Source organism: Vogesella oryzae, assembly GCF_902829295.1.
GTDB lineage: Bacteria > Pseudomonadota > Gammaproteobacteria > Burkholderiales > Chromobacteriaceae > Vogesella > Vogesella oryzae.
In genome coordinates, this window is the sequence record NZ_CADEPL010000029.1 from 1 (window position 1) to 43975 (window position 43975).

Here is a 43975-nt window from a genome sequence, read left to right on the forward strand (position 1 = left end):
GGCATCGCGGTGACCGGCACCATGGTGATCACCACCATCCTCACCTTCATGGTGGCGCGGCAGCAGTGGCAGTGGTCGCCGCTCAAATGCGTGCTGATCCTCGGCAGCCTGCTGCTGGTGGACATCGCCTACTTCAGTGCCAATGCCTTCAAGCTGCTGGAGGGCGGCTGGTTCCCGCTGGCGATGGCGCTGCTGATCTTCACGGTGATGACCACCTGGAAGCGTGGCCGCGAGCTGGTGCATGACAAGTTGGCCGCAGACGGCATGCCGCTGGCACAGTTTGTCGAGCTGATGGCGCCGGCGGTACCGCGGGTGCAGGGCACCGCCATCTTCATGACCTCCGACCTGCACAGCACGCCGCATGCCCTGCTGCACAGCATGAAGCACTACAAGAGCCTGCATGAACGGGTGGTGATCCTGAAGGCGGAGGTGGCCGATACCCCGCATGTACCGGCAACCGAGCGGGTGCAGGTCGAGGTAATGGGCGAACAGTTCTACCGCGTGCAGGTGCTGTTCGGCTTCATGGACGAACCGGACGTGCCGCAGGCGCTGGTGCAGTGCGAGGCGCAGGGGCTGGTGCTGGAGATGATGGACACCTCGTTCTTCCTCGGCCGCGAAACGCTGATCCCCAAGGTAGGGGCGGGAGTGATGAGCCGCTGGCGCGAGAAGCTGTTCCTGGCGATGTTCCGCAATGCCGGCGCCGCCTCGGCCTACTTCCGCCTGCCGCCGAACCGGGTGGTGGAGCTGGGCTCGCAGCTGGCGCTGTAGCGGCGGGCGTTCAGCCGGAAATAGTTGCGGTGTTGGCGACGTAGTGACGCACGCGGCTGCGGCCGCCGGCCTTGGCGGCGTACATGGCGGCATCGGCATGCTGTACCAGCGCCTCGGCACTGCTGCCGTCCGCCGGATACAAGCTGGTGCCGATGCTGGCTCCCAGCGCGACCAGGTTGCCGTCGAGGCTGAAGCTGCGGTTCAGCGCCGCCAGGATGCGCTGGCTGACGTGTTCCACCGACGGGCAGCCGGCCTCGTCGCGCAGGAACAGGATGAATTCGTCGCCACCGAGGCGCGCCACCAGGTCGCCCTCGCGGACAATCTGCCGCAGCTCGCAGGCGACGGCACACAGCGCCTTGTCGCCAATCACATGGCCGAAGCGGTCGTTGAGTTCCTTGAACAGGTCCAGGTCGACAAACAGCACCGCCAGGCCGCGCGCCTGCCGGCCGGCATCGGCGATGGCATCGCCCAGCTGGTGGTAGAACTCGGCGCGGTTGGGCAGACCGGTCAGCGCATCGTGGCGGGCCATGCGCAGCAGCGCCAGCTCGTTTTCCTTGCGCGGGGTGATGTCGACGTGGGAACCCATGATGCGCAGCGGGGTGCCATCGGCCGCGCGCTCCAGCACCCGGCCACGATCCCACAGCCAGGTGATGCGGCCATCCGGGCCGATGGTGCGGTACTCGGCCTCGTAGCTATCGCTGTCGCCGCGCAGGTGGGCCTGGTAGTTGGCCACCACCCGTTCGCGGTCATCCGGGTGCACCTTGGCATACCAGATGTCGAAGTTCGCAGCCATGTCGCCAGCCTGGAAGCCTTGCAGGTTGAACACCTGCAGCTCGCCTGTGGCCAGCAAACCCTGCCACAGGCACAGGCCGGTGCCATCCAACGCAGCATTCAGTTTTTCCTGCAGCGTGACATTTTCCTGCTGCAACGTAGCCAACTGCTGTTGCAGGCGGCTCAGCTCGTGTTGCAGCTGCTGGCGGTCAGGTCGACGGGGCTGGTTATCCATGTGCGGCATACTGCGACAGGCAGCGCTGGTGGTTGGTGGGGTGGCGGATACTATAACAAGCCCTGCTCATGTCATGCGGGTAATGGCTGCCGCCCGTGGTCGCCATGCAGTGCTGCAACTGCCGGGGGTGGCGGCCAGCCGGTGCCTGCGGCCAACGTTGGCCGCAGCTTGCCGCACCCGCCGGCATTGCGCGGCGAGTTAGCGCAGCTTTTCCAGCAGCTGGTAGTACCACATGCCGGCGGCCAGCAGCGGGTTGCCCAGCTTGCTGCCCAGCGGCACCTTGACGTGCTTGCAGGCGGCAAAGGTATCGAAGCTCGCCAGCGTGCCGGTAATCGCCTCGGCCATGATTTCACCCATGATGTGGCTGCTGGCCACGCCGTGGCCGGAGTAGCCCTGGCAATACCACACGTTGTCCGACAGCTTGCCCAGTTGCGGAATGCGGTTTACCACGATGCCCATCGCGCAGCTCCACTCGAATTCGATTTCCACGTCCTTGAGCTGCGGAAAGGTGCGTTCGATACAGGGGCGCAGTTCGGCGGTGATATCGCGCGAATCGCGACCGGAGTAGTTGGCGCCGCCGCCGAACAGCAGGCGGCCATCGGCGGTCATGCGGTAGTAATCCAGCACGAAGCGGCAGTCATATACCGCCAGGTCCTGCGGGTTGAGCTGCTTTGCCAGCTCACCCAGCGGGCGGGTGGTAATGATGCCACCCATGGCCGGGAAGATCTTGCCGCCCAGCTTGTCCTGTTCCAGCTTGTGGTACACGTCGCCGGCCAGCAGCACCTGCCTCGCGTTGATGCGGCCCTGCGCGGTGACGATGGCCGGGGTCGCACCGTGCACGATATCCAGTACCTCGGTGTGTTCGAAGATCAGTGCCCCCAGGCTGGCCGCAGCGCGCGCCTCGCCCAGACACAGGTTGAGCGGATGCAGATGCAGGTTGCGGGTGTTCTTCAGCGCACCCTGGTAGAGGTCGGTGGCCAGGTGCTCACGCACGCCGGCGGCGTCCAGCAGCGTTACCTGATCGCCCATGCCGCGGCGCTGGGCCTCCTCAAAGCTGCTGCGCAACTCGGCCATGTGCGCCGGTTTCATCGCCGCATGCAGATGACCGTGCTTCAGATCGCAGGCGATGCCGTACTTGGCCACGCGCTGCAGGATGATGTCGTGGCCGCGCCAGCGCAGCCACCAGATGAAATCGTCCACCGCGTTACCCAGCGTGTTGCGCATCTGTTTGCGCATTGCCTCGTCGCCAGACAGGCTGCCGGTGACCTGGCCGCCGTTGCGGCCGCTGGCGCCCCAGCCGATCTTGTTCTGCTCGACGATGGCCACTTTCAGGCCGCGCTCGGCCAGCTCCACGGCACTGGCCACGCCGGTGAAGCCGCCACCGATGATGGCCACGTCGACTGCCACCGTGCCTTGCAACGGCGGGTAGTCGCTTTCCTGCTGGATGGTGGCGCTGTAGTAGGACGGGCTGCGTGGCTGACTGCCGCCTTGGTAGCGTGCATTCATGTCTGACTCCGTAATGCGGAAATAGTAGGTAGCCCGGTTAAGCCGCAGGCGCATCCGGGGATCAGGCTGCATCCGGGAATGCTCAGGTGGACAGGCGGGCAAAGTAGGGGAGTGCTGCGCAGGCAGCGGAGTCAGGCGGGGTCGGGGTGCGGGTTGCGCGCGTGGCGGCAATGGTACTGTGCCCAGAACGCCAGTACGGCATTGATCACGCCCAGACGGGCGTGACAACGCGGGGGCTGCATAGGGCAGCGCCCGCGTGTGATGCTGTGCTGGCCGTGGAGGCGTGGCATGGCGGGGTAGCCGGCAGCCACCGGGCGGTGGCTGCCGTGGCCCGTGTTACAGGCTGGGGAAGGCGAATTGCGACGCCTCGTGGTTGGCGCGCTGCGGCCAACGTTGGGTAATGGTCTTGCGCTTGGTGTAGAAGCGCACGCCATCCGGACCGTAGGCATGCAGGTCGCCAAACAGCGAACGCTTCCAGCCGCCAAAGCTGTGGTAGGCCACCGGTACCGGCAGCGGGACGTTGACGCCCACCATACCGACTTCGATCTCGTCGCAGAACAGGCGCGCGGCTTCGCCATCGCGGGTGAACAGGCAGGTGCCGTTACCGTATTCGTGGTCGTTGATCAGCTGCATGGCTGCTTCCAGACTGCCGACGCGTACGATGCACAGCACCGGCCCGAAGATCTCCTCGCGGTAGATGGTCATCTCCGGGGTCACCTTGTCGAACAGCGTGCCGCCGACGAAGAAGCCCTGCTCATGGCCAGCCACCGACAGCTGACGGCCATCCACCACCAGCTCGGCCCCCTGGGCCACGCCGCTGTCGATATAGCCCTTCACCTTGTCGCGTGCCGCGCCGGTGACCAGCGGGCCCATGTCCAGACCGCAGGAAGTACCAGCGCCGATCTTCAGCGCCGTAATCTTCGGCACCAGTTTTTCTACCAGCTTGTCGGCCACCTGGTCGCCTACCGCCACCACCACCGAAATCGCCATGCAGCGTTCGCCGCAGGAGCCGTAGGCCGCGCCCATCAGCGCATTGACGGTGTTATCCAGATCGGCATCCGGCAGTACCACGGCGTGGTTCTTGGCGCCGCCCAAGGCCTGCACGCGCTTGCCGCGCTTGGTGCCTTCGCTGTAGATGTACTCGGCAATCGGCGTGGAGCCGACGAAGCTCAGCGCCTTAACTTCCGGCGCCTCGATCAGCGCATCGACGGCAGCCTTGTCGCCGTGCACCACGTTGATCACGCCCTTGGGCAGGCCGGCCTCATGCAGCAGCTGGGCGATGAACAGCGTGGAGCTCGGGTCGCGCTCGGACGGCTTGAGGATGAAGCAGTTGCCGCACACGATGGCCAGCGGATACATCCACAGCGGCACCATGGCCGGGAAGTTGAACGGGGTGATGCCGGCCACCACGCCCAGCGGCTGGTGGTCGGACCAGCTGTCGATATTCGGGCCGACGTTGCGGTTGTATTCGCCCTTCAGCAGCTCCGGTGCGCCGCAGGCGTATTCCACGTTCTCGATGCCGCGCTGCAGTTCGCCGACCGCATCTTCGATGGTCTTGCCGTGCTCTTCGCTGATCATGGCGGCAATCTTGTCGCGGTTGGCTTCCAGCAGCTGCTTGAAGCGGAACATCACCTGCGCACGCTTGGCCGGCGGGGTGTTGCGCCAGGCCGGGAACGCCGCCTTGGCCGCGGCTATGGCGGCCTGGATGGTGGCCTCATCGGCCAGCGCCACCTGGCGCACGGCTTCGCCGATGGACGGGTTGAACACCGGGGCGGTGCGGCCAACGTTGGTGACGAGTTCACCATTGATCAGGTGTTGTACGGTAGTCATGTCTAGTGCTCTCTTTATCTGGGAATCTGCTTGGCCGCACGCGCCGTGGCGTGCGGCGAATGTCATTTACGCGAGTTGGTTCAGCACGCTGCCTACCGCATCGAACAGCGTGTCCAGCTGTTGCGCCGTGGTGTTGAAGGTCGGTCCGAACTGCAGCGTGTCGCCACCGAAGCGCACGTAGAAACCGGCCTGCCACAGCTTGATGCCGGCCTCGTACGGGCGGATGGCGGCGTCGCCATCGCGGGCAGCCAGCTGGATAGCACCGGCCAGGCCGCAGTTGCGGATGTCCAGCACGTGCTTGCTGCCGCGCAGGGCATGCAGTTTTTCCTCGAACACCGGTGCCAGCGCGGCGGATTGCTCGATCAGCTGGTCACGCTGCAGCAGGTCCAGGGTGGCGAGGCCAGCGGCGCAGGCTACCGGGTGGCCGGAGTAGGTGTAGCCGTGGGTGAATTCGATCATGTGCTCGGGCGTGCCCTGCTGCATGAAGGTGTTGTAGATCTCGCTGGAGGCAATCACGGCACCCAGCGGAATCGCGCCGTTGGTGACCTGCTTGGCGGTGTTGATGATGTCCGGGGTCACGCCGAAGTACTCGGCGCCGGTCCACTTGCCCATGCGGCCGAAGGCGGTGATCACCTCGTCAAAAATCAGCAGGATGCCGTGCTGGCTGCAGATCTCGCGCAGGCGCTGCAGATAGCCCTGCGGCGGCACGATCACGCCGGCGGAACCGGACATCGGCTCCACGATCACCGCAGCGATGTTGGAGGCGTCGTGCAGCTCGATCAGTTTCAGCAGTTCATTGGCCAGCTCCACGCCGCCGGTCTCGGCCATGCCCTTGGTGAACGCCATGCCCGGCTGCAGGGTGTGCGGCAGGTGGTCGGCATCCATCAGTTGGCCGTACAGCTTGCGGTTGCCGCCGATGCCACCCAGCGCGGTGCCGGCGATGTTCACGCCATGGTAGCCACGGGCGCGGCCGATGAAGCGGGTCTTGCTCGGCTGGCCCTTCAGGCGCCAGTAGGCCTTGGCCATCTTCACCGCGGTGTCGGCGCATTCGGAGCCGGAGCCGGTGAACAGCACGTGGTTCAGCCCGTCCGGCATGATGCTGGCAATCTTGTCTGCGAGGCGGAAGGCTAGCGGGTGACCGTACTGGAAGCCCGGCGCGTAGTCCAGGGTGCCCAGCTGGCGGGACACCGCTTCCTGGATTTCCGCACGGTTGTGGCCGGCGCCGCAGGTCCACAGGCCGGACAGGCTGTCGAAGATGCGGCGGCCCTTGTCGTCGATGAAGTAGTTGCCCTCGGCGCCGACGATGATGCGCGGATCACGCTTGAAGGCGCGGTTGGCCGTAAACGGCATCCACTGGGCATCGAGATTCAGGTCGCTGACGGCAAATTGGTCGTTGCTGTTGTACATGACGTGGCTCCTGTGAGCGCTGTGTTGATGCCGCCAGCTTGCATTAAGAAGGTAGGTGAGTTAAATCACATCTTTCTCACGTTAAGTTGAGTAATTACCAAACAATGAGCAAGAAGCCATCCCTGGGGCAGGTCAGTGATTTCGATATCCGCCTGCTGCGCCTGTTCAAGACCGTGGCCGAGTGTGGCGGCTTCTCGGCAGCGGAAAGCGTGCTGGGCATCAGCCGCTCGGCGATCAGCCTGCACATGGGCGATCTGGAAAAACGCCTCGGCATCCGCTTGTGCCAGCGCGGCCGTGCCGGCTTTGCGTTGACCGATGAAGGCCGCGAGGTGCTGCACGCCAGCCACACCGTGCTGGCGGCCATCGAGGCGTTCCGCAGCCAGGTCAACCAGCTGCACCAGCAGCTGCGCGGCGAGCTGAACATCGGCATCGTCAACAGCCTGGTGACGCAGTCGCGCATGCGCATCACCCAGTCGCTGCGCGCGCTGAGCGAGCAGGGGCCGGGGGTGCACATCAATATCGGCATGATGACGCCCAGCGACATCGAGCTGAAGGTGCTGGACGGCCAGCTGCACGTCGGCGTGGTGCCGCTGGTCAGCCCGCTGGCCGGGCTGGATTACATCCCGCTGTACGACGAGCACTCGCTGCTGTACTGCAGCCAGGGGCACCCGCTGTTCTGGCGCGACGATGCCGACATCAGCGCCGCCGATATCGCCGCCTCGCCGGCGGTGATTCCGGGCTTTCGCCTGCCGCCGGAGGCGCAGCAGTGCCAGCAATTGCTGGACGGCAGCGCCACCGCCAGCGACCGCGAAGGCATTGCCTTCCTGATCCTGACCGGCCGCTACATCGGCTACCTGCCGGACCACTTTGCCGCCAGCTGGGTGGCGCAGGGCAAGCTGCGCGCCATCTGTCCGGCCGAGCGCCACTATCAGGTGCCGCTGACGGTGGTGACGCGCAAGGGGCGGCGGCCGAATCTGGTGCTGGAAAAATTCCTGGCCGAGCTGGCGGTCAGCAACGGCTGAAGCGGCTGGCCGGCTACCGTTGCCGCCGCTTTTATCGCATGCTGCATGCGGCCAACGTTGGCCGCGTAACCGGGACTGAATCCGATGGATAGCCAAGGCTTCAACGACGATACCTACCAGGCCGTACTGCGCTACCACCTGGCGTGGCGGCAGCGCGATCTCGACGCCATTCTCGCCTGTTACCACCCGGACATTGCCTATCACGATCATCTGCAGAACCGGGTGTTCACCCTGGCCGAGTTGCGGGACTACGTGCAGGCCGCGCTGCCCGCTGGCAGCAACGAACACCTGGCACACAGTGACCGCATCCGCGTGGATGGTGACACCGCCTTCATCCAGTACCGGCTGGCGCTGCAGGGCGGCCGCGCGCTGTTTTGCAGCAGCGAGGCCATCACGGTGCGGCAGGGGCAGCTGAGCTGCATCCACGAATACGCCACCCTGCAACGGCAAGATAGCCAGCAGGGCGGCGCTGACAATCGCAGCGCGCTGGCGCGGCTGGGGCTGTCGGCGCGGCAGCTGGGCCGGTTGGCCGCCGATCTCGACAGCTATTTCCGCCAGCAGCGGCCGTTTCTCGACCCGGACTGCAATCTGCAGGCGGTAGCGGCGGCTACCGGCTACAGCCGCAACCAGCTGTCCTATCTGCTCAACCAGGTGCTGTGCCGCCGTTTCTACCAGTACGTCAACGAGGCGCGGGTGCGCTACCTGCTGGCGGAACTGGCCGGCCAGCCCAGCCGGCAGCGCATCGACGAGCTGGCGTTTGCCGCCGGCTTCAATTCGCTGTCGGCGTTCTACCGCGCCTTCCGTGACCATACCGGCATGACGCCGTCGGCCTATCTGCGCCAGCTTGCCTGCGTGCCCGCAGCAACGACAGCCCCCGCCAGCGCCGGCTAGGGTAGGCCCGTGACTAACGGGGAGGGTGGCAGAGTGCAGGCAAGCGAAATCAGTTTGTGGATGGACCAGCTGGGCAGCGTGCCGGCGGCGCCGCCCTTGGCCGGCGATACCGCTGCCGACGTGGTGATTGTCGGAGCCGGTTACACCGGGCTGTGGACCGCCTATTACCTGAAGCAGCTGGCACCGGCGCTGGATGTGGTGGTGCTGGAGGCGCACACCGCCGGTTACGGCGCCTCCGGCCGCAATGGCGGCTGGGTGATCGGCGAGCTGGCCGGCGAGGACCGGCTGCTGGCCGGCCTGGATGCCGGGCAACGTGCTGCTTGCCTGGCGCTGCTGCGCGACATCCCGGCCGAGGTTGGCCGCGTGGTGGCGCGGGAAGGGCTGGACTGCGACTTCCGCCACGGCGGCGTGCTGTATTGCGCCGCACGCTATCCGGAACAGGCAACCCGGCTGCGCGCGCAGCTGGCGCACTGGCATGCGCATGGCCACGGTCCGCAAGACTTTGCCTGGCTGGAGGTCGCCGCGCTGCAGCAACAGCTGCGGCTGGCGCAGCCGTATGGCGCGGTGTTTTCGCCGCATGTCGCCACCATCCAGCCGGCGAAGCTGGTGCGCGAGCTGCGCCGCTGCGTGCAGGCGCTGGGGGTGCGGCTGTACGAACACAGCCCGGTCAGCGCCATCCGCCCGCATGAGGCGGTGACCGCACAGGGGCGGGTGCGTGCCCGCTGGGTGGTGCCGGCGCTGGAGGCCTACACCGCCGGCGTGACCGGCGTGCGCGCCCAGCAGATTGCGGTGCAGAGCATGATCATCGCCACCGAGCCGCTGCCGCCGGCGCTATGGGCGCAGATCGGGCTGGCGCACGGTCAGGCATTCAGCGAATGGAGCCGGCTGGTGAGTTACGGCCAACGTACCCGCGACAACCGGCTGGTGTTCGGTGCCCGTGGCGGCTATCGCTTCGGCGGCAAGTTGCGGGCGTCGTTTGCCCTGACCGCAGACGAGGTGGCGCTGCGGCGCAAGCTGATGCTGGAGTTGTTTCCGATGCTGGCGCAGGCGCGCATCACCCACGGCTGGGGCGGCAACCTTGGCGTGGCGCGCGGCTTTGCGCCGCAGGTGGTGGTCGATGCGGCCAACGGTGTGCTGAGCGCCGGCGGCTATGGCGGCGAGGGCGTCGGCGCCAGCAATCTGGCTGGCCGCACCCTGGCGGCACTGATCTGCGGCACGCAAGATGCCATCTTGCAGATACCGTGGCAGACCACGCCGGACAGGCTGCGGCGCTGGGAGCCGGAGCCGCTGCGCTGGCTGGGCTACAACGGCATCATCCGCAGTTTCGACTGGGAAGACCGGGTGCTGAACGACCCTGGCAGTGCTGGCTGGCAGCGCCGGCTGGCACAAGGGTTGGCCGCCGGCATGGAAGGCTTGATGCAGTAGCGGCGGCGGCTTACTGCGCGGCAGGCTGCCAGCTGTCGTCGGCCTGCAGCGCCTCGCGCACGATGGGGCTGAGGTTGGCCGCATCCTGCTGCAGGATTTGCTGCAGCGCGCGGCGCATGCGTGGCTCCCAGAAGCGCTTGATGTGCAGGGTGATGCCGGCCAGTGCTTCCTGCCGGTCCGGCATGGCTTCGAAGAAGCTGCCGATCTGGTTGGCCATGTGGGTCAGGTGTTGGGTATCCATGAGCGTTCTCGGGGTCAGTCGCAGTGGGTGTCGGGGGCGGCGGCGCGGATGCGCTCGGCGTGGCTGTAGGCCACCCAGCGTTCCGGTCTGGCAAAGCCGATCAGGCACAGCCCGGCCGCCTGCGCGAGGTCGGTGGCCAGCCGGGTGGGGGCGGAGATCGCCACCAGACAGCCAAAGCCGGCGGTAACGGTTTTCTGCACCATTTCCATGCTGGCGCGGCTGGTCACCACCACGAAGCCGTCCAGCACGGCGGGGCGCGATTTCAGCACCGCGCCGATCAGCTTGTCCAGTGCATTGTGGCGGCCAACGTCTTCGCGCACCACGCGGATGCTGCCATCGTCGCCGCACCAGGCGGCGGCGTGGGTGGCACCGGTCAGTTGTTGCAGCGTCTGGTGCTGGCGCAAGTCCGCCAGCGCGCGGCGGATGGCCTCTTCGTGCACCACGCCGGGGTGGGCCAGTGGTTGCAGCGGTCGCACCGCGTGCGCCAAGCTCTCGGTGCCGCACAGGCCGCAGCCGGTGCGGCCGGTCAGATTACGGCGCATTTCCTTCAGCCGCGCAAAGCGGGCGCTGGCGATCTCCAGTTTGACGGTAATGCCGTCGCAGCCGCTGTCCTGCTGGATGTCGAACACCTCGTGCACGCTATCGACGATGCCTTCGCTGAGCGCAAAGCCGAGCGCGAAGTCCGCCAGGTCCAGCGGTGTCGCCAGCATCACCGCGTGCGAGATGCCGTTGAATTCCAGCGCCACCGGCAGCTCTTCCGCCAGCGTGTCCTGCTGTGCGCTCACCGTGCCAGCCTGCCAGGTTTGCACCTGGCAGCGGCTGGCGCCGGCGGGGGCGGGTGCTTGTTCCGGAGCCATCATGCCTTGCCTTCGTTGCTAGCGGCCTGCTCCAGCAGCTCAAGCTGGGTTTCGTTGAAACGCTGGTAGTCCTGCTGCCATTCCGACGGCTGCGTGACCGGCAGCACCTGCACCGCGGTGACCTTGTATTCCGGGCAGTTGGTGGCCCAGTCCGAGTTGTCGGTGGTAATCACGTTGGCGCCGGATTCCGGGAAGTGGAAGGTGGTGTACACCACGCCCGGCTGCATGCGCTCGCTGACCTTGGCGTGCAGCACCGTTTCGCCGGCGCGGCTTTGCACGCCGACCCAGTCGCCATCCTTGATGCCGCGTTCCTCGGCATCGTGTGGGTGGATTTCCAGCACATCTTCCGCATGCCAGGCCACGTTGTCGGTGCGGCGGGTCTGCGCGCCGACGTTGTACTGCGACAGGATGCGGCCGGTGGTGAGGATCAGCGGGAAGCGGCGGGTGATCTTCTCGTCGGTGGCCACGTACTGGGTGACGAAGAACTTGCCCTTGCCGCGCACGAAGCCGTCGATGTGCATGGTCGGGGTGCCATCCGGCGCAGCGTCGTTGCACGGCCACTGCACGCTGCCGAGTTTGTCGATCTTCTGGTAGCTGACGCCGGCAAAACTCGGGGTCAGTCGCGCGATTTCGTCCATGATCTGCGACGGATGGCTGTAGTCCATCTTCAGCCCCAGCGCGTTGGCCAGCAGCTGGGTGACTTCCCAGTCGGCGTACTTGGCCAGCGGTTTCATCACCTGGCGCACGCGCGAGATGCGGCGCTCGGCGTTGGTGAAGGTGCCGTCCTTTTCCAGGAACGAGGCACCGGGCAGGAACACGTGCGCGTACTTGGCGGTTTCGTTGAGGAAGATGTCCTGCACCACGATGCATTCCATCGCCGACAGCGCGGCGGTGACGTGCTGGGTGTTGGGGTCGGACTGCACGATGTCCTCGCCCTCGCAATACAGGCCCATGAAGCTGCCGGACAGCGCGGCGTCGAACATATTCGGGATGCGCAGGCCCGGTTCCGGGTCCAGCGTCACCCCCCACGCCTGCTCGAACAGCTGGCGGGTGGTGGTGTCGGAGATGTGGCGGTAGCCCGGCAGCTCGTGCGGGAACGAGCCCATGTCGCAGCTGCCCTGCACATTGTTCTGGCCGCGCAGCGGGTTGACGCCGACGCCCTCGCGGCCAACGTTGCCGGTGGCCATCGCCAGGTTGGCAATGCCGATCACCATGGTGGAGCCCTGGCTGTGCTCGGTGACGCCCAGGCCGTAGTAGATGGCGGCGTTGCCGCCGGTGGCGTACAGCCGCGCCGCGCCGCGCACCAGCTCGGCCGGCACGCCGGTGATGGCGGCGGTAGCTTCCGGCGAGTTTTCCGGCTTGGCGACGAAGTCGCGCCAGTCGTGGAAGGATTTTTCTTCGCAGCGCTCAGCAATGTAGTCGTTGGCCAGCAGCCCTTCGGTGACGATCACGTGCGCCAGCGCGGTGATCATTGCCACGTTGGTGCCCGGTTTCAGCGCCAGGTGGTAGTCGGCCTTGATGTGCGGGCTGCCCACCAGGTCGATCTTGCGCGGGTCGATCACGATCAGCTTGGCGCCTTCGCGCAGGCGTTTTTTCATGCGCGAACCGAACACCGGATGCGCATCGGTGGGATTGGCGCCGATTACCAGGATCACGTCGGAATGCTCCACCGACTTGAAGGTCTGGGTGCCGGCCGAGGTGCCCAGGGTCTGGCCGAGACCATAACCGGTGGGCGAGTGGCAGACGCGGGCGCAGGTGTCGACGTTGTTGTTGCCGAAGCCGGCGCGGATCAGCTTCTGCACCAGGTAGGTTTCTTCGTTGGTGCAGCGGCTGGAAGTGATGCCGCCGATGGAGTCCTTGCCGTACTTGGCCTGCAGGCGCTTGAACTCGCTGGCGGCGTAGGCGATGGCTTCTTCCCAGCTGACTTCGCGCCACGGGTCGGTGATCTTGCTGCGGATCATCGGCTTGGTGATGCGCTCCGGATGGGTGGCATAGCCCCAGGCGAAGCGGCCCTTGACGCAGGCATGGCCTTCGTTGGCCTTGCCGTCCTTCCACGGCGTCATGCGCACTACCTGGTTGCCTTTCATCTCGGCCTTGAAGCCGCAGCCGACGCCGCAGTAGGCGCAGGTGGTGATCTTGCTGTGTTCCGGCTGGCCGAACTGGATCACCGATTTTTCCTGCAGCGTGGCGGTGGGGCAGGCGTCGACGCAGGCGCCGCACGACACGCACTCGGACTCCATGAACGGCTGATCTTGTCCCGGTGACACGCGCGATTCGAAGCCGCGGCCGGAGATGGTCAGCGCGAAAGTGCCCTGGGTTTCCTCGCAGGCGCGCACGCAGCGGTTGCAGACGATGCACTTGGCCGGGTCATAGCTGAAGTACGGGTTGGACTCGTCCTTCTGGCTGTCCAGGTGGTTGGCGCCGGCCAGGCCGTAGCGCACTTCGCGCAGGCCGGTGACGCCGGCCATGTCCTGCAGTTCGCAGTCACCGTTGGCCGCACAGGTCAGGCAGTCCAGCGGGTGGTCGGAGATATACAGCTCCATCACCCCCTTGCGCAGGCTTTGCAGCTTGTCGCTCTGGGTGCGCACCACCATGCCGGCTTCGGCCGGGGTGGTACACGAGGCGGGAAAACCGCGGCGGCCGTCGATTTCCACCAGGCACAGCCGGCAGGAGCCGAACGGCTCCAGGCTGTCGGTGGCGCACAGCTTGGGCACCATGCTGCCGGCCTCGGCGGCGGCGCGCATCAGCGAGGTGCCTTCCGGCACGGTGACCTGCTGGCCGTCGATTTCCAGGGTGACCATGCGCTCGGAGACGCGGGCCGGGGTGCCGAAGTCGGTGTCGTGAATCTGGGTGTTCATCGTCTGTTCCTTACACTGCCGCGGCATCGGCGCCGAAGTCTTCGGGGAAATGGTTCAGCGCCGACAGTACCGGGTAGGGCGTCATGCCGCCCATCGCGCACAGCGAGCCGTGCAGCATGGTGTCGCACAGGTCGCGCAGCAGGTGGATCTGCTGCGGGCGGTTTTCATTCTGCTGAATGCGCTGGATTACCTCGACGCCGCGCGTCGAGCCGATGCGGCAGGGGGTGCATTTGCCGCAGGATTCGATGGCGCAGAACTCCATCGCGTAGCGCGCCTGCTCGGCCATGTCGACCGAGTCGTCAAACGCCACCACGCCGCCGTGGCCGACCACCGCGCCTAGCGCGGCGAAGGCTTCGTAATCCAGCGGGGTGTCGAATTGCGATTCCGGCAGATAGGCGCCCAGCGGGCCGCCCACCTGCACCGCGCGGATCGGGCGGCCCGTGGCGCTGCCACCGCCAAAGTCATGCAGCAGCTCGCGCAGCGTCAGGCCGAAGGCTTTTTCCACCAGCCCGCCGTATTGCAGGTTGCCGGCCAGCTGGAACGGCAACGTACCGCGCGAACGGCCCATGCCGTAGCCGGCGTAGAAGGCGGCGCCGCGCGCCAGGATCACCGGCACGGTGGCCAGGGTAATCACGTTGTTGATGACGGTAGGTTGGCCGAACAGGCCGGCCAGCGCCGGCAGCGGCGGTTTGGCGCGCACCACGCCGCGCTTGCCTTCGATGCTTTCCAGCATCGCGGTTTCCTCGCCACAGACATAGGCGCCGGCGGCCTTGCGAACCTCCAGCTGGAAGCCGCGGCCGGAACCGAGGATGTCGTCGCCGAGGAAGCCGGCGGCAGTGGCCAGGGCAATGGCTTCATTCATTACCGCCACCGCGTGCGGGTACTCGGAGCGGATATAGATGTAACCGCGGCTGGCGCCCACCGCCAGCCCGGCAATGGTCATGCCCTCGATCAGCATGTAGGGGTCGTCTTCCAGCACCATGCGGTCGGAGAAGGTGCCGGAGTCACCTTCGTCGGCATTGCACACCACGTACTTCTGCGCCGCCTGCGCCTGTGCCACGGTGCGCCACTTGATGCCGGCGGGGAACGCTGCGCCGCCACGGCCGCGCAGGCCGGAATCCAGCACCGTCTGCACGATGTCGCCAGCGGTCATGGTGAGTGCGTTGCGCAGGCCGGCGAAGCCTTCGTGCGCCTGATAGTCGGCCAGTGACAGCGGGTCGGTGATGCCGATGCGGGCAAAGGTCAGCCGTTCCTGGTTTTTCAGGTACGGGATGTCGTCGGTCAGGCCGTGGCACAGCGGGTGCTCGCCGCCGGCCAGCAGCGTATCGAACAGCGCCGGCACGTCCTCGGCCTCGACCGGGCCATAGGCGACGCGGCCCTGTGCGGTCTGTACTTCTACCAGCGGTTCCAGCCAGAACAGCCCGCGCGAACCGTTGCGCACCAGCTCGATGGCCACGCCGCGGCGCGCGGCCTCTGCGGCCAACATGGCGGCGGTGTCGTCGGCGCCCAGCGCCAGTGCCGCGGAATCACGCGGCACGTACAGTTTGATTGCGCTCATGACGCCTCCTTCACTTGGGCCAGCACGCGGCCCAGCTTGGCGGCGTCAACGCGCGACAGCAGCTTGTCATCGAGCTGGATATTGGGGCCGGTTGCGCACAGCCCCAGGCAGTACACCGGCTCCAGACCGATGTCGCCGCTGCGGCCATGCAGGCTACAGCCCAGTGCCTGTTCGGCGTGCGCGGTCAGCGCGCGGCTGCCGCGCGCCTGACAGGCTTCGGCCTGACAAATCTGCAGGGTATGGCGTGCCGGCGGGCTGGTGCGGAAGTGGTGGTAGAAGGTGATGACGCCGTGCACTTCGGCACGGCTCTGGTTTTGTGCGCGGGCGATGTCGGCCACCGCCCAGTCCGGGATGTAGCCCAGCGTGTCCTGCACCGCGTGCAGGATGGGCAGCAAGGCGCCGGCCTGCTGCTGGTGCGCCTGCAGGATGGCCTGGAGCTGCTGGCGCGCCAGGTCGTCTGAAGCTGTGGTCATGGTGGCTCCTCTGTGAGCGTCGGTCTGCCGTGTCGGCATGTGGCTTTGCGCGATTGTCGCGCCGAAGGCTCGTGGCAATCTGTCTTTATCCGACTTGTAATGGCCGAGAACGCGCGGGGCGCCCGGTACTGTTAAGCATAATATCCGTTGGCCGCATGTGCCGGAGGTTGGCCGCAGGTGGGCAGCGTAGCGGAGCGCTGAGGGACGGGGCGACAGAGTGGCAGCCGCACAGGGCCCTGCCAGGTACGGATGTAAGTAATGTCCGTCACCCAGATCTGGTCAGGCTGTGACGTCGTGAACTCGCGATTCAGATGGTTGGGGGCCAACAAGGAAGGGCGACCAGCAATGGGTCGTGGTGCCTTATAACCGCGATGTGCCTTGATACTGTGCTGCCGCATGATTCGGGCGACACGATGCTTGCCACATACCTCACCGATCTCGCGCAGATCACCCAGAACGCGACGTGACCCATATACCCCGCCACTGGCTCGCCAGGAGTCACGAATCAACGCCAGCAATCTGGCATCTTCCTTGGCGTGATCAGACTCGGGGCGGTGTAGCCATTGATAGAAGCCGGCACGGGCAACTTGCAGCAAACGGCACATGGTCGTCAGTGGCCAGGTATGTCGATGCTCGTTCATGAAGCGGGACCTTACTCGGACTCCCTGGCAAAGTACCGCGCGGCTTTTTTTAGAATATCTCGCTCTTCTTCTGTGCGACGCAGTTGCGCCTTCAGGCGAAGAATTTCGCTCTTGGCCTCGATCAGCTCGACAGCCTGCTTCTCCGAGTTATCCGGGGTGACGGCTTTCACCCACTTGTACAGGCTATGGCTGGAAACCCCAAGCCGGGTAGAAACCTCGGCCACAGAGTAGCCGCGTTCAGTGACCTGCTTGACGGCTTCAATCTTGACTTCTTGGGGGAAACGCTGCCTGCTCATGACACCTCCTTGTAGGGCCTAGTGTGAGGCTCACGAGGTATCTAGGAAAGGAGGGGCGATTCACAATTTCCTCTTGATTTCTAAGCTCAGTCTCGCCCCCGCACTCTTTGTTGCTTTCATGAGTGGATTTCAGCAGGCTGTACCTCTTAAGAGCATGGTGCGCGTGTGTCTTTCCCTTTCCTTTTTGTATCAGAGACTTACCTGCAATCAAGATAGTAATAAATTTGGGCGCGGAATCCCCCGAACTGAGTAGCTCATTAAGCCTTCCAGGTGCATTCAGGTGTTCAAACTCATACGCAGCTTCAGCCCATTTCTGTGCTCTTTCACGCTTCTGAAGCCCCAGAAGAATCCTTTTTTCACCAAATACCTCACATTTGTTCATCATGTAATCCTAAAGATAGGAGTGATCTTTTCCCCAGCCTTTAACGAATCAAGATGATCCGCCCAGGCCTGCATCATCCTTATACGCTCGGGCATGTATTCGGCGTAGTTGTAAGTTGCTCGAACCTTGTTTCGCTCTCCGTGCGCCAACTGCCGTTCAATGGCATCTCGATTCCACCCCTGTTCATTTAGTAGGGTGGATGCCATGTGCCGGAATCCGTGGCCAGTCATGGTGTCCTTGTCGTAGCCAAGCCGGCGGAGAGCTGCATTTACAGTGTTTTCGGACATAGGCCGTTTGCTGGAGCGAGCGCCCGGGAAGACGAACTGCCCGTGCCCAGTTAAAGGTTTTAGCTCGCGTAGTACATCAACGGCTTGTGATGACAGTGGAACTACGTGTTTTTCCCGCATTTTCATGCGTTCGGCAGGAATAACCCATTGTGCGGCGTCGAGGTCGATTTCCCGCCATTCGGCTTTGCGCAGTTCTCCCGGTCGTACAAATACCAGTGGGGCCAATTTCAGAGCGCATTTTGTTTCCAATGTGCCCTGATAGCCATCAATCGCACGCAGTAGCTCGGCAATCTTGGCCGGGTCGGTTATGGTGGGGAACGAGGTTTTAACTACTGGTGCCAACGCACCGGCTAGATCAACGGCCGGATTGTACTTTGCACGACCTGTAGCGATAGCGTAGCGGAACACCTGTTTGACGCTCTGCATGGCTCTGTGTGCCGTTTCTACTGCTCCGCGTCGCTCAATGCGCTGGAGGTTGGCCAGTAGTTCCGGTGCCTCAATATCAGCAATGGGACGACTACCAAGCCAAGGGAAAATGTCCCGTTCTAAACGGCGGATAATTCGTTCGGCGTGCCCATCCGACCAAATGGGCATGAACTTGGCAAACCACTCTCTCGCAACGGCTTCAAAGTTGTTTTAAGCCTGTAGCGCCTTGGTGGCCTTAACGACTTTGCGATGTTCGCCGGGGTCGATACCTTCGGCCAGCAGGCGGCGGGCTTCGTCGCGCTTTGCACGCGCCTCTTTGAGAGGCACTTCTGGTTATACGCCAAGAGCTAGGGTTTTCTGCTTGCCGTTGAACCTGTAAGAGTGACGCCAGTATTTGCCAGTCTGGTTGACTAGTAGGTGGAGGCCTTTTTCGTCAGACAGCTTGGCCGGCTTTCCATCCATCTTGGGCTTGGCGTTCTTACATGCAGTATCGGTAAGTGCCATTGTTGGTATCCGTTGTCGTTGGTATGTAATCTACCAACAGAGATACCAACGCAAGTGTTGGCATGTCAAGGCATCGCATGTCGTGTGATGACATAAGAAAAAACCCCGAAAGCCTTAAGCTATCGGGGTTCTGTCGTTATGTGCCGTTAGGCGTTTCATGTCTTGGAATAAAGCATATGCTGTCGTAAACACGGAACCGAACCGGGTTCCCTATCCACCTCGATAAAGCATAACTTGACGCATCGGAAAAAAATTAAGCAAAAAGTGTCAAAAAATTTACCTTTAATTCAATAGTAATTTTTGCCTTGCCTTGCCTTGCCTTGCCAAGGTAGCTGGCCTACCACGAGATAGTGAACAACTACAGACTTTCCGTAGCCGGCATCCTGAAAAAATGAATACACACATGCTGCTGATGGACAGCCTGCTTCGTCGACCACCAGTCACAGGCAACCCCATACCCTGCCTACCCAGAAAGAGTCGCTGTTGACCGGTTTTACCTCAACGAATACAAACGACCAACGGACTTACTATGTCAACAGCACATCAAATTGACCTGAGCATCGCACTTCAGAAACTCCATGAGCTGGCACTGGCGGATGGCGACCTCGGATACGAATATTGGTACAGCATCAGTAAATTGCTGAATCGCGCTGCCAGCATGCAAGATGAAATCGACTCGCTGACCCGAGAACTGGAAGCATGTCGAGCTAAGCACAGAGGGCGAGGGGGCGGGACAGACTAATGAGAGGGCTAGCTCAGCGCCATCAACGCTTGAAAACCTAAGGACTCCTGAGGAATCCAGAAACCATTGCTCCACAGGTCGCAGAGGGAGTTGCCCAGACTGTCGCCAAGCCAGTCTGCCGCCTGCTTGTGAACGCCCTCAGCCATTTGGCTCGCTCGCTCCCGTAGAACACCGTATTCCAGGAGCCACTTGTAGTGCTCGATAGCCGGGGCAACATGAGGGCAGCCCGGCTCCGCGGCCGCGTTGAGTTCCAAAGGGATGGCTATGCCTTTGGGGTCAAGGTCACCCAGATATTCGGCGCCAACACCGCCAACCTCATCCAGGACATCACCAAGCGCCCGCCCGCTACTGCGGAAGGCTTCACCCGAGCCATAGACAATCGCCGCGTAACGCTGGGTCTTCAGATTCCACTGCCCAAAGCTCCAATAGCTGTTGTGGTTTTCGACAATGAGCACGGGTTTGCCTAGCGCTTCGGCTTTTTTGTAGGGCAGCGGGAGGGGGACGATGAAGGCGCCTAACACGTCGAGCGGGAGGCGCCCTGAAAACAACGTATTCCCCCGGCGCATGCTGTCTAGGCGCTTTTCGTCCCCGAAGATTTCGAGCGACCGTTCCTTGATGGGCACTGACACTACCCGCCCTCGATGTTCGAGCAGGAAGTCATTTATGGCTCGGGCTGCTTCCAGCATAGCGGGCTTAAGCTCTGGCCAAAAGCCGAGTTCGGGTACCCAGGGAACCGTCGCATAATCTCGGCGCGGAGCCTCCTCAGTCCGCACTAGCTGAATCCAGTTGGGCATTGGGGGATTACCGCGCTTTTCCCAACTGCCGGCTGCAGGCAACTGGATGAGCTTGGCCACTTCCAGTCCACGCAAGTCAGCTAGCAGCAGTGCATTGCGGTCCGGATTATTCGCGGCCTCAGGGTGCAGTTCGAAGAATGCCCGGCGCACTTCCTGCAGGGGCACCCGTTTGCGGCTGCTTTGGTTCAGTCGGGCAAACAACTCGATGTTCATGCGCGCGCCCCATGTTTGTTAAGGTCAAAGTCGGCCAATTCCAGGGCCATTCAGACGATTGTCACGCGTATGGATGCAGGCAAAAGCGCTGCCTTCGCTCGCCGTGTCGGTCTAAGCAAAGCGACTGTGCATCATTGGCTGAGGGATGATGGCACGCCAACTCTTGGCGCTAGCTTGCAAATGGCTGCGCATGCGGGGCTGACATTGCCGGACTTGCTGTCCGGAAAGCTGGATGGGTGGGCGCCGCCCGTGCCCAATAGCCAGCTAGTACTAGACTTACGAGTAGAGCTGACGGGGAAACGCTCCGCTCCACGCACCCTGGATTGGGATGCCATCAAGGCAGAGTTGCGCAGCTTTATGTCACTGTCAGTACCCATCAGCGTTGCAGAAGCTGGGCGGCGGCTCAATATCGACGACCGTCACTTGTACTTGCGTGCAAACCAAGAGGCTCGTGCACTGGGTGAGCGCTGGAAGCGCCATCTAGCCATGCAAAAAAGACAAGTCTTGGCGGAGGCAAGGCCCTATCTCATTGCAGCGTGTAGTGACATTGCGATGGAAGGAAAGGCAGTCAGCTTGCGAGAAATTGAATCTCGGGTGCCAGCTGCCGTTCTCGGTCGCATCGAGTCCCTGTTTGATGTGCTTGTCGATATCAAGAACGAGCTCGGCATCGCCTAGACACCAACTGCATCGCACAAGCAAAAGCCGGCTATGCCGGCTTTGTGCTTTGGTGAATGCTCTGCTGAAGGTGTTGGCGACCGCTACCGCTAATGTACGACAACGACCTATGGCGTCCAGACGCAAAAAAGCCGGCTTACGCCGGCCTTTTTGCATTACAAGCCTGAAAATACGAATGGCCGCTTCTCGGCGCTAACACACTTAGCGAATAAAGCAAAATGTGTCGCATCGAAAAATTAAGCATAAAGTGTCGTTGGCGACACTTTATGCTTAACGGCACACGTTACATGTCTTCCGGTGACATGAGAATTTGGTGGAGGCGGCGGGAATCGAACCCGCGTCCGGAAGCCCTCTACGAAGAGTTCTACATACATAGTCGTGTCATTTGGATTTAATTACTGACACGCCGACGGACAGGCTTGGCAGTAACGAGTTACCTTGCGTTTAACACCGGGTTAAGTAACCCAACCTGATGCGAGCTGGTGTGAAATGACTCTACCGGAGTTGCCCCCACAGCCCACCAGCGAGCTGCTGTAGAGTCTAGCGGCGATTAAGCAGCTAGAGCGTAAGTTTCGTCGTTTGCGACTAAATAAACTCAGTGTTTTACGGGGTGACTGAAATCCCGGTATGCCCTCATCCGCTTTGCAACCCCCGTCGAAACCAGGTCGCCCCCAGATGATTGTTATATTGTAGCGCAGGCGGGGGTTTCAAGGCCAGCGCCGGGTTAAATTAATGTCCCTCGCCAGCCTTGATGATCTTCAGGGTATTGGTACTGCCCATCAGGCCCACGCTGTCGCCAACCGTTGCCACCAGGACGTCACCCTGGTTTACCCGGCCGCGTTCCAGTAGTTTGCGCTCTGCGGCCAACAGCAGTTTTTTCTGATCGCTGGCTATCGGTAACAGTATCGGGAACACGTCGCGATACAGTGCCAGCCGGCGATAGGTGCTGATTTCCGGTGTCAGGGCATAGATGGGAACGCCGCAATTGACACGGCTCATCCACAGGGCGGTAGAGCCGGTCTGGGTAAGCGCAACCAGTGCTTTTACCTGGAGATGGTTGGCAGTAAATAGCGCCGCCATGGCGATGGATTGGTCGACACGGGTGAACTCGCGGTTAAGGAAGGCGCGTTCCAGCTGGTAGTCAGAGGAGGTTTCCGCCTCTAGGCAGACGCGGGCCATGGCTTCGACGGTTTCCACCGGATACTGGCCGGCGGCGGTTTCTGCCGACAGCATGACTGCATCGGTGCCATCCAGCACGGCATTGGCGACATCGGAAACTTCGGCGCGGGTTGGCACTGGGCTGGTAATCATGGATTCCATCATCTGGGTGGCCGTGATGGTGAGCTTGTTGCGCTCGCGTGCCAGCCGGATCATGCGTTTTTGCAATGCCGGTACTGCTGCGTCGCCGACTTCTACCGCCAGGTCGCCGCGTGCCACCATGATGCCGTCGGAGGATTCGATCAGGTCTTCCAGGTTGGTAATGGCTTCACAGCGTTCGATCTTGGCGATGATGCGTGCCTGGCAGCCGGCGGCATGCACCAGTGTGCGCGCCATGTACAGGTCGGCGCTGCTCTTGGGGAAGGACACTGCCAGATAGTCGGCCTCCAGTTGCGCCGCAACCTTGATGTCATCGATGTCCTTGGCGGTCAGGGCAGGGGCGGACAGTCCGCCGCCTTGCTGGTTGATCCCCTTGTTGTTGGACAGCACGCCGCCAACTTTCACCCGGGTGTGAATCTGGTTGCCGATGACTTTTTCAACTACCAGCACGATACGGCCATCGTCCAGCAGCAAGACTGCGCCGCTATCGACATCCTGCGGCAGTTCCTTGTAATCCAGTCCGACGCGGGTGTCGTCACCCAGCTCGCAGTCGGCATCCAGAATGAAGGGTTGGCCGTTGCTAAGCGTAACCTTGCTGTTGGCAAAGCGGCCGACACGAATTTTGGGACCTTGCAGATCTACCATGATGGCGACCGGCACGCCCAGCCTGTCGGCGGTGCTGCGTACCAGACTGGCGCGGTCGATATGATCCTGCGCGCTGCCGTGCGAGAAATTGAGGCGTACCACGTTGACGCCGGCCTGAATCAAGCGCTCCAGTGTTTCTTCATCGCTGGATGCGGGACCGAGGGTGGCAACGATTTTTGTACGACGGGTCATGGTTGAGTCTCCGTTGGTTTTGTGTAGTTATGGTACAAAAACTGGCTGTAACTGGCAGCTTACATGGGTAGTTTTACTACTTTATTTGCTAGCGGCGCGTACAGACTGAGACAAAAACTGCACTTTGGGCGCAATGACGCTCTAAAGCGGCTGTGCTAGAGTTGGCAATCAAATCAATAAACGGGCGATCACGAGTCGCCCGTTATTCATTGCCAGTCTACTTTGGCATGAAATATCCCACCGTCTGCAAACAGGAGCATTTTCTCGTGGTTAACATCGCCGCATTCGAACCCAAGGTCGTTTGGGAGCACTTCCAGACGCTGTGTGACATTCCGCGTCCGTCCAAACACGAGCAGGCACTACGGGATTACCTGAAGGGTTGGGCCGAACTGCGTGGTTTGGAGACCGTGGTCGATGCGGTGGGTAACCTGATCATTCGTAAGCCGGCCACGCCGGGTATGGAAGATCGTGCCGGCGTGGTGTTGCAGGGGCACCTGGATATGGTGTGTCAGGCCAATACCGGTACCGTGCATGACTTCTTCAATGATCCGATCCGGCCGGTATTGCAGGATGGCTGGCTGATTGCCGAGAACACTACGCTGGGCGCCGACAACGGCATCGGTGTGGCGTTGGGGTTGGCCGCATTGACTGCCGACGATATCGTGCACGGCCCGCTGGAAGTATTGCTGACGCTGGACGAAGAGGCCGGCATGGGCGGGGCGTTGGGGCTGGAGGCTGGACTGCTGCAAGGCAAGATGCTGATCAATATCGATACCGAAGAGTGGGGCGAGTTCTACATGGGCTGTGCCGGTGGTATCGATGTGAATGTGCGGCGCGATTACGCGCAGGAGCCGCTGCCGGCCGGCTATGCGGTGCGCCAGCTGGTGGTGTCGGGGCTGTGTGGTGGCCACTCCGGCGCTGACATTCACCTCGGTCGCGGCAACGCCAACAAGGTGCTGGTTCGCCTGCTGCAAGAGTTGGCTACCAGTACCGATCTGCGCGTGGTCTCATTCAATGGCGGCACGGCCCGCAATGCCTTGGCGCGCGAGGCCTTTGCAGTGGTGGCCTATCCGGAGCAGGATGCGGCCAACGTTGCGGCGCAGCTGGATGCCTACCAGGCACTGATGCGTTTTGAGCTGGCTGGTGTGGATGAGGGGGTTGCCATTGCGACTAACCTGGCTACTGCGGAGCAGGTGATGGCGCGCGATGCCCAGCAAGTAGTGTTGGCCGCCTTGCATGCCGCTCCGCATGGCGTGAAGCGCATGAGCCAGCAGGTGAGCGGCGTGGTGGAAACTTCCAATAACCTGGGGGTGATCAGCTTGGCCGATGGCAAGGTATTTGCCAATCTGATGGTGCGCTCGCTGCTGGATAGCGGCTTCCGCAATCTGGCCAGCGAGATCAGTGCCTTGTTCCGCCTGGCTGGTTTCGAGGTAGAAACCGAGGGTGGCTACCCGGGGTGGGCGCCGAATCCGGCCTCGCCGCTGCTGGCGTTGTTCCAGCGTGTTTACCGCCAGCAGTTCGGGGCCGACTCCGCCGTACAGGTGATCCATGCAGGTCTGGAATGCGGCATCATCGGCTCCAAGTATCCGGAGATGGACATGGTGTCGTTCGGTCCGAACATCCGCGGTGCCCATGCGCCGGGCGAGCGGGTGGAGGTGGCCTCGGTGGGGAATGCCTGGCAGCTGCTGCAGGCGGTACTGGCCGCAGTGCCAGCCAATAACTGAGTGCAGTTTCGAATTCGCTAAACCCGGCAAGTGCCGGGTTTTTTATTGCCTGCAACCGGACATAAAAAAGCCGCTACCCGGGTAGCGGCTTGTGGCGAAAGCAGTTGCGATCAGGTGGTCTGGAAGCGGCGGAAGCTGCGGCTGATTTCCTCGGTCAGCTCGCTCATGCGGGCCGCGGCACTGGCGGCCTCGTTGGCCGCATCGCGGTTGCGCTGCGCAATGGAAGTAATGCGCTGTACTTCACGCGAAACCTGTTCCCCCGAGCGCGCCTGTTCGGACAGTGCGCTGGCGATGCTTTGCACACTCTGACCAACGTTGTCGGTGCCGCTCTGGATGGCAACGATGGACTGGCCTGCCAGTTGCCCCTGGGTGGCGCTGGTGTGGGCGCGTTCGACCGACTGGTTCATGGCCTCAACCGCCTGCTGGGCGCTGATGCGGATGGCGCCGATCATGGCGGCGATTTCGCCGGTGGCCTTGGTGGTGCGTTCGGCCAACTTGCGTACCTCGTCAGCCACCACGGCAAAGCCGCGGCCCTGTTCGCCGGCGCGGGCGGCTTCGATGGCGGCATTCAGTGCCAGCAGGTTGGTCTGGTCGGCCACATCACGGATTACCGACACGATGTTATCGATGGTTTGCGATTGGCGTCCCAGCTCGTTGATGCTGCCCGAGGTGTCGCGGATCAGTGCGCTGATGGCGTCCATCTCGCGCACCGCACCCTTGATTACTTCTACACCCTGCTGCGCTTCGCCGCTGGCAGAGCGGGCGGCGGCTTCGGTGTCATCGGCACTGCGGTGCAGTTCCTGCACACCAACCGCCATTTGCTGAATCACGCTGACCATTTCGTCGGCGGCGCGATTCTGTTCGTCGGAACGGGCCATCAGGCGCTGCATGGTGTTCTGCAGTTCGCCGGAGGCGGCAGCGCTTTCCTGAACGCTGCGTTCTACAGTGCGCAGCGCGTCGTTCAATTCCTTGGTCATGCGCGACAGGTTGTACAGCAGCGAGGTGGTGTCGCCTTTGCGGATTTTGACTTCCACGCCCAGGTTGCCGTGCGAGATTTCCTCCATCACCTTGGCCGCATAATCCGGTTCGCCACCAAGCTGGCGGGTCAGGGTGCGGGAGAGCAGCAAGGCAACAAAGATGCTGGCGCCCACGCTGACCACGATCGCCAGCAGCGATGCCACCATGGTGTCGCGCAGCGTACTGGTGGTGGTGGATTTTTCCTGTTCCATCACCTTGGTGTGGTAGGCGATCAGCTTGTCGAGCTGGATGCCGAGCAGTTTTTCCTGCGGTTCCAGTTTCTCGCTGACGATGATCGAGGCATCCCATTTCTGGCGGGTGATCATCGGTAGCAGCTTGTCGACCAACCCGGTGAACTCGGCCAGCGATTGGCCGATCTTGCCCACCAGTTCAACCTCGGAAGCGTCGCGCGAAATGGCTTTCATCTGCTCGTATTGTTTACGGGCAACGGTCACCGAGTTCTTCAGGATGCCCATCTTTTCTTCCACCAGCTTGTCGTCGCTCTCCAGCAGAATGGTGCGCGCGGCGTTGGTGGAGGCCAGTAGCGCGCCGCTGAGGGTGCGCGAGTTCTGGATTACCGGGATACGGTATTCCACCAGTTCGGACACGCGGGACTGGATGGTGGTCAGGCGGTAGAGGGTGAAGGCTGAACCGAGAACCAGCAGCAGAATGACAGCGCCAAAGCCCAGGCCGAGGCGCTGGGCCAGAGATAGTTTCCCCATGTTTGTTTTTCCTTGCTGAAGCACTTGTAGGTTGGAAATATGCCGGCTTGATGTTGAGCTTTAAAATGTGCCAGTCGTTTTATATGTGGGACGATAGTAAAGCGTGAGCGTGGTTTGTTGAAGTGTAAAGGCGGACAGGGGAGGACTGGTTCCGTATTAGGAACCAGTCATGCAACAACAAAATTGCCGGCTTGCCGGCTATGGCAACTTAATTGCGTTCTTGCTGCAGGCTGGACAGGTGGTCGAGTAGCAGAAAATGCGCAATCGAACGTGGCGGCGGCGTCAGGGGCAGGTTGTCGATGTCGAACCAGGCGGCGTCTTCGATTTCGCCTGGCTGTGGCGTTATGTCGCCGCTGTCGTATTCGGCCACGAATGCCAGCATCAGCGAGTGCGGAAATGGCCATGACTGCGAACGCATGTAGCGCAAGGAGCGCAAGCGCACACCCACTTCTTCAAAGGCTTCGCGGTGCACGCTTTCCTCTACGCTTTCTCCTGCTTCGACAAACCCTGCCAGTGCGCTGTACATGCCGGGGGCAAAATGCGGGCTGCGGGCCAGCAGTACTTCGCGCCCCCGGTAAATCAGTACCATCATCGCCGGCGATAGCCGTGGATAGTACAGCTCGTCACAGCTCGGGCAGTGTTTGCCATGATCGTGGGCATTGCTGAGAAGTGGTCCGGCGCAGGCACCGCAGTAGCGATGGGTTTGCTCGAAGCGGCGCAGCTGTGCGGCGCGCGCCAGCAACGGGGTGTAACTGGCAGGCAGGGTTAGCAATGCCTGTCGCAGGCTGACTTTTTGCCAGCTGTCGGGCGGTGGCCCAAGCAATTCGGTGGCAAACAGGTTGGCCGCAGAGTTGTGGCCAATGTAGCGGACGCCGGTATGCAGTGCCGGGGCGGCTTCCGGTAGTTGCTCGGCAAAAAGGTACAGTCCGTTGCCATCGAAAACACACCACTGTATCGGGAGCTGCGGATCGGGGCTGGTCGGGAGGTTCAGGCTCATGGCAGGGGTGTGAGGGTGTGGTGGCACGATTCTACGCCGAGCGTCGGTAGTCCTCCAGCGCGTGACGAGCGGTCTCATCAGTGCGGGTGGTGTCTCCAAGCGGTGTTGCCGCATTCTGGTCGAGGTCGATCAAGTGGTCTGCAAGCTGGCTGGCCAGAGCCCGGTCCTGCAAGGTGATTACGATGGTGCGGCCAGTCAAGGCCAGGCGTTGCAGCTGTTGTAACAGCTGTCTGCGGGCGGTGAGGCAGAGACTGGTGGCCGGTTCATTCAGCAACACAACTGGTGCGGTACTGACCAGACAGCGGATGATGGTGGCTAGCTGCTGTTCAGCGCTGGTTAGCTGGCAGAAGCGCTGCTCGGCAAGGTGCAGTAAGCCAAAGTCGCGCAGGAGCTGGTTGGCAAGCTGTTGATTGTTGTCATTGCCGCGTCGCCACCAATGGCTGGTTTGCTGCTGCAGCACATAGCGGCCTAGTTGCTGTCGGCAGTGGTTGCTGACACTTTGCTGCAGGCAGGTCAGGCGCCGGAGCCTGTCAGCATGGGCAGCTTGACCGAATAGTTGGCCGCAAACGAAGTCGCCGCTGCCTGCGAGCGAGGCAAGCAGTTGGCGACGGCTATTGGGTGTCCCGCCGGTGATGATGGTCAGGCGGTTGGCTGGTATGTAGAGCGGTAGTGACTGCGTGGCGCGGCTGTCGGGGGCGATATGGAGTTGCAATTCGTAGGCAGGGCACAGCATCCGGGTGCTCCTTATATAGAAAAGCGCAACCATGTGATTGCGCTTGTGACTTCAGCTACATCGCAAATGTTATCAAATGATAATCAATATCATTTGATGTTGCAATGTCTGGTCAGAATGTGGGCAGGCTGGCGCTGCAAAGGCGTGCTTCCTCTTCCAGGCGTTGAAACAAGTCGGCAACGCTGGGTACGTCATCAATCAGCCCTTGAACTTGGCCAATAAGCTGCACGCCACGTTGGTGGTCGCCCTCTTCAATGGCGAGGCGGATGGATTCGGTAGCGGCACCAAACTGCGCCAGCTGGCGTAGTTGCTGCGGTTCACGTAGCAGGCCGCCAGCCACGACTTGCAATAACGGTAGCTGCATACGGCGTGCTGCGCCGGCTGCTCTCCACGCTGCCTGCAGCAGGCCGAGTGGTTTGCGGGTGGCGCGGCGGGCGGCAGGGGTGTCCATTACCCGGCACCATAAGCCATCAAAATTTCTCGAATATAAGGTATCAGCGACCGTGCGCTGACGAATCAGGTCTTTTGTGTGTTGATGGACAGGGCTCTCGCGGGTCATGGCAAGCCGGCTGCCCATGGCAACGGCATCGGCGCCAAGGGCAAACGCGGCTACAAGGCCTTGGCCGGTGCCGAAGCCGCCAGCGGCAATGATCGGCAGGTCGGTGAGTCGGCGGATGGCGGGAATGAGAACCAGAGAAGTGACCTCACCGCCATGTGCCGCTGCTTCGTGACCGGTGACCAGCAGGGCGTCCACACCGATGTTGGCCGCGGATAGGGCATGCTTTTCCGTAACGACAGTGGCAATCACTTTGCCGCCATAGGCGTGGGCACGTTTGACGATCCAGTCGCCTTTGCCGAGCGAGAAGTTGATCACAGGCACCTGCTCTTGTAGTGCCACTTCTGCATTTTCCCGGGCGCCGGGCATCATCAGTGTGCAGCCGATGCCAAAAGGCTTGTCGGTCAGCTCGCGGATGCGGTGAATGGCCTGCCTGGCTTGTGCGGGATTGAGCGGACCGGTGGCAAGAATGCCGAGGCCGCCTGCGTTGCTGGTGGCGGCCACCAGTTCCGGGGTGGCGATGTAGCTCATGCCGGGGCAGAGTAGTGGTCTTGTAACGCCGAATGCTCGAGTGAATCGGGTCTGCATGTCGTTGTGCCTGTGTGCTGTGCTGGGGTGCGCTATTCTTGTCGCATTCCTTGATAAATTTCAAACGGTTGTTTGATATGTATTTGGTGCTGATAGGCTGGTTGTATTTTGTGTTGATGCTGGCGGTGGGGCAGAACTCCCTCATGCAGTCCATGCTGGTGCTGTTATTGCTGGGTGTGACGCCGACCTGGCTACTGTTGTGGATCAAGGTGCGGAAGCACCGGCAGCGCATGAGACAGCAACAAGAAGATGATCGTGGGGCTTGAGTGCGCGTTGGCGGGAATGCTAGAATTGCGAGTTCCCTCAATTTCGGGGGAAATTACGCACATCCGTACGCAATAGGGTGCCCGCAAGGGTTGACTGTACGGATGGAGGCTTAACCCTTTTGGAGATTAAAGAATGTCCACCAATGTGACCATGCGTCAAATGCTTGAGGCCGGCGTACACTTCGGCCACCAAACCCGCTTCTGGAACCCGAAGATGGCTCAGTACATCTTTGGCAGCCGCAACAAGATTCACATCATCAACCTGGAAAAAACCCTGCCGCTGTTCGTGCAGGCTCAGGACTATGTGCGTCGTCTGGCTGCCAACAAGGGCACCATTCTGTTCGTGGGTACCAAGCGTCAGGCGCGTGAGATCGTCCGCGAAGAAGCCAGCCGTGCTGGCGTTCCGTTCGTGGATCATCGCTGGTTGGGCGGCATGCTGACCAACTACAAGACCGTGAAGCAGTCTATCAAGCGTCTTGAAGACAAGCGTGCCCAGCTCGAAGCTGGCGACCAGTCCGGTTTCAACAAGAAAGAACTGCTGGATATGCAGCGCGAAGTTGAAAAACTCGAGCGCTCGCTGGGTGGTATCAAGGATATGAAAGGTCTGCCGGACGCGATCTTTGTTATCGATACCGGTTACCAGAAAGGTACCATCGTTGAAGCCAAGAAACTGGGTATCCCGGTTATTGGTGTGGTTGATACCAACAACTCGCCGGAAGGCATTGATTACGTAATTCCGGGTAACGACGACTCCAGTCGCGCCATCCGTCTGTACGCTCGTGGCATCGCCGACGCCGTACTGGAAGGCCGCGCTCAGTCGCTGCAGGAAATCGTAGCTGCTGCTGAAGCAGCCGCCGAGTAAGTTCTTGGCGAAAAGGGGCGAAAGCCCCTTTTTTTAAATCCTCCGGAACGTATTTATTTTTAAGGAGTTAGTCATGGCGGAAATCACCGCAAAGATGGTATCCGACCTGCGCGCTGCGACTGGTCTGGGCATGATGGAGTGCAAGAAGGCTCTGGTAGAGGCTGATGGCGATTCTGCCAAGGCTGAAGAGATTCTGCGCATCAAGTCCGGTAACAAGGCATCCAAGATGGCTGGCCGTGTTGCTGCAGAAGGTATCATCGGTTCTTTCGTTGCCGGTGGCGTTGGCGCCCTGGTAGAAGTGAACTGCGAAACTGACTTCGTAGCCAAAGACCCGACCTTCATCGCCCTGGCTACTGCAGCTGCCAAAGCAGTTGTTGCGGCCAACCCGGCTGATGTTGAAGCGCTGGCTGCTGTTGAGGTTGATGGCCAGTCCGTGGAGGAAACCCGCAAGGCAGCCATTGCCAAGCTGGGCGAAAACATGACCATCCGTCGTTTCGTTCGTTACGAAACCGACGGCGCTATCGCTACCTATCTGCATGGCGCCAAGATCGGCGTTATCGTTGATTACAAAGGCGAAGAGCAAGTGGGCAAGGACGTGGCTATGCACATTGCCGCTTCCAAGCCGATTTGTGTTTCCAAGGATCAGGTTCCGGCCGAAACCCTGGAGCAAGAGCGCAAGATCTACACCGCACAAGCTGCAGAATCCGGCAAGCCGGCTGATATCGTGGCCAAAATGGTTGAAGGTCGCGTGAACAAGTTCCTGGCGGAAGTGACTCTGGTTGGTCAGCCGTTCGTCAAGAACCCGGACGTTACCGTAGAGAAGCTGCTGGCTGAGAAATCCGCTTCGGTGAAGGCATTTGCCATGTTTGTCGTTGGCGAAGGCATCGAGAAGAAGGTTGTGGACTATGCTGCTGAAGTGGCTGCTGCTGCCAAGCTGTAATTCGTAGTCAAGTTGTACCAAGAACGGCACCCTGCAAAACAGGGTGCCGTTTCGCAAACAGAATTCAAACCTATTGCCAGAGGTAATCATGAGCCAAGTTCCCGCTTACAAGCGCATCCTGCTGAAATTGTCCGGCGAAGCCCTGATGGGAGATGACAGCTACGGGATTAATCGCAACACGATCGAGCAGATCGTGGTTCAGATCAAGGAAGTGGTGGATCTGGGCGTGCAGGTCGGCATCGTGATTGGTGGTGGCAACATTTTCCGTGGTGTAGCACCAGCCGCTTCCGGTATGGATCGTGCTACTGCAGATTACATGGGCATGATGGCGACAGTGATGAATGCGCTGGCGCTGAAGGATGCCATGACCAAGGTTGGCCTGATCGCGCGTGTGCAGTCCGCGCTGACCATGCAACAGATTGCCGAGCCATATGTGCGCGGTAAGGCAATGCAGTACCTGGAAGAAGGCAAAGTGGTGATTTTTGCTGCCGGCACCGGTAACCCTTTCTTTACTACTGATACTGCTGCAGCGCTGCGTGGTATGGAGATGAACGTCGATATCATGCTGAAGGCAACCAAGGTCGACGGCGTCTATACCGATGATCCGAAAAAGAACCCGGATGCCGTGCGCTACCAGACCCTGACTTTCGACGAGGCGATTTCGCGTAACTTGAAAGTGATGGATGCAACCGCTTTTGCGCTGTGCCGCGATCAGCACCTGAATATCAAGGTATTCAGCATTTTCAAGCAGGGTGCGCTGACCCGTGTCGTGCTTGGCGAAGACGAAGGCACGCTGGTACACTGCTGATTTAGTGATTCCATAAAGGCGGAAACGGCGTAAAGCCGCTTCCGCCTTGTTTTTCAGAATGCAACGGGAGTAATCATGATCAATGACGTAAAAAAGTCGGCTGAACAGCGCATGCAAAAGTCGCTGGAAACTTTCAAGACCGACCTGACCAAAGTGCGTACCGGCCGTGCCCACACCGGTCTCTTGGATCATGTGATGGTGGATTACTATGGCAGCGATGTGCCGGTAAACCAGGTGGCGAACGTAACCCTGATCGATGCCCGTACCATTGGTGTGCAGCCGTGGGAAAAAAACATGCTGGCCAAGGTGGAGAAGGCTATTCGCGATAGCGATCTGGGTCTGAATCCGTCCTCGATGGGCGAGATCATCCGCGTGCCGATGCCGGCACTGACCGAGGAACGCCGCAAGGACCTGATCAAGGTGGTTCGCGCCGAAGCCGAGGGTGCCCGCGTGTCCATTCGCAATGTGCGTCGCGATTGCAACAACGACCTCAAGAACCTGCTCAAGGACAAGGAAATCACCGAGGACGAAGAGCGTCGTGGTCAGGACGAAGTGCAGAAGTTCACTGACAAGTACATTGCCGAAGTCGACAAGGCGCTGGCAGCCAAAGAAGCCGAATTGATGGCCGTGTAAGGAGCGTTGCGTGTTTGCAAGTTCCACGCAGGGCGTGCCGGAGGTGCAGTCTGTGCCCCGGCACATTGCCATCATCATGGATGGCAATGGTCGTTGGGCCAAAAAACGTTTGCTGCCCCGAGTGGCGGGTCACAAGCGGGGCCTCGATGCGGTACGCGATACGGTCAAGCACTGTATCGATCTCGGCGTCGGCTATCTGACATTGTTTGCCTTTTCCACTGAGAACTGGCGGCGTCCGGCAGATGAAGTCAATTTCCTGATGGAGTTGTTCTTTGTGGCGCTGGAGCGTGAAGTTGAGCGTCTGCATCAGAGCAATATCCGATTGCGAGTTATCGGTTCGCGTGATCGCTTTTCTGCTGCCATCTGCCAGCGTATCGATGCGGCAGAAGCCAAGACGGCGGGCAATAGCGGTCTGGTGCTGACCATCGCGGCAGATTATGGTGGTCGCTGGGACGTGCTGCAGGCGGTAAATCGTCTTCATGCCTCAGGGGTGACGGACATCGACGAGGCCAGCCTTGCGGCCAACCTGTCGATGGCTTATGCGCCAGAGCCTGATTTGTTTATCCGTACCGGTGGCGAGCAGCGCATCAGTAATTTCCTGTTGTGGCAGCTTGCCTATTCCGAGCTCTATTTCACTGATTTGTTATGGCCTGACTTTGGCAAGGATGCGCTGGATGTGGCGCTGGCTTCCTTCCGCAGTCGCGAACGGCGGTTTGGTCGTACCAGTGAACAATTGCCGCAAGCCCATCGCCGAGGCTGATTCATGCTGATAACCCGCGTCATTACGGCGTTGTTACTGTTGCCCATCATGCTGGGCGCTGTGTTCTATTTTCCGGCCCCGCTGTGGGCGGCGTTTTCCTGGCTGGTTGTTGGTCTGGCGTTGCGGGAGTTCTCTCGCATGGCTGCTATCAAAGGTTGGCCGCAGGTGATCTACCTGCTGTTCAGCTCGTTGTTGGCAGCCGGTTTTTGGCAGCTGCCGGTCGCAGGGCAGGGGCAGGTAGCGGATGTTGTGCTTATGCTGGCATTGCCGGTGTGGCTGCTGCTGGCGCCGCTGTGGTTGGCACAGCGCTGGCCATTGCCGCGTGGTGTCAAAGCCATGCTGTTGGGCTGGGTGCTGATGTTTCCGGCTTGGCTTGGCTTTTTGGCCTGGCGGCCGGATGATGCGACAGCCAGCGGTATGCATTTGCTGGCCGTTATGGGTTTGGTGTGGATTGCGGATATTGCCGCCTATTTTGCAGGCAAGGCCTTCGGGCGACGTAAGCTGGCCCCGTCTATTAGTCCTGGCAAGAGCTGGGAGGGTGTGGTCGGCGCCGTGCTGGGCGTGGCGGCGTATGTCTGGTTGGTGCTGCAGCTGGGGTGGCTGCAGCTGGATCTGCCGTTGCCAGGCCTGTTGCTGCTCGCGCTAGGGTTGACCGCCGTGAGTGTGGTCGGTGATTTGCTGGAGTCCTGGTTCAAGCGTAGTGCCGGCATCAAGGACAGTAGCAATCTGTTGCCTGGCCACGGTGGTGTCTATGACCGTATTGACAGCCTGATTGCGGTGCTGGCGGTGTCTGCAGCCTTGCAGCGTCTGTTTGCCTGAGCAATTCTTGCCTTAAGGTTTTCATGAAGCTCCAAAAAATCACGGTTTTGGGATCGACCGGTAGTATCGGCGGCAGTACGCTGGATGTGGTGGCGATGCACCCGGAGCGCTATCAGGTATATGCGCTGGCTGCCAATAGTCAGGTCGATAAGCTGTTCGAGCAATGTCTACGCTTTCGCCCGGAATTCGCTGTGCTGGTGGATGTTGCTGCCGCCTCCCTGTTGCGTAATCGCCTGGCTGAGGTGGGTAGCCGTACCGAAGTGTTGCACGGCGCGGCGGCGCTAGAAGCTGTCGCCACTGCCGATCAGGTCGATATGGTAATGGCGGCAATTGTTGGTGCCGCCGGTTTGCGGCCAACTATCGCTGCGGCATTGGCTGGGAAGCGCATTCTGCTGGCAAACAAAGAGTCGCTGGTTGTGGCCGGTGATTTGTTCATGCAGGCGGTGCGCAATGGCGGTGCCGAGTTGCTGCCGGTGGATAGCGAGCATAATGCGCTGTTCCAGTCGCTACCCGCCGGATTTGATGGTGATCTTGCTGGCGCGGGTATCGAAGAGCTGATTCTGACTGCATCGGGTGGTCCGTTTCGCCAGCATACTCTAGAGCAACTGCAGCAGGTTTCGGCGGAAGATGCCTGCCGGCATCCCAACTGGGTGATGGGGCGCAAGATTTCGGTCGACTCCGCTTCATTGATGAACAAGGGTCTGGAAGTTATCGAGGCGCACTGGCTGTTTGCTACCCCGCCGGAGCGCATCAAGGTGGTGGTTCATCCGCAAAGCGTGATTCATTCCATGGTGCGGTACTGCGATGGTTCGGTGATTGCCCAGTTGGGGACGCCAGACATGCGTACTCCTATTGCATATGCGATGGCTTGGCCGCAGCGTATTGCTGCGCCGGTGGCGCCGCTGGATTTCATGGCCTTGTCGTCGCTGACCTTTGAACAGCCCGATCTGCAGCGTTTCCCATGTCTGCGGTTGGCCTTCGACTGTTTGCATGCTGGTGGGGATGCGTCGGCTGTATTGAATGCGGCCAACGAGGTGGCGGTGGCTGCATTCCTGTCTGGTCGTCTGGCTTTCTTGCAAATTCCCCGATTGATCGAGAGAGCGCTGGAGCAGAGTGACCTGGCATTGAGCCGGGATCTTGATGGCTTGCTGGAGAAAGATGCCATGGTGCGCAATATCGTACAGGGCTGGATTGCCGGATGACGGTGCTGGCATTCCTGTTGGTCATCGGTGTGCTGGTGACCTTTCATGAGTTTGGGCACTTTCTTGCTGCTCGCGCTTGCGGCGTCAAGGTGCTGACCTTTTCCATCGGTTTTGGCCGGAAGTTGTTTTCCTGGCAGCGTGGCGAAACCGAGTGGCGAATTGCGCTGATCCCGCTGGGTGGCTTTGTGCGCATGCTGGATTCGCGCGAAGGCGATGTGCCAGACGGAGATCGTGACCGCGCTTTCGATGCCCGTCCGGTATGGCAACGCATGATTGTGGTGGCGGCTGGTCCGGTGGCCAACCTGTTGTTGGCTGTGTTGCTGTTTTCCTGGACGATGTCGGGCATGCAGACTTCTCAGCAGCCGCTGGTGGGAACTGTGGTTGCCGAAACCGCAGCTGCCGCTGCGGGTTTGCGGGCAGGAGATCGCGTGCTGGCTGTAAATGGTCGCAATGTGCAGGATTGGGGGGAGTTGCGCGGCACACTGGAGGATGTTATTGCCGACGGCGGCAAGCCGCGATTGCTGATCCAGCGGCAGCAGCAACAATTGTCGGTGTCGCTGGATTTGCTGCGCTTCAATTTGCAGACGCTGGATCAGCATACTTTTGCCCGGCTGGGGCTGATGCCGGTTCGATATTTGCCCAAAATTGGCGCGGTGTTGCCGGGTGGCGCGGGCGAGCGTGCCGGCCTGCGGTCTGGTGATGTGTTGCTATCGGTTGATGACAAGCCGGTGGTGAGTTGGGAAGGCTGGGTGCAGTGGGTGCAGAATCACCCGGGCAAGCTTATGCAATTGCGCGTGCTCCGCTCTGGCAAGGAACTGCCTTTGTCATTGCGTCCAGACTCGGTGGAGCTGGATGGACAGCAGCTTGGGCGTATCGGCGTGGCTCCTGTGCTGGACGAAGTATGGCTTAAGCAGTCATTGCAGACTCGCTATGTCGGCGCGAGGGACGCTGTTGTTGCCGCAGTAAAACGTACCGCCGATTTGAGCGCCAGCTCGCTACGGATGATGCTGGCCATGTTCGGTGGAACCGTATCGCTTGATGCGTTAAGCGGTCCGTTAACCATTGCCGAATATGCCGGCAAGAGCGCGGATGCCGGGATCAATGCGTTGCTGGAATTCATGGCGCTGATCAGTGTCAGTCTTGGGGTGTTTAATCTGCTCCCTATACCTGTATTGGATGGTGGACACTTGCTGTATCATGTCGTCGAATTGATTCGGGGGCGGCCGCTCCCGGAACGTGCGTATGAAGTCGGGCAGCGCTTGGGGATGGCATTCATCATGACTGTCATGCTGCTGGCCCTATTCAATGACTTCGCCCGGCTGCTGGCCCAATAGGGAAAACTAATGAATAAACGTTTTATTGCCGCTGCTGTTTCTGCCGTTTTCATGTCGCCGCTTTGGGCTGCCGACAGTTTCGTCATCAAGGATATTCGTGTTGAAGGGTTGCAGCGCACCGAGCCTGGCACCGTCTTCAACTACCTGCCATTGAAGGTAGGTGACAGCTTTACCGAGGATAAAGCCTCCTCAGCGATCAAGGCACTGTTTGCCACCGGTTTTTTCAATGATGTCCGCGTCGAGACTGACCACGATGTAGTCGTGGTGTCGGTGAATGAGCGTCCGGTTATTTCGCGCCTGGATATCAGTGGTGCCAAGGAGTTCAACAAGGATCAGCTGGTCAAGGCACTCAAAGATAACGGACTTGCCGAGTCGCGTATTTTTGATCAGGGCCTGCTGGATCAGGCAATCCAGGAACTGAAACGTCAGTATTTCAGCAAGGGCAAGTATTCGGTTGAAATCGTCCCGCAAATTACCAAACTCGATCGCAACCGGCTGGCGATTACTCTCGATATCGTCGAAGGTGTTACTGCCAAGATCAGCAGTATCCACATTGTTGGTGCGCGCCACTTCAATGAAGCCGACTTGCTGGACGAGTTTTCCCTGACGACCTCCGGTTACATGACCTGGCTGTCCAAGTCCGATCAGTACTCGCGGCAGCAACTTTCGGCCGATCTGGAAAAATTACGCGCCTTCTACCTGAACCAAGGTTTTGCCGAGTTCAATATTGACTCGACCCAGGTTTCCATCAGTGCAGATAAAAAAGAAGTTTACCTGACGATCAATATCACCGAGGGCCTGCAGTACAAAGTGTCCGAGGTGCGCTTGGCCGGTGATCTGAAAGTGCCGGAAGCAGAGCTCAAAAAATTGCTGACGGTTCAGCCAGGGGCACTGTTCAATCGCGAGAAGGTTACCGAGTCGGTTACCGCGCTTTCTGACCGGCTGGGGGCCGAGGGCTATGCCTTTGCCAATGTAAATGTTACTCCCGAGTTCGATAAAGATAAGCAAAACCTAGTGCTGACCTTCTTTGTTGATCCGGGTCGTCTGACCACCGTACGTCGAGTCAGCATTGCCGGTAACTTGCGTACCCGCGACGAGGTGATTCGTCGTGAATTGCGTCAGCTGGAAAGCTCGCAGTACAACGCTGCGGCGATCAAGCGCAGCAAAGAGCGCCTTGAACTGTTGGGCTACTTCGAAACGGTTGATGTCGAAACCCCGCCGGTGGCCGATACGCCTGATCAGGTCGACATGCTGGTAAACGTGAAGGAACGCTCTACCGGCGCGATCCAGGCCGGCATCGGCTATGCGCAGGATGATGGTCTGCAACTGTCGGCATCCGTGTCGCAATCCAACGTATTGGGTTCGGGCAAGTCGGTATCCGTCAACTTCAACCAGGGCAAGTCGTCCAAGGTCTATGCGGTTTCGTTTACTGACCCGTATTACACGCCGGATGGTGTCAGCATCGGCTATGACGTGTACCACCGTATTAGTACTCCGTATAACTCGAACACCTCCAGCTACGATCTGTACAAGAACGCAACGACCGGTGCAATGATGCGTTTCGGGGTGCCGGTTACCGAGTACGATCGCATCAATTTTGGTTTGGGCGCCGAGTTCAGCAACCTCACGCTGAGTAGTGACAGCCCGGAACAGTACCAGGCGTTTGTTGCGGAAAACGGCAGTCGCAACAAGACGCTGCTGAGTACGGCTGGCTGGTCTCGCGATACCCGCGACAGTGCGTTGTGGCCAACCCGTGGCTACAACATGAGCGTCAATGTCAACGTGGGCTTGCCCGGTGGTGATCTGCAGTACTACCGCGTTACGCATAGCGAGAACTGGTTCTGGCCGCTATCAAAGAACGTAACCTTCGCGCTGGGTGGCGATGTGGGTTATGCCAACAGTTATGGCCAGACCAAGACCCTGCCGTTCTTCCAGAATTTCTATGTGGGTGGTTTTGGTTCTGTGCGAGGCTATGACAGTGGCAGTCTGGGGCCGCGAGACTCCAGTGGCGATGCACTGGGCGGGACGCGTAAAGTGAGCGGTTCGGCCGAACTGCTGTTCCCGTTCCCGGGTATGCGCGACAACCGTAGCCTGCGTGCCAGTGTCTTCTTTGATGCCGGTACGGTGTGGGATGACAAGATCAGTTCGACCTCGGCAACGGATGCGCTGCGTTACTCGACCGGCGTCGGGCTGGCATGGCTGTCTCCGATCGGGCCGATGAAGTTCAGCTATGCCTTCCCGCTTGCCAAGAAAGAGGGTGATAACGTGCAACGCTTCCAGTTCCTGCTGGGGCAGACCTTCTAAGGGCGGCGTATGAGACTGAATCCTCTATTCCTAACGGGCCTGCTGGCTGCGCTGCTGTTATCCGGTGGCGCGCAGGCTGCTGATTTGAAAATTGGCTATATCAATACCGAACGCGTTTATCGAGAGGCGGCACCGGCGATTGTTGCGCAGAAAAAGCTGGAGAAAGAGTTTGCTCCGCGCGAGCAGGAGCTGAAACGGTTGGCCGCTCGTGGCAAAGAGCTTGAAGCGTTAATGGCGCGCAATCGTAATAGCGAAGTGGATCAGAAGGCTCAGGAACGGGAGCTAGCTTCGGTCGAGCGCGAATACCAGGCCAAGACCCGCGATTTTCGCGATGATCTGAACCAGCGCCGCAATGAAGAGTTTGCTGCGGTTCAGGAGCGGGCCAATCGCATCATCCGGCAGCTGGCCGAGCGCGAACAGTTCGATCTGATATTGCAGGATGCGGTGTATGTCAGCCCCAAACTCGATATCACGCCAAGAGTGCTCAAGGAGCTGGAGAAGTAAGCTTCAGCAGCCAGGAAAACCCGAAGCCGACAGCCTGTCGGCTTCATTGTTGATGACATCTGATGAAACTTTCCCAAATTGTCGCCGTGCTGGGCGGCGAGCTGCGTGGCGAAGATCGCGAGATTAGCCGTCTTGCGCCAATGGGCGAAGCGGCAGCGCAAGAGATTACCTTTCTTGCCAATCCGAAATTCCGCAGTCAGCTGGCGAGCTGTCAGGCTGGTGCCATTATCGTCAAGCCGGCACTGGCTGATGAGGCGCAGAAAGAAGATCGCAGCCTGATCCTGATTGCCGATCCGTACCTTTATTTTGCCAAAGTTGCCACGTTGTTCAACCCGCCGGCAAAGGCACGTGCCGGAGTGCATGCCAGTGCCGTTATCGGTGACGGGGCCCGTATTGCCGCCAGCGCCGAAGTGCGCGAACTGGTCAGTGTTGGCCGCAATGTGGTGATCGGAGAGCGCTGCATTCTGCATCCGGGTGTGGTGCTTGGTGATGACGTAGAGTTGGGTGACGACGTGGTGTTGTACCCGAATGTCACTGTCTATCACGGTTGCCGCTTGGGTAACCGCGTTGGCGTGCATAGCGGCACGGTGATCGGTGCCGATGGCTTCGGTCTGGCCTGGGCTGGCGACAGCTGGTACAAAATTCCGCAAACCGGTCGTGTCATCATTGAGGACGATGTCGAGATCGGTGCCAACACCACCATTGATCGTGGAGCGTTGACCGACACCATCATTCGCAAGGATGCCAAAATCGACAACCTGGTGCAGGTGGCGCATAACGTGGAGATCGGTGCACATACCGCCATTGCCGGTTGTGCCGGTATTGCCGGTAGTACCAAGATCGGCGCCAATTGCACTATCGGCGGCGCTGCGATGATGGTTGGCCACATAGAGATTGCCGATCATACCCACATTGGCGGCGGCACGCTGGTATCCAAATCCATTCGTAACGCCGACAATTACGCGTCGTCGTTCCCGCTTTCCACCTATAAAGACTGGCTGACAAATGCCTCGCACTTGCGGCACCTGGATCAGCTGGTCACCCGTGTCAAACAACTTGAAAAAGCACTGAAAGAAGTGCAACAGAACAAGGACGTACAAGCATGACCGACGCAGTTAACAACACCGACAACGCCGCAGTACACATCGACGTGCGCGAGATCATGAGCTATCTGCCGCACCGTTATCCGTTCCTGCTGGTGGACCGTGTTACCGAATTCGTGGCAGATACCCGCATCAAGGCGCTGAAAAATGTCACCATTAACGAGCCGTTCTTCATGGGCCACTTCGAGCAATATCCGGTAATGCCGGGCGTGCTGATCATCGAAGCGCTGGCACAGGCGGCAGGTATCCTGGCGATCAAGAGCCAGGGCCAGCGTGCCGAGAATGAGCTGTATTTTTTTGTCGGCATCGACAATGCCCGTTTCAAGCGCCAGGTGGTGCCGGGTGACCAGCTGGTATTCGAAGTGGAAACCATCACCGTCAAGCGCGGCATCGGCAAGTACAGCGCCCGTGCACTGGTGGATGGCCAGGTGGCTTGCGAAGCCGAAATCATGTGTGCCAAGCGCGAGGTGTAAGCATGGCAATCCATCCTACCGCCATTATCGCGGAAGGCGCCAAGATCGCGCCGGATGTGGAAATCGGTGCCTACAGCATTATCGGGGCCAATGTCAGCATCGACAGCGGCACCTGGATCGGCCCGCATGTGGTAATCGAAGGGCATACCAGCATCGGCAAGAACAACCGCATCTTCCAGTTCTGCTCGCTGGGTGCGGTGCCGCAGGATAAAAAATATGCCGGCGAACCGACCCGACTGGAAATCGGCGATGGCAATACCATCCGCGAATTCTGCACCTTCAATATCGGTACTGCGCAGGACGTGGGTGTTACCCGCATGGGCAACAATAACTGGATCATGGCCTATGTGCATCTGGGCCATGATTGCCAGGTCGGTAACAACACCATCTTCGCCAATAACGCGACCCTCGGCGGGCACGTACATATCGGTGACTGGGTCATCCTGGGTGGCTTTACCAGCGTGCACCAGTTCTGCCATATCGGCGCCCATGCCATGACGGCTTTCTCCAGTGCCGTGGCGCAGGATGTGCCGCCGTACGTGATGGCGCACGGCAACCGCGCGGTGCCCAGCGGCATCAACGCCGAGGGACTGAAGCGTCGCGGCTTCTCGCCGGAGCAGATCCGCAATATCCGCAATGCCTACAAGTCGCTGTACCGCAAAGGGCTGTCTTTTGACGATGCCAAGGCGGAAATCACCGCTGCGGCAGCAGGTAATGCCGAACTTGATTTGTTCGTGCAATTTTTCGAGACAGCCAACCGCGGCATTATCCGTTAATCCATGACTGCAAAGCTGTTTACCCGCCCGGGTGCCCTCAAGGTGGCCATGGTCGCCGGCGAGGCCTCGGGCGATCTGTTGGGTGCGCATCTGATGGACGCGCTGCGCCATGCCCATCCGCTGGTCGAGTTTGCCGGCATTGGCGGGCCGCGCATGGTGGCGCGTGGTTTTCATAGCCAGGTACCGCAGGAAAAACTGGCGGTGCGCGGCTATCTGGAAGTGCTGAAAAGCCTGCCAGCGTTGCTGCGTATCCGTCGGAATTTGCGCAAGACGCTAATAGCCGAACGGCCGGACGTGTTTGTCGGCATCGATGCGCCGGACTTCAATCTCGGCTTGGAGAAAAGCCTGCGCAAGGCCGGGCTGCGAACCGTGCATTATGTCAGTCCATCGGTGTGGGCCTGGCGGCCGGAGCGGGTAAGCAAGATTGGTGAGTCTGCCGATCTGGTGCTGTGCCTGTTCCCGATGGAAAAGCCGCTGTACGACGCTGCCGGGGTGCATGCGACCTATATCGGCCACCCGCTGGCAGGCGAAATCCCGTTTACCCCGGATCGTGATGCCATGCGCGAGCAACTGGGGCTGCGCAAGCAGGGGCCGGTGTTTGCCCTGTTGCCGGGTAGCCGCCGCAGCGAGCTGGATTTCATGGGCGGGTTGTATATCGAGGTGGCTCGCAAGCTGCTGCAGGAGTATCCGGACGCCGAATTCCTGGTGCCACTGGCCACGCGGCCAACCCTTGATCAGTTCGATCAGCTGCTTAGCCGCCACAAGGCGTGGGATCTGCCGATCCGCAAGCTGATTGGCCATGCGCAGATGGCGATGATCGCGGCTGACGTGGTGCTGGTGACCAGTGGCACCGCCACGCTGGAAGTGGCGCTGACCAAGCGGCCGATGGTGATCAGTTACAAGCTGTCGTGGCTGACCTACCAGCTGGTCAAGCGCAAGCTCAAGTTGCCGTATGTCGGCTTGCCCAATGTGCTGGCCGGGCGTTTCGTGGTGCCGGAATTGCTGCAGAAGGATGCTACGGTAGAGAAGTTGGCCGCGGCAGTCAGCAAGCTGTATCAGGACCAGGATAGCCGGCAGGAAATCATCACCACCTTCGAGCGCCTGCACGAGGAACTGAAGCAGGACTCCGCCAAGTTGGCCGCACGCGCGGTATTGCGGGTGGCGCGGTGCTGATCTGCGGCGTGGACGAAGCCGGCCGCGGCCCGCTGGTCGGCGCCGTTTACACTGCGGCAGTGATTCTGGACCCGGTGCAGCCGATTGCCGGGCTGGCCGACTCCAAGGTGCTGAGCGAAGCGAAGCGCGAGGCGCTGGCACTGGAGATTCGCGCCAAGGCGCTGGCGTGGTTCATCGCCCGGGCCGATGCCGACGAGATCGATCAGCGCAATATCTTCCAGGCCACCATGCTGGCGATGGTGCGCGCGGTAGACGGATTGGCGATTGTGCCGGACAAGGTGCTGATCGACGGCAACAAGATACCCAAGACGCTGCGTTTGCCGGCCGAGGCCATCGTCAAGGGCGATGCCAAGGTGGCGGAAATCTCGGCGGCATCGATTCTGGCCAAGACCGCGCGCGACGCCGAAATGATCGCGCTGGACCGGCAATATCCGCAGTACGGTTTCGCCCGCCACAAGGGCTACCCGACGCCCGAGCATCTGGCGGCCATCGTGGCTCACGGCGTATTGCCACAACATCGACGCAGCTTTGCGCCGGTGCGGGCGCAACTGGCGGCCCAGCAGGGTAGCCTGTTCTAAACGCACGCACGCTCGCCGATCCGGCGCAAGCCAACCCACTTATGCGCAAATCCAGTTTCCCGCCGGTCGTGAATCCGGCAACCCGGCTGCTGATTCTCGGCTCACTGCCGGGCGAGGCCTCGTTGCAGGCCGGGCAATACTATGCCC

At 60.7% G+C, this 43975-nt stretch carries 38 protein-coding genes, 1 other RNA gene and 3 pseudogenes; 22 read left to right on the forward strand and 20 right to left on the reverse strand.

What is annotated here, in order from left to right:
• Positions 1–768, forward strand: a 768-nt coding sequence (locus tag HU218_RS11790; RefSeq protein WP_174875140.1) for a KUP/HAK/KT family potassium transporter, incomplete at its 5' end; no start/stop codon positions are given.
• Positions 769–778: 10 nt separating this feature from the next.
• Here HU218_RS11790 and HU218_RS11795 read toward each other — a convergent pair.
• From HU218_RS11795 to aptA, 4 genes are all read right to left on the reverse strand, one after another.
• Positions 779–1774 carry a sensor domain-containing diguanylate cyclase gene (locus HU218_RS11795; protein WP_174875141.1) on the reverse strand — a complete coding sequence of 332 codons (996 nt, stop codon included), beginning with the start codon at positions 1772–1774 and terminating at the stop codon, positions 779–781.
• Between the two features lie 198 nt (positions 1775–1972).
• Positions 1973–3280, reverse strand: coding sequence for an NAD(P)/FAD-dependent oxidoreductase (locus HU218_RS11800; RefSeq protein ID WP_174875142.1), 1308 nt, complete (start codon positions 3278–3280; stop codon positions 1973–1975).
• Positions 3281–3616: 336 nt separating this feature from the next.
• Positions 3617–5110: a CoA-acylating methylmalonate-semialdehyde dehydrogenase gene (locus tag HU218_RS11805; RefSeq protein WP_174875143.1), complete on the reverse strand. Its 1494-nt coding sequence runs from the start codon at positions 5108–5110 to the stop codon at positions 3617–3619.
• 66 nt (positions 5111–5176) lie between these two features.
• Entirely contained in the window at positions 5177–6517 is a 1341-nt protein-coding gene (gene aptA, locus HU218_RS11810; RefSeq protein ID WP_174875144.1) for an omega-aminotransferase AptA, read from the reverse strand.
• A gap of 104 nt (positions 6518–6621) precedes the next feature.
• Between aptA and HU218_RS11815 the strand changes: the two genes are divergently transcribed.
• The 3 genes from HU218_RS11815 to HU218_RS11825 all read left to right on the forward strand — a co-directional run bounded on the left by HU218_RS11815 (position 6622) and on the right by HU218_RS11825 (position 9855).
• Positions 6622–7539, forward strand: a complete 918-nt coding sequence (locus HU218_RS11815) for a LysR family transcriptional regulator (RefSeq protein WP_174875145.1) — start codon at positions 6622–6624, stop codon at positions 7537–7539.
• An 84-nt stretch (positions 7540–7623) separates the two neighbouring features.
• Entirely contained in the window at positions 7624–8430 is an 807-nt protein-coding gene (locus HU218_RS11820) for an AraC family transcriptional regulator (protein ID WP_174875146.1), read from the forward strand.
• Between the two features lie 33 nt (positions 8431–8463).
• The gene (locus HU218_RS11825) at positions 8464–9855 is read left to right on the forward strand and encodes an NAD(P)/FAD-dependent oxidoreductase (RefSeq protein WP_217450804.1); all 1392 of its coding nucleotides are present in this window, start codon (positions 8464–8466) and stop codon (positions 9853–9855) included.
• Between the two features lie 10 nt (positions 9856–9865).
• Here HU218_RS11825 and HU218_RS11830 read toward each other — a convergent pair whose 3' ends face one another.
• The 10 genes and pseudogenes from HU218_RS11830 to HU218_RS11870 all read right to left on the reverse strand — a co-directional run bounded on the left by HU218_RS11830 (position 9866) and on the right by HU218_RS11870 (position 20127).
• On the reverse strand, positions 9866–10096 hold the full coding sequence (locus HU218_RS11830) for a formate dehydrogenase subunit delta (RefSeq protein WP_174875147.1): 231 nt from the start codon (positions 10094–10096) through the stop codon (positions 9866–9868).
• A 14-nt stretch (positions 10097–10110) separates the two neighbouring features.
• Entirely contained in the window at positions 10111–10956 is an 846-nt protein-coding gene (fdhD, locus tag HU218_RS11835) for a formate dehydrogenase accessory sulfurtransferase FdhD (protein WP_174875148.1), read from the reverse strand.
• A complete protein-coding gene (gene fdhF / locus HU218_RS11840) occupies positions 10953–13811 on the reverse strand; it encodes a formate dehydrogenase subunit alpha (RefSeq protein WP_174875149.1) in 2859 nt (952 codons plus the stop codon). The genes fdhD and fdhF overlap by 4 nt, the downstream gene beginning before the upstream one ends.
• Positions 13812–13821: 10 nt before the next feature.
• Positions 13822–15369 (reverse strand): formate dehydrogenase beta subunit, encoded by a 1548-nt coding sequence (locus HU218_RS11845; RefSeq protein WP_174875150.1) that lies wholly within the window; start codon positions 15367–15369, stop codon positions 13822–13824.
• Positions 15366–15842 carry a formate dehydrogenase subunit gamma gene (locus HU218_RS11850; protein WP_174875151.1) on the reverse strand — a complete coding sequence of 159 codons (477 nt, stop codon included), beginning with the start codon at positions 15840–15842 and terminating at the stop codon, positions 15366–15368. Before HU218_RS11850 ends, HU218_RS11845 begins: the two co-directional genes overlap by 4 nt.
• Before the next feature lie 233 nt (positions 15843–16075).
• A pseudogene (locus HU218_RS16940) lies at positions 16076–16779 on the reverse strand (IS3 family transposase); the annotation flags it as partial.
• A gap of 381 nt (positions 16780–17160) precedes the next feature.
• A complete protein-coding gene (locus HU218_RS11865) occupies positions 17161–17790 on the reverse strand; it encodes a tyrosine-type recombinase/integrase (protein WP_425509250.1) in 630 nt (209 codons plus the stop codon).
• Positions 17791–17802: 12 nt separating this feature from the next.
• Positions 17803–18066 (reverse strand): annotated as a pseudogene (locus HU218_RS17205) (tyrosine-type recombinase/integrase); the annotation flags it as partial.
• A gap of 18 nt (positions 18067–18084) precedes the next feature.
• Positions 18085–18378, reverse strand: a pseudogene (locus HU218_RS17135) (Arm DNA-binding domain-containing protein).
• A 750-nt stretch (positions 18379–19128) separates the two neighbouring features.
• Positions 19129–20127, reverse strand: coding sequence for a Wadjet anti-phage system protein JetD domain-containing protein (locus HU218_RS11870; RefSeq protein ID WP_174875154.1), 999 nt, complete (start codon positions 20125–20127; stop codon positions 19129–19131).
• Between the two features lie 69 nt (positions 20128–20196).
• Here HU218_RS11870 and HU218_RS16795 point away from each other — a divergent pair, with 69 nt between their 5' ends.
• A complete protein-coding gene (locus HU218_RS16795; RefSeq protein ID WP_217450807.1) occupies positions 20197–20802 on the forward strand; it encodes a hypothetical protein in 606 nt (201 codons plus the stop codon).
• Between the two features lie 311 nt (positions 20803–21113).
• Here HU218_RS16795 and ssrA read toward each other — a convergent pair.
• Together ssrA and pyk are read right to left on the reverse strand one after the other, a co-directional pair.
• Positions 21114–21475: a transfer-messenger RNA gene (gene ssrA, locus HU218_RS11880) on the reverse strand.
• Between the two features lie 56 nt (positions 21476–21531).
• Positions 21532–22956, reverse strand: a complete 1425-nt coding sequence (pyk, locus tag HU218_RS11885; protein WP_174875155.1) for a pyruvate kinase — start codon at positions 22954–22956, stop codon at positions 21532–21534.
• Positions 22957–23222: 266 nt separating this feature from the next.
• Between pyk and HU218_RS11890 the strand changes: the two genes are divergently transcribed.
• The gene (locus HU218_RS11890; protein WP_174875156.1) at positions 23223–24680 is read left to right on the forward strand and encodes an aminoacyl-histidine dipeptidase; all 1458 of its coding nucleotides are present in this window, start codon (positions 23223–23225) and stop codon (positions 24678–24680) included.
• Positions 24681–24790: 110 nt separating this feature from the next.
• Here HU218_RS11890 and HU218_RS11895 read toward each other — a convergent pair whose 3' ends face one another.
• The 4 genes from HU218_RS11895 to HU218_RS11910 all read right to left on the reverse strand — a co-directional run bounded on the left by HU218_RS11895 (position 24791) and on the right by HU218_RS11910 (position 29329).
• A complete protein-coding gene (locus tag HU218_RS11895) occupies positions 24791–26419 on the reverse strand; it encodes a methyl-accepting chemotaxis protein (RefSeq protein ID WP_174875157.1) in 1629 nt (542 codons plus the stop codon).
• A gap of 208 nt (positions 26420–26627) precedes the next feature.
• Entirely contained in the window at positions 26628–27416 is a 789-nt protein-coding gene (gene nudC / locus HU218_RS11900) for an NAD(+) diphosphatase (protein WP_174875158.1), read from the reverse strand.
• Positions 27417–27447: 31 nt separating this feature from the next.
• Positions 27448–28149 carry an ATP-binding cassette domain-containing protein gene (locus HU218_RS11905; RefSeq protein WP_174875159.1) on the reverse strand — a complete coding sequence of 234 codons (702 nt, stop codon included), beginning with the start codon at positions 28147–28149 and terminating at the stop codon, positions 27448–27450.
• 112 nt (positions 28150–28261) lie between these two features.
• The gene (locus HU218_RS11910; protein WP_281357170.1) at positions 28262–29329 is read right to left on the reverse strand and encodes an NAD(P)H-dependent flavin oxidoreductase; all 1068 of its coding nucleotides are present in this window, start codon (positions 29327–29329) and stop codon (positions 28262–28264) included.
• Between the two features lie 2 nt (positions 29330–29331).
• Between HU218_RS11910 and HU218_RS11915 the strand changes: the two genes are divergently transcribed.
• The 16 genes from HU218_RS11915 (at position 29332) to rnhB (ending at position 43828) form a co-directional block, all read left to right on the forward strand.
• A complete protein-coding gene (locus HU218_RS11915) occupies positions 29332–29559 on the forward strand; it encodes a hypothetical protein (protein WP_217450808.1) in 228 nt (75 codons plus the stop codon).
• Between the two features lie 133 nt (positions 29560–29692).
• Positions 29693–30421 carry a 30S ribosomal protein S2 gene (rpsB, locus tag HU218_RS11920; RefSeq protein ID WP_174875161.1) on the forward strand — a complete coding sequence of 243 codons (729 nt, stop codon included), beginning with the start codon at positions 29693–29695 and terminating at the stop codon, positions 30419–30421.
• 73 nt (positions 30422–30494) lie between these two features.
• Positions 30495–31361, forward strand: a complete 867-nt coding sequence (gene tsf, locus HU218_RS11925) for a translation elongation factor Ts (RefSeq protein ID WP_174875162.1) — start codon at positions 30495–30497, stop codon at positions 31359–31361.
• Positions 31362–31449: 88 nt separating this feature from the next.
• Positions 31450–32169: a UMP kinase gene (pyrH, locus tag HU218_RS11930; protein ID WP_174875163.1), complete on the forward strand. Its 720-nt coding sequence runs from the start codon at positions 31450–31452 to the stop codon at positions 32167–32169.
• A gap of 75 nt (positions 32170–32244) precedes the next feature.
• Complete coding sequence (frr, locus tag HU218_RS11935; RefSeq protein ID WP_174875164.1) at positions 32245–32802, forward strand: ribosome recycling factor; 558 nt, start codon at positions 32245–32247, stop codon at positions 32800–32802.
• A gap of 10 nt (positions 32803–32812) precedes the next feature.
• Positions 32813–33562 carry a polyprenyl diphosphate synthase gene (gene uppS / locus HU218_RS11940; protein ID WP_174875165.1) on the forward strand — a complete coding sequence of 250 codons (750 nt, stop codon included), beginning with the start codon at positions 32813–32815 and terminating at the stop codon, positions 33560–33562.
• 3 nt (positions 33563–33565) lie between these two features.
• The gene (locus HU218_RS11945) at positions 33566–34381 is read left to right on the forward strand and encodes a phosphatidate cytidylyltransferase (protein ID WP_174875166.1); all 816 of its coding nucleotides are present in this window, start codon (positions 33566–33568) and stop codon (positions 34379–34381) included.
• A gap of 23 nt (positions 34382–34404) precedes the next feature.
• Positions 34405–35583: a 1-deoxy-D-xylulose-5-phosphate reductoisomerase gene (gene ispC / locus HU218_RS11950; RefSeq protein WP_174875167.1), complete on the forward strand. Its 1179-nt coding sequence runs from the start codon at positions 34405–34407 to the stop codon at positions 35581–35583.
• Entirely contained in the window at positions 35580–36917 is a 1338-nt protein-coding gene (gene rseP / locus HU218_RS11955) for an RIP metalloprotease RseP (protein WP_174875168.1), read from the forward strand. The genes ispC and rseP overlap by 4 nt, the downstream gene beginning before the upstream one ends.
• 9 nt (positions 36918–36926) lie before the next feature.
• Positions 36927–39221 carry an outer membrane protein assembly factor BamA gene (gene bamA / locus HU218_RS11960; RefSeq protein ID WP_174875169.1) on the forward strand — a complete coding sequence of 765 codons (2295 nt, stop codon included), beginning with the start codon at positions 36927–36929 and terminating at the stop codon, positions 39219–39221.
• Positions 39222–39230: 9 nt separating this feature from the next.
• Positions 39231–39725 carry an OmpH/Skp family outer membrane protein gene (locus HU218_RS11965; protein ID WP_174875170.1) on the forward strand — a complete coding sequence of 165 codons (495 nt, stop codon included), beginning with the start codon at positions 39231–39233 and terminating at the stop codon, positions 39723–39725.
• 62 nt (positions 39726–39787) lie between these two features.
• Entirely contained in the window at positions 39788–40831 is a 1044-nt protein-coding gene (gene lpxD, locus HU218_RS11970; RefSeq protein WP_174875171.1) for a UDP-3-O-(3-hydroxymyristoyl)glucosamine N-acyltransferase, read from the forward strand.
• A complete protein-coding gene (gene fabZ, locus HU218_RS11975; protein WP_174875172.1) occupies positions 40828–41301 on the forward strand; it encodes a 3-hydroxyacyl-ACP dehydratase FabZ in 474 nt (157 codons plus the stop codon). The genes lpxD and fabZ overlap by 4 nt, the downstream gene beginning before the upstream one ends.
• A 2-nt stretch (positions 41302–41303) precedes the next feature.
• Positions 41304–42077: an acyl-ACP--UDP-N-acetylglucosamine O-acyltransferase gene (gene lpxA / locus HU218_RS11980; protein WP_174875173.1), complete on the forward strand. Its 774-nt coding sequence runs from the start codon at positions 41304–41306 to the stop codon at positions 42075–42077.
• Positions 42078–42080: 3 nt separating this feature from the next.
• Complete coding sequence (gene lpxB, locus HU218_RS11985) at positions 42081–43250, forward strand: lipid-A-disaccharide synthase (protein ID WP_174875174.1); 1170 nt, start codon at positions 42081–42083, stop codon at positions 43248–43250.
• Positions 43247–43828, forward strand: coding sequence for a ribonuclease HII (gene rnhB / locus HU218_RS11990; RefSeq protein ID WP_174875178.1), 582 nt, complete (start codon positions 43247–43249; stop codon positions 43826–43828). The genes lpxB and rnhB overlap by 4 nt, the downstream gene beginning before the upstream one ends.
• Positions 43829–43975: the final 147 nt, after the last annotated feature.

Excerpts from the sequence above, each read along its gene's own strand:
- HU218_RS11845 (WP_174875150.1), bottom strand. The coding sequence starts at position 15,369 with ATGAGCGCAATCAAACTGTACGTGCCGCGTGATTCCGCGGCACTGGCG.
- lpxA (WP_174875173.1), top strand. The coding sequence starts at position 41,304 with ATGGCAATCCATCCTACCGCCATTATCGCGGAAGGCGCCAAGATCGCG.
- HU218_RS16795 (WP_217450807.1), top strand. The coding sequence starts at position 20,197 with ATGGATGCAGGCAAAAGCGCTGCCTTCGCTCGCCGTGTCGGTCTAAGC.
- HU218_RS11800 (WP_174875142.1), bottom strand. The coding sequence starts at position 3,280 with ATGAATGCACGCTACCAAGGCGGCAGTCAGCCACGCAGCCCGTCCTAC.
- fabZ (WP_174875172.1), top strand. The coding sequence starts at position 40,828 with ATGACCGACGCAGTTAACAACACCGACAACGCCGCAGTACACATCGAC.
- HU218_RS11820 (WP_174875146.1), top strand. The coding sequence starts at position 7,624 with ATGGATAGCCAAGGCTTCAACGACGATACCTACCAGGCCGTACTGCGC.
- bamA (WP_174875169.1), top strand. The coding sequence starts at position 36,927 with ATGAATAAACGTTTTATTGCCGCTGCTGTTTCTGCCGTTTTCATGTCG.
- tsf (WP_174875162.1), top strand. The coding sequence starts at position 30,495 with ATGGCGGAAATCACCGCAAAGATGGTATCCGACCTGCGCGCTGCGACT.
- HU218_RS11965 (WP_174875170.1), top strand. The coding sequence starts at position 39,231 with ATGAGACTGAATCCTCTATTCCTAACGGGCCTGCTGGCTGCGCTGCTG.
- HU218_RS11870 (WP_174875154.1), bottom strand. The coding sequence starts at position 20,127 with ATGAACATCGAGTTGTTTGCCCGACTGAACCAAAGCAGCCGCAAACGG.
- fdhF (WP_174875149.1), bottom strand. The coding sequence starts at position 13,811 with ATGAACACCCAGATTCACGACACCGACTTCGGCACCCCGGCCCGCGTC.
- rpsB (WP_174875161.1), top strand. The coding sequence starts at position 29,693 with ATGTCCACCAATGTGACCATGCGTCAAATGCTTGAGGCCGGCGTACAC.
- lpxD (WP_174875171.1), top strand. The coding sequence starts at position 39,788 with ATGAAACTTTCCCAAATTGTCGCCGTGCTGGGCGGCGAGCTGCGTGGC.
- HU218_RS11830 (WP_174875147.1), bottom strand. The coding sequence starts at position 10,096 with ATGGATACCCAACACCTGACCCACATGGCCAACCAGATCGGCAGCTTC.
- rseP (WP_174875168.1), top strand. The coding sequence starts at position 35,580 with ATGACGGTGCTGGCATTCCTGTTGGTCATCGGTGTGCTGGTGACCTTT.
- aptA (WP_174875144.1), bottom strand. The coding sequence starts at position 6,517 with ATGTACAACAGCAACGACCAATTTGCCGTCAGCGACCTGAATCTCGAT.
- HU218_RS11895 (WP_174875157.1), bottom strand. The coding sequence starts at position 26,419 with ATGGGGAAACTATCTCTGGCCCAGCGCCTCGGCCTGGGCTTTGGCGCT.
- HU218_RS11850 (WP_174875151.1), bottom strand. The coding sequence starts at position 15,842 with ATGACCACAGCTTCAGACGACCTGGCGCGCCAGCAGCTCCAGGCCATC.
- HU218_RS11795 (WP_174875141.1), bottom strand. The coding sequence starts at position 1,774 with ATGGATAACCAGCCCCGTCGACCTGACCGCCAGCAGCTGCAACACGAG.
- lpxB (WP_174875174.1), top strand. The coding sequence starts at position 42,081 with ATGACTGCAAAGCTGTTTACCCGCCCGGGTGCCCTCAAGGTGGCCATG.
- pyrH (WP_174875163.1), top strand. The coding sequence starts at position 31,450 with ATGAGCCAAGTTCCCGCTTACAAGCGCATCCTGCTGAAATTGTCCGGC.
- pyk (WP_174875155.1), bottom strand. The coding sequence starts at position 22,956 with ATGACCCGTCGTACAAAAATCGTTGCCACCCTCGGTCCCGCATCCAGC.
- nudC (WP_174875158.1), bottom strand. The coding sequence starts at position 27,416 with ATGAGCCTGAACCTCCCGACCAGCCCCGATCCGCAGCTCCCGATACAG.
- ispC (WP_174875167.1), top strand. The coding sequence starts at position 34,405 with ATGAAGCTCCAAAAAATCACGGTTTTGGGATCGACCGGTAGTATCGGC.
- HU218_RS11805 (WP_174875143.1), bottom strand. The coding sequence starts at position 5,110 with ATGACTACCGTACAACACCTGATCAATGGTGAACTCGTCACCAACGTT.
- HU218_RS11815 (WP_174875145.1), top strand. The coding sequence starts at position 6,622 with ATGAGCAAGAAGCCATCCCTGGGGCAGGTCAGTGATTTCGATATCCGC.
- HU218_RS11945 (WP_174875166.1), top strand. The coding sequence starts at position 33,566 with ATGCTGATAACCCGCGTCATTACGGCGTTGTTACTGTTGCCCATCATG.
- HU218_RS11905 (WP_174875159.1), bottom strand. The coding sequence starts at position 28,149 with ATGCTGTGCCCTGCCTACGAATTGCAACTCCATATCGCCCCCGACAGC.
- frr (WP_174875164.1), top strand. The coding sequence starts at position 32,245 with ATGATCAATGACGTAAAAAAGTCGGCTGAACAGCGCATGCAAAAGTCG.
- fdhD (WP_174875148.1), bottom strand. The coding sequence starts at position 10,956 with ATGATGGCTCCGGAACAAGCACCCGCCCCCGCCGGCGCCAGCCGCTGC.